This is a genomic window from Neorhizobium sp. T6_25 (genome assembly GCF_002968555.1).
Classification (GTDB): domain Bacteria; phylum Pseudomonadota; class Alphaproteobacteria; order Rhizobiales; family Rhizobiaceae; genus Neorhizobium.
Genome location: NZ_PVBL01000015.1, coordinates 1 through 56,622, shown reverse-complemented (window position 1 = coordinate 56,622; position 56,622 = coordinate 1). Strand labels below are relative to the sequence as shown.

Sequence of the window (56,622 nt, the reverse complement as noted above, 5' to 3'; positions counted from 1 at the left end):
CACCCATGGCGAAACCATCGGCCGCGAGGCGATCGAACGCCTCGATCAATCCTGCCAGATCCGTCCTAGCCATGAGCCACCTCCCCGGCGACCGCCCGATGATCGGCGGCCGTCATATTCCGGATGATCGGTCCGCTTACCACCACTTCGCCGGCGTGAACCGGCCGGCTGCCTGTTCGATGACATGGGCGGTGCGGAAGAGGGTTTCTTCCTCGAACGGCTTGCCGATCAGCTGCAGGCCGAGCGGCAGGCCCTTGGCGTCGAGGCCGGCGGGAACAGCGATGCCCGGCAGGCCGGCCATGTTGACCGTCACCGTGAAGATGTCGTTGAGGTACATCTTCACCGGATCGGACGCGAGGTCCTCGTCGGCGATGCCGAAGGCCGACGATGGGGTGGCGGGCGTCAGGATCGCATCGACGCCGGCGTCGAAGACGATCTCGAAATCGCGCTTGATCAGCGTGCGGACTTTTTGCGCCTGCAGGTAATAGGCGTCGTAATAACCGGCCGACAGAACATAGGTGCCGATCATGATGCGGCGCTTGACCTCGGTGCCGAAGCCGGCAGCGCGGGTCTTCTCGTACATGTCGACGATGTCCTTGCCGTCGACGCGCAGGCCGTAACGCACGCCGTCGTAACGGGCGAGGTTCGACGAGGCTTCGGCGGGAGCGACGATGTAATAGGCGGGCAGCGCGTATTTGGTGTGCGGCAGGGTGATGTCGACGATCTCGGCACCGGCATCCTTCAGCCAAGCTATGCCCTGCTGCCAGAGCTTTTCGATCTCTTCCGGCATGCCTTCGACGCGGTATTCCTTCGGAATGCCGATCTTCATGCCCTTCAGCGACTGGCCGAGCGAGGCTTCGTAATCCGGCACCGGCAGATCGACCGAGGTCGTGTCCTTGGCATCGACCGACGCCATCGACCTCAGCATGATCGCCGCATCGCGCACGTCGCGGGCGATCGGGCCGGCCTGGTCGAGCGAGGATGCGAAGGCAACCGTGCCCCAGCGCGAGCAGCGGCCATAGGTCGGCTTGATGCCGACGGTGCCGGTGAAGGCGGCCGGCTGGCGGATCGAACCGCCGGTATCGGTGGCGGTAGCACCGGCGCAGAGGAAGGCGGACACCGCAGCGGCAGAACCGCCGGAAGAACCGCCCGGCACCAGCTGCTGGTTGGAATCGTTGGCCCGCCACGGGTTGACCACCGCGCCATAGTGCGAGGTCTCGTTGGAGGAGCCCATGGCGAACTCGTCCATGTTGAGCTTGCCGAGCATGACCGCCCCGTCATCCCAGAGGTTCTGGGTAACGGTCGATTCGTATTTCGGCAGGAAGCCGTCGAGGATATGGCTGCAGGCCTGGGTGTGAACGTCGCGGGTGGCGAACAGGTCCTTGATGCCGAGCGGAATGCCTTCCAGGGCGCCGACAGTGCCTGCGGCACGGCGCGCGTCTGAAGCCTTCGCCATGCCGAGCGCCTTGTCCGGCGTCACGGCCACATAGGCGTTGAACACCGAGTTGGCGGCATCGATCGCGGAAAGATAGGCCTCGGTCAGCTCGACCGAGGTGAATTCCTTGGCTTCGAGCTTTTCGCGGGCTTCGGCAATGGTGAGGCTGGTGAGTTCGGTCATGGTCTCTTCAAACGGTTCGAATACGAGGAGGAGGTTCGGCGGGGCGCTATCCAGCGCTCACTCGACGACCTTCGGCACCAGGAAAAAATTATGGTCGGTAGAAGGCGCGTTGGCGACGATATCGTCTGCCTTGTCGCCGTCGTTGACATTGTCGGTGCGCTTGCGCATGTCCATCGGGGTCACCGACGTCATCGGCTCGACGCCCGTGACATCGACTTCGGAAAGCTGCTCGACGAAATTGATGATGCCGTTCAGCTCGCCGACCATGCGATTAGCATCTTCCTCGGTGACCGCAATGCGGGCAAGGCGCGCGACGCGCTTGACGGTGGCGAGATCGACGGACATGGCATAACTCCGATGGGAAATTTCCCCTTCGCTATAATGGCCATGCCCTCCCTTCGCAACAGGGAGCGCGCCTCAATTTGCGAAGGCGCGCCGCCTTAAAGGATGCGATTCAGAAGGTCAGGCTGCCGCCCGGCGCCGGTGTTTCGACCCGGGTGCGGGAGCCTTCCATGCCCTTGACAAACTTTTCCGGCGTCTGGTCGACGCCCGGCAGGCCATAATGGCACGGCAGCGCATGCTTGAAATCGAAGAAGCGCTGGCAGGCGAGTGCGGCCACGGCACCGCCCATGGTGAAGCGGTCGCCGATCGGCACGATGCCGATATCCGGCTGGTGCAGTTCGTTGATCAGGGCCATATCCGAGAAGATGTCGGTATCGCCCATGTGGAGGACGGAGAGTTCGTCGTCGAAATGCAGCATCAGGCCGTTGGCGTTGCCCAGGCAGTGCGAAACGCCGTCTTCGGTCAGCGAGGCTGACGAATGCAGTGCATTGGTGAAGGTAGCGGTGAACCCTTCGAAGCCGATCGTGCCGCCGGTATTGCCCATTTCGAGCTTCTCGACGCCCTTCTTTGCCAGCCAGACGCCGAGGTCGTAGTTGGCGAGCACGACGGCACCGGTTTCCTTGGCGATCTGGATCGTGTCGCCGACATGGTCGCCGTGACCGTGGGTGAGCAGGATGTGAGTCAGGCCTTCGGCGGCAGCCTTGATGTCCTGGCCGGCAAAGGCGGGGTTATAGGTCAGGAATGGGTCGACCAGGATCTTGGCCTTGGCGGTCTCGATGCGGAAGGCGGCATGGCCGAGCCAGGTGATCTTCATGGAAAACTCTCCTCGAATATGATGTGAGATAATGACGACACATAGCCGATATGAGGCTAAAGGGAAGTGGGACAGAGGGTGGGACAAACCCGCTCTGGACCCCCTGATTGAATCCCCGGGATGAAGAACGCATGACAGTGATGACCATCGAGGAACTGGCTGAGGCCCTTAAACCCGCACAGGCGATTGCCGGGCTCGACCTTGGCACCAAGACGATCGGGCTAGCCATGTCGGACCTCGGTCGGCGGTTTGCCTCTCCCCGTCCGGTCATCAAGCGGGTGAAGTTCACCAAGGACGCCGAAGTGCTGCTCGCCTTTGCCGAGAAGGAAAAAGTGGCGGGCTTCGTGATCGGCCTGCCCACGAACATGGACGGCTCGGCCGGTCCGCGCGTTCAGGCGACGCGCGCCTTCGTGCGCTCGATGTCGGAAAAGACCGCCCTGCCCTTCGTCTTCTGGGACGAGCGGCTGTCGACGGTGGCCGCCGAGCGGGCGCTTCTGGAAATGGACGTGTCGCGGGCCAAACGTGCCGAGCGGATCGATTCCGCTGCGGCAAGCTTCATTCTTCAGGGCGCTCTGGACAGGCTCTCGTCGCTCGGCAGGGAGACCGATTTCGCCAGCTGACGCTTCCTCCACCAGGCCGCGATCTCGCGGCGCTTGCGAAAGGCGATGATCGCAAACACGACCAGGCTGTCGAAAGCGATGGCGCGTGCCACCAATGGCGGAATGGTTTCCGGCGGAATGCCCAGAACATTGCCGTAGATCTGGAAGACAAGATCATGCGTCTGTCGGGTCAGCATGAAGAAGCCGAAGCTCATGTCGTAGTAGGAAAGCCCGTACCAGCTGGTCAGCAGCAGGACCGGACCGGCCCACAAAATCACGAACCACTTCATGCAGTCCTCCCTCTCGACTCTGCCGGATACGGTTCCAGGGACACGAGCCATCTCGATAGAGCCATAAGGCTCAGGGCCAATGCGGGAATGGCAATATCCATGGCCAGCGCCGCGAAGACCGTCGTCATGACGATCAGCAATGCTATATTCCGGATTGCAGTTCCCATACGCGGATACTCGGCGAACGTCGTAGTTAACAGTGCGTTAACGCCGAACTTAAGCCCGCAGGGATTTGCCGCAACGGAAACCGGGGGAGATGGTTAATTTCGCAAGGGTGCCTGTGGATAAAGCGGGTCAGGCAGCCGGCGATTTCGGCTTCTTCGGAATATAAGGACCGCCGGTCTCGCCCCATCCCCATGTCGGCATCGGCGCGTGCTCGTAAACCTTGGCTCCGGGCTGCGAATTGACGACCGCAAGCCGCGTTCCCCACTCGAGATAGCCGACCAGCGCGGACGTGAACTCCGGGTCGGCCGGAAGTTCGAGATCCGTATAGGTGTCGAGGAGGATGTTGATCCACCGCCGGCGCATCGGCTCGGTCAGGTGCCTTTCAAGATGATGGCGCACCATCGCCGGATGACCGCCACGCTGCTCCGAATAGAGTTTCGGTCCGCCGATGACTTCGGCAATGAACATTGCAACATGCTCGGGATGGTTCCTGTCCATGCCGGCAAAGACTGGGCCGAGCAGGTCATCCGCCGGGACGCGACGATAGAACTCCGTCGTCAGGCGCAGCAGCGCATCGAAGCCGCCGATCCATTCGTATAGCGTCGGTACGGTCATGGTTGCCTCCTCCGTTTCCCGAAGAGATATGAGGCGGACGTCATGGCTTCAAGACTTGGCCGCGGATCAGCCGTAGATCGCGCGGACCAGGCGGCGGAGCGCATTGCCGACCTTGTCCCAATCCTTCTCGGTCTTCAGCGCCATGCCGGCGAACTGGCCGCTGACGGCGGCGGAGATCACCAGGTGCTGGATCGCCGCAAACAAGAGCGCATTGGTGGTCGCGGCATCGACGCCCTTCGGCGGGGTCAGGGACCCACGCATCTTATCGAGCCATTTGCCGAGCGCCTTGGTGCGGGCTTCCGACAGCCGTCGGACCTGCGGCGTATCCTGCGAGACCTCCCAGGCGACAATCTTGCAGACCAGCGGGTCGTCTCGCAGCGCTTCCATGAAATAGATGGAGAGTTTCTCCATCAGGTCGCCGTAGGTCAGAAGGAACATGCCGCCGGTATCTTCCGGGATGCGGTCCTTGACCCAGGTGCCGAGATCGGCGCCGATCGCCTCGATCAGACCGTCCAGGCCGCCGTAATATCGGTAGATGAGCTGCTTGTCGCAGCCTGCGCGGCGCGCCACTGCGTTGATGCCGAAACCCTGAAAACCCTGTTCGGCGAGCAGCGCGCGGGCAGCCAGGAAGATCGCCCGCTCGGTGCCGGCGCGGCTGCGCACCTTGGCGACCGAACCTTGTTGCGCTGTGACTTCAGGGATCTGGAGCATTTTCCGCCTGTTTCGGTTTCAATCCTCAACCGCGATAGTCCGAGCCGTCAACCGCCGCAAGCGGTCTCGGTGCCCATGCACAGGATTGCGCGCGCAGCACTTGATTTTGCGGGGCTGCGCATTGCGCTCGCGGCGTGGGAGGACTAACGAGATCCTATCCTCCCACCCACGCGCCCCTCCCCATGCTCATCGTCTTCCAAAGCGTTCTGCCTATCTTCCTTCTCGTCCTCCTCGGCGTGGGATTGAAACGTGCGCCGATCATCAACGCCGATTTCTGGGACGGGCTCGAACAGTGCAGCTACTGGGTGATGTTTCCGGCCCTGTTGTTTTCGACGATGGCCAAGGCCGACTTTTCGAATACCGAGACCCTGACGGTCAGTTTCGCGGCGATCGTTTCGGTTTTCGTGATGTCGGGCGGATTGCTACTGGCATGGCCTCTGCTGCGGAACCTGCGCGTCGGCGGGCCGGCCTATACCTCGCTGTTCCAGACGGCGACGCGCTGGAACGCCTTCATGGCGCTGGCGATCGCCGCAAAGACCTACGGCCAGCAAGGGCTGACCATGGTCGGCCTGGTGATGGCGGCGATCATCATTCCGCTCAACTTCATCAATGTGACCGTGCTGTTGTGGTTCTCCGGCCACGACCGGAACTACAAGGCCATCTTCTATAGAGTCTGCACCAATCCGCTGATCCTCTCGACGGCGCTGGGCATCGTCGTCAACGTTGCCGGCATTCCGATCTACGAACCGGTGATGGTGGCGGTGGACCTGCTGTCGCAGGCGTCGCTCAGCCTCGGCCTGATCACGGTCGGCGCCGGGCTGCGGGTCATGGACGCGCTCAAGCCGAGGCCGATCACTCTCCTCGCCGTCTTTTTGAAGCTGATCGCTTTCCCGATCGTCGCCGTGGGCGTCGGCATGTTGTGCGGCATCCAGGGCAGCGCCCTCGTGCTTCTGGCACTGAGTGCCGCGGTTCCGACCGCGATGAACGGCTATCTGCTGGCGAAACAGCTGAACGGCGATGCGGACATGTATGCGGCGGCGGCGACCCTGCAGGTCGTCGCCTCGTTCCTCACCATTCCGGTGGTGATGACAGCTGTCGCCTACGTGGCGGCGGGATAAAGCAGGTCGACGATGTAGCGCGCGTCGAACCGGGCATCGAGCATGCCATAGGTCGAGCGCCAGCCGCCGGCGAGCCGCGTTTCCAGGAAAGCATCGGCGATCTTGCCGGCGCCAAGCCGCACCAGTTCAGACGCCGCAGCCGCAAGTGCAAGCTGCTCCACCAGAAGCCGGGCAGCTCCCTCGTCGGTCTCGCAGAGCGCCATGGCGGCGCGCAGAACCTCGACCGTCTTGCGGCCCGCAGGACCGAGATCCCGTTCGAAACCGGCGAGCACCGTGTTGAACAGGTCCCCCCCGCGCGACAGGACACGGAGCACGTCGAGCGCCATCACATTGCCCGAGCCTTCCCAGATCGCATTGACCGGGGCCTCGCGGTAATGACGGGCGATCGGCCGTTCCTCGATATAGCCGTTGCCGCCGATGCACTCCATCGCCTCGTAGATCAGCGACGGCGCGATCTTGCAGTTCCAGTATTTGATGACTGGCGTCATGACGCGGGCGAAAGCTGCGTCGGCCGGGTTGCTGGCCGCCCGATCGAAGGAATCGGCGAGCCGGAAGCTGAGCGCCGTCGCCGCGGCGACATCGAGCGCCATGTCGGCAAGCACGCGCGTCATCAGCGGCTGATCGACGAGCTTCTTGCCGAAGACGCTGCGGCCGCGGGTGTGGTGGACCGCTTCGGCGAGCGACGCGCGCATGATGCCGGCGGATGCCAGCGCGCAATCGAGCCGCGTCAGGGTCACCATGTCGAGAATGGTGCGGATGCCGCCGCCCGGTTCGCCAAGCAGGTAACCGAAGGCATCGGTGAATTCGACTTCGGAGGATGCGTTCGAGCGGTTGCCGACCTTGTCCTTCAGGCGCTGGAACTGCAAGCCGTTCGCCGACCCGTCCTCGAGCAGCCGCGGCACCAGGAAGCAGCCGATCCCGTCGCCGGTCTTGGCCAGCATCACGAAACCGTCGCTCATCGGCGCCGACATGAACCACTTGTGGCCGGAGAGCCGGTAGATGCCCTCGCCGACCCGCTCGGCGGTCGAGCGGTTGGCGCGCACGTCCGTGCCGCCCTGCTTTTCGGTCATGCCCATGCCGAGGGTGACCGCGCTCTTCTGCAGAGCCGGGCGATTCGTCGAATCGTATTTGCGCGACAGGATCTTTGGCGCCCATTCCTTCTGGACGCGCGGCGAGGCCATCAGCGCGGCAATCGAGGCGCTGGTCATCGTCAGCGGGCAGAGATGGCCGCACTCGAGCTGCGCCGACAGATAGAATCGCGTCGCCCGCGCCTTGTGTTCGTGGCCCTTGGCTTCGGGGATGTTTTCCCAGACCGAGGAATGCAGGCCGGTCTGCATCGAACGGCGCATCAGCGCGTGCCAGGCCGGATGAAACTCGACGACGTCAAGCCGCTCGCCGCGCGGACCGTGGGTCTTCAGCTTCGGCGGGTTCTCGTTCGCCATGCGCGCCAGTTCCTGCGCCTCCGGCGAAGTGACGTAACGGCCGAGCTGGTCGTATTCCTCGCGGATGGTGCGGTTCAGCGTGCTCGTCAGGTCGACGACCAGCGGATCGGATCGGTAGGCATTGATGCCGGACCAGGGTTTTGGCTGGTTCAGTTCGGCAAATTTTTCTTCGGCGCGCGACATCTGGTTCATGAAACGGGTTCTAGCGGAAGTTACCGGGCCTGGGAACGGCGCCCGCTCAGGATTTCTGGCGTTCTCAACAAAAGGCCGCACCTGCATCGAGAAACCGCTGCGAGCGACAATGGACAAACAAGCAGTGAGATAAACCCCGCGCCCGCTTGCAGCTCCTGCCGTCAGACCTTATAGACCGCCGAACGCAAGCGGAGACGTGTCCATGGTCTTCTTCCCTCACCGCCATCTGATTGGCATCAAGGGCCTTACCGAACAGGATATCACCTTTCTTCTCGACAAGGCCGACGAGGCCGTGAAGATCTCGAGGCAGCGGGAGAAAAAGACCTCCACGCTGCGCGGTCTCACCCAGATCAACCTGTTCTTCGAAGCTTCCACCCGTACACAATCGTCCTTCGAGCTCGCCGGCAAACGCCTCGGCGCCGATGTGATGAACATGTCGGTCGGCAATTCCTCGGTCAAAAAGGGCGAGACGCTGATCGACACGGCGATGACGCTGAACGCCATGCGCCCGGACGTGCTGGTGCTGCGTCATTCCTCGGCCGGTGCCGCCGCACTTCTGGCGCAAAAGGTCGCCTGCTCGGTGATCAATGCTGGCGATGGCCAGCATGAGCATCCTACCCAGGCGCTGCTCGACGCACTCACCATCCGCCGCGCCAGGGGCAAGCTGTCGCGCATCATCGTCGCCATCTGCGGCGACGTGCTGCATTCGCGCGTCGCGCGCTCCAACATCCTGCTTCTCAACGCCATGGGCGCACGGGTCCGGGTCGTAGCGCCTTCGACGCTGCTGCCCTCGGGCATCAGGGACATGGGCGTCGAGGTCTTTCACTCCATGGAAGAAGGCCTCAAGGATGCCGACGTGGTGATGATGCTGCGCCTGCAACGCGAGCGGATGGCCGGCGCCTTCGTGCCGTCGGTGCGCGAATATTTCCGCTTCTATGGGCTCGATGCCGAAAAGCTGAAGGCTGCCAAGCCGGATGCGCTGGTCATGCATCCCGGTCCGATGAACCGCGGCGTCGAGATCGCCTCCGAAGTGGCCGATGGTCCGCAGAGCGTCATCGAGGAACAGGTGGAAATGGGGGTCGCGGTCCGCATGGCCGTGATGGAGACCCTGCTCGTCTCCCATAACCAGGGAGAACGCGCATGACCCCCACCGTCCTCAAGAACCTCCGCATCATCGATCCGTCGCGCAATCTCGACGAGACCGGCACGATCGTCATCGGCGCCGATGGCCGCATCCTCGCATCGGGCAAGGATGCCCAGAACCAGGGCGCGCCGGAAGGCGCGACGGTCCGGGACTGCCAGGGCCTCGTCGCGACGCCGGGCCTCGTCGATGCCCGCGTCTATGTCGGCGAACCGGGCGCCGAACACACCGAAACGATCGAATCGGCAAGCCGGGCGGCCGCCGCCGGCGGCGTCACTTCCTTCATCATGATGCCCGACACCGACCCCGTGATCGACGATATCGCGCTGGTCGAATTCGTGCAGAAGACGGCGCGCGACAAGGCGGTCGTCAACGTCCATCCGGCCGCCGCCCTCACCAAGGGGCTGGCTGGCAAGGAGATGACCGAGATCGGCCTGCTGCAGCAGTCGGGCGCCGTCGCCTTCACCAACGGCCGGCATGGTCTCTCCGATACGCTGCTCCTGCGCCGGGTGATGACCTATGCGCGCGAGTTCGATGCGGTCATCTCGCTGGAACTGCGCGAAAAATATCTCGGCAACGGCGTGATGAACGAGGGCCTGTTCGCGAGCTGGCTCGGTCTGTCGGGCGTGCCGAAAGAAGCGGAGATCATCCCGCTCGAACGGGATTTGAGGATCGCCGCGCTGACGCGGGCGAAATACCATGCGGCGAAGATCTCCGTGGCGGAGTCGGCCGAAGCGGTGCGCGTCGCCCGCACCCGCGGCGCCAACGCCACCTGCGGCGTCTCGATCAACCATCTGGCGCTCAACGAGAACGACATCGGCGAATACCGGACCTTCTTCAAGCTCTCGCCGCCGCTGCGTTCTGAAGACGATCGCGTGGCGATGGCCGATGCGCTCGCGGACGGCACGATCGACATCATCGTCTCCTCGCACGATCCGCAGGACGTCGATACCAAGCGCCTGCCGTTTGCCGATGCCGAGGACGGGGCGATCGGCCTCGAGACCTTGCTCGCGGCCGCACTCCGCCTGCACCATGACGGCCGCGTGCCGCTGATGCGGCTGATCGATGCGATGTCGACCCGGCCGGCGCAGATCTTCGGCCTCGATGCCGGCACGCTGAAGCCCGGCGCCAAGGCGGATATCACGCTGATCGATCTCGACGAGCCTTGGATCGTTTCGAAGGATATGATCTTGTCGCGGTCGAAGAACACGCCGTTCGAAGACGCGCGTTTCTCGGGCCGCGCCGTCGCCACCTATGTGGCCGGCAAGTGCGTCTACACGCTTTAAGGGGAGCACGGGCGTGAGTGAACTCTTCAACTGGCAGATTACCCTGCCGATCTCACTGGCCGCGCTGGTGTTCGGCTATCTGCTCGGTTCCATTCCCTTCGGCCTGATCCTCACCCGTGCGGCGGGCCTCGGCGATATCCGTTCGATCGGATCGGGCAATATCGGCGCCACCAACGTGCTGCGCACCGGCAACAAGAAGCTTGCCGCGGCCACCCTGCTGCTCGACGCTCTGAAGGCCACGGTCGCTGCACTGGTCGCCTGGTATCTGTTCGGAAAAGAAGCCGGCCTGCTTGCCGGCTTTGCAGCCTTCATGGGTCATCTCTTCCCGGTCTGGCTCGGCTTCAAGGGCGGCAAGGGCGTCGCAACCTATATCGGCACGCTGCTTGGCGTCGCTCCCTGGATGGTGCTGGTGTTTGCGGCGATCTGGCTCGGCGTCGCCAGGATCAGCAAATATTCGTCGCTCTCCGCTCTGGTTGCAACTCTTGTCATTCCGGTTGTGCTGTGGTTCTTAAACGAGCCGAAGATCGCGCTCGTCTTGGCCGTCATGACCGCGATTTCCTGGTGGAAGCACGAAGAAAATATCAAGCGGCTGATTGCCGGCACCGAAAGCAGGATCGGCCAAAAGGGATAGACCCGGGGGAAACAATGCCGGACGGCAGCGCGAAACGAACAGGAATTGCGCTGACGGAGAGGCAAAGGATCGCCTGGCTGAGGCTGATCCGTTCGGACAATGTCGGCCCCGCCACGTTTCGAGATCTCATCAACCATTGCGGCTCGGCGGAAAACGCGCTTGCCATGCTGCCCGAACTCTCCGCCCGTGGCGGGGCGACCAGGGCGATCCGGATTGCCGGCGTTCAGGAGGCCGAACGCGAACTCGAAGCTGCCCATCGCTTTGGCGCTCGCTTCGTCGGCATCGGCGAACCGGACTATCCGCCGGCGCTGCGCCAGATCGAAGGCGCGCCGCCGCTTCTTGCCATGAAAGGTGACCTTTCCGCCGCGACACGTCCGTCGGTCGGCGTCGTCGGATCGCGCAATGCCTCGATATCGGGCGCCAAGTTCGCGGCGATGATCGCGAGGGATTGCGGCCGGGCCGGTTATACGGTGACGTCAGGCCTTGCCCGCGGCGTCGATACCGCCGCCCATCGGGCCAGCCTGGAAACCGGAACGATCGCGGTGCTGGCCGGCGGGCTCGACCAGCCCTATCCGCCGGAGAACGTGCCTCTGCTCGACGAGATTACCGAGGGTGCAGGCCTTGCCGTCAGCGAAATGCCCTTCGGCTGGGAGCCCCGCGCACGGGACTTCCCCCGCCGCAACCGGCTGATATCCGGCATTTCGCTCGGCGTCGTCGTGGTCGAGGCAGCGGAGCGTTCCGGCTCGCTGATCACCGCCAGGATGGCGACCGATTTCGGACGGCTTGTCTTCGCCGTTCCCGGCTCGCCGCTCGATCCGCGCTGCCACGGCACAAACGGGCTTCTGAAACAGGGGGCGATCGTCACAACCGGGTCGGCCGACGTCATCGAAGCCCTGGCGCCGCTCTCGCAACTCGATCTGTTGAGCGGTTCGGTGGTGGAGGAGCCAAAGAAATTCAGCGATATACTGCCGCCCAATGACGACGACCGGGCGATCATCGTTTCGGCGCTGGGGCCGACGCCGGTGGAGGTGGACGACATCATCCGCCATACGGAACTGCCCGCCTCTTCCGTCTATCTCATCCTGCTGGAACTTGATCTCGCCGGCCGGCTGCATCGGCATGTCGGCGGTCTGGTTTCAATCGCGATGGAAGACTGAGCGGGGACGCCGGCCCGCCTGTACGTCCCCCGCCTCTACATAGGCCATCTCGATGAGGTAACAGAGCATATCGGCTCCCTCTCCCAAGGCGACCTGCCGGAGCTCTCCGAGCATCTGCCTTATATAGGCGATATTCTCCCTGGTATCGTCTTCGCGCCGGCCGTTTGTCTCACTTCGGGAACTCATTTTCTATCCTGTCAAAAAAGTCGGCCACCAGTCCAAATAAATTCACCTCGAGGTATGCGAGGGACCATATCGCATTTATTTAAGATTGCAACCAATTGTAAAACTTCCTCAGGTTGCATCTCGTTGTACCCTATAATTTGGCATACGCCCCTTGACCGCGAGGCAAACGCCCTCCATGTCGGGAGGTCAGATTTCCGCCTGGACTGCAAAGGTTCCGGGCCAAGCCTCTATTGCAGAGAAGCAAAATGAATGTTGTCGTCGTAGAATCTCCCGCCAAGGCCAAGACAATCAACAAGTATCTCGGCCCCGGCTACAAGGTTCTCGCCTCGTTCGGCCATGTGCGCGATCTCCCGGCCAAGGACGGTTCCGTACTTCCCGACCAGGACTTCGAAATGCTGTGGGAAGTCGATAGCGCCTCCCAGAAGCGCATGAAGGATATCGCCGACGCCCTGAAAGGCTCGGACGGCCTGTTCCTCGCGACCGACCCGGATCGCGAAGGCGAAGCCATTTCCTGGCACGTGCTCGACCTTTTGAAGAAGAAGAAGCTGATCGGCGACAAGCCGGTCAAGCGCGTGGTCTTCAACGCCATCACCAAGAAGGCCGTGCTCGATGCGATGGCCAATCCGCGCGATATCGACGTGCCGCTGGTGGACGCCTATCTCGCCCGCCGCGCCCTCGACTACCTGGTCGGCTTCAATCTGTCGCCAGTGCTATGGCGCAAGCTGCCGGGCGCACGCTCGGCCGGCCGCGTGCAGTCGGTTGCGCTGCGGCTCGTCTGCGACCGCGAGTCGGAGATCGAACGTTTCATCTCGGAAGAGTACTGGAACCTGTCGGCGCTGTTGTGCACCCCGCGCGGCGACGAGTTCGAGGCGCGCCTCGTCTCGGCCGACGGCAAGCGGCTGCAGGGCCGCTCGATCAAGAACGGCGAGGACGCCAACCGCCTGAAGGCGCTGCTCGACGGCGCGACTTATCTGGTCGACACGGTCGAGGCGAAGCCTGTCAAGCGCAACCCCGGCCCGCCCTTCACCACCTCGACGCTGCAGCAGGCCGCCTCCTCGAATATCGGCTTCAACGCGTCGCGCACCATGCAGGTGGCACAGAAGCTTTATGAAGGCGTCGATATCGGCGGCGAGACGGTCGGTCTCATTACTTATATGCGTACCGATGGCGTGCAGATGGCGCCTGAAGCGGTCGATGCTGCCCGCAGCGCCATCGTCGACCAGTTCGGACAGCGTTACCTGCCGGAAAAGCCGCGCTTCTATTCCACTAAGGCGAAAAACGCCCAAGAAGCCCACGAAGCGATCCGCCCGACCGAATTCACCCGCACCCCGGACCAGGTGCGCCGTTATCTCGACGCCGACCAAGCCCGTCTCTACGAGCTGATCTGGAAGCGCGGCATCGCCAGCCAGATGGCGCCCGCCGAGATCGAGCGCACCACGGTCGAGATCCTCGCCGACAACAAGGGCGAGAAGGCTGGCCTGCGCGCCGTCGGCTCGGTGATCCGTTTCGACGGCTTCCTCGGCGCCTACGTGGACAACCGCGAGGATGCCGAAAAGGGCGAGGATGACGATGAAGATGGTCGCCTGCCGGAGATCAACGCCCGCGAAAAGCTCGACAAGAACAAGGTGAATGCCAGCCAGCACTTCACCGAGCCGCCACCGCGGTATTCGGAAGCCTCGCTGATCAAGAAGATGGAAGAGCTCGGCATCGGCCGCCCGTCCACCTATGCCGCGACGCTGAAGACGCTGAGCGACCGCGAATACGTGACGATGGACAATCGCAAGCTGATCCCGCATTCGAAGGGCCGGCTGGTGACGGCGTTCCTCGAAAGCTTCTTCACGAAATACGTCGAATACGACTTCACCGCCGACCTGGAAGAAAAGCTCGACAAGATCTCGGCCGGCGAACTCGACTGGAAGCAGGTTCTTCGCGAATTCTGGCAGAATTTCTTCGCCCAGATCGAGGACACCAAGGAACTGCGCGTCACCAACGTGCTTGATGCGCTGAACGAGACGCTGGCGCCGCTGGTCTTCCCGAAGCGGGAGGACGGCAGCGATCCGCGCATCTGCCAGGTCTGCGGCACCGGCAACCTATCGCTGAAGCTCGGCAAGTACGGCGCCTTCGTCGGCTGCTCGAACTATCCGGACTGTAACTACACCCGCCAGCTTTCCTCGGAAGGCGGCGCGGATGCGGAGGCGAACGCTCTCAACGAACCGAAGGCGCTCGGTGCCGATCCACATACGGGCGAGGAACTGACTCTGCGTTCGGGCCGGTTCGGGCCCTATATCCAGCGCGGCGAAGGCAAGGAAGCGAAGCGTTCGTCGCTACCCAAGGGCTGGAAGCCCGAGGATATCGACCACGAAAAGGCGCTGGCATTGATCAACCTGCCGCGCGACGTCGGCAAACATCCGGAATCGGGCAAGATGATCTCGGCGGGGCTTGGCCGCTACGGGCCGTTCCTGCTGCATGACGGCAGCTATGCCAACCTGGAGAGCATCGAGGACGTGTTCTCGATCGGCCTCAACCGCGCTGTAACCGTGCTTGCCGAAAAGCAGAGCAAGGTGGCGGCTGGCGGTGGCCGCGGCCGTGGCACGCCTGCGGCACTGAAGGAACTCGGCGACCATCCGGATGGCGGCACGATCACCGTGCGTGACGGCAAATACGGCCCTTACGTCAATTGGGGCAAGGTCAACGCGACGCTGCCGAAGGGGCTCGACCCGCAATCGGTGACGATGGAGCAGGCGATGGCCTTCATCATCGAAAAGGGCGGCAAGGCGCCGTCGTCAAAGGCAAAGCCGAAGAAAGCCGCCGCCAAGACGTCCACCGACACCAAGAAGGCAGCACCGAAAACCAAGACGGCCGCCAAGGCGAAAGCTCCGGTGAAGAAGGCAGCACCCAAGGCGAAGAAGACAGGCACGTGAGAGAACCACGCGATAGATCGAGACATCCGGGAAAACGCCCCGACAAGGTTGCCCGCGGTCACACCGCTTCCACAACGGAAAAGCCGGTGATCATCCACGGTGCCGTGCCGCCACGTGATGTCCTGCTCGAATTCATCGCCGAAAACCCGGACAAGGGGTCGAAGCGGGAGATCGCCAAGGCTTTCGGGCTGAAGGGCGACACCCGCGTCGAACTGAAGGATCTCCTGCGGACGCTGGAGGAGGAAGGTCTTCTCAAGAAGAGCCGCAAGTCGCTGACCCGTCCCGATGCGCTGCCGCCGGTCACCGTTCTCGACATCACCACCCGCGACAAGGATGGCGAACTGATCGCCCGCCCGGCCGAATGGCCGGAGGAGCTGGGTGCCGCCCCGGCGGTGCTCATCCGCCAATCGTCGGACAGTCGCGGCAAAGGCAGGGTGACTGCCGCAGGTCTCAACGACCGGGTTCTGGCAAAGATCTTCCCGAACAAGGATCGGACCGGCCCTGCCTATACCGCCCGCGTCATCAAGATCATCGACAAACGCCGCGGCGCCTCGCTCGGCATCGTCCATCAGCTCGCCGATGGCGAGCTGCGCCTGCTGCCGATCGACCGGCGCGGCGAGGAAATGGTGATCGAGCCCGCCGATATCGGCGAGGCCAAGGACGGCGACCTGGTCGAGACGGAAGTCCTCCGCTCCGGCCGCTTCGGCCTGCCCCGCGCCCGGGTTCTGTCGATCGTTGGCACGATCGGCTCGGAAAAGGCGATCTCGATGATCGCCGTATATTCGCACGGCATTCCGCATATCTTCCCGAAACAGGTGATGGACGAGGCCGAAGCGGCCAAGCCCGCCACCATGGCGCAGCGCGAGGACTGGCGTTCGCTGCCGCTGATCACCATCGACCCGGCCGACGCCAAGGACCATGACGACGCGGTCTATGCCGAGCTCGACCCCTCGCCCGACAACCCGGACGGCGTCATCGTCACCGTCGCGATCGCCGACGTCTCCTGGTATATCCGCGCCGGCTCGGCCCTCGACCGCGAGGCGCTGAAGCGCGGCAACTCGGTCTATTTCCCGGATCGCGTCGTGCCGATGCTGCCCGAGCGTATCTCCAACGATCTCTGCTCGCTGCGCGAAGGCGAGGACAGACCGGCGCTTGCCGTACGCATGGTCTTCTCCAGGGAAGGCCGCAAGGCAGGCCACACGTTCCACCGCATCATGATGAAGAGTGCCGCCAAGCTCTCCTATCAACAGGCGCAGGCGGCGATCGACGGCAAGCCGGACGACAAGACCGGACCGCTGCTCGATCCGATCCTGAAGCCGCTCTGGCATGCCTATGGAGTGATGAAGCGCGGCCGCGACCGCCGCCAGCCGCTGGAACTCGACATGCCGGAGCGCAAGATCCTGCTGAAACCCGACGGCACGGTCGATCGTGTGCACGTTCCCGAGCGGCTCGATGCCCACAAGCTCATCGAAGAGATGATGATCCAGGCGAACGTCGCCGCCGCCGAGACGCTGGAAAAGAAGCGCCAGGCGCTGATCTACCGCATCCACGACACGCCGTCGCTTGCCAAGCAGGAGACGCTGCGCGAGTTTCTCGCGACGCTCGGCATTCCGATGGCCAAGGGCGGCCAGATGCGCGCCAACTCGTTCAACGGCATTCTCGCGAAAGCTGAAGGCACCGCCCACCAGGTGATGGTCAACGAGATGGTGTTGCGCTCCCAGAGCCAGGCGATCTACAGCCCCGAAAATATCGGCCATTTCGGCCTCAACCTGATGAAATACGCGCATTTCACCTCGCCGATCCGCCGTTATGCCGACCTGATCGTGCACCGCGCGCTGGTCGGATCGCTGGGCTTGGGCGAAGGCGGCATCAGGCCGGAGGAAGAGGCTCAGCTCGACGATATCGCCGCCGAGATCTCGACCTTCGAACGCCGTGCGATGGCCGCCGAGCGCGATACGATCAACCGGCTGATCGCCCATCACCTCTCCGAGCGCATCGGCGAGGAATTCGTCGGCCGCGTCTCCGGTGTCACCAAGGCGGGACTATTTGTCTCGCTTCCGACCTATGGTGCGGACGGATTCATACCTATATCCACGCTCGGCGACGACTACTTCATCTACGACGAGGCGCATCAGGCGCTTGTCGGGGAGAAGATCGGTCTAGGCTATCAACTCGGCGATACGGTCGACGTGCGGCTGAAGCAGGCCATCCCGCTTGCGGGCGCGCTGCAGTTCGAAATGCTGAGCGAGGGCAAGAAATTGCCGACCGCAACACGCTCCTTCCACAAATCGGGGCGGCGCGGCCGGACCCAACCCGGCACGCGGCCTCCGCGGAGCGGCCGAAGGAGATAGGATGCAGAAGCAGGACGAACAGACGGTCCGATACGGTGGCGCACAGGAGGCCGAAAGGCCGCTCGGCCGCTCCATCAAGCGGGGCTTGCTCTGCACCTGTCCTGCCTGCGGCACCGGCCGCCTGTTCCGGGCGTTCCTCAAACCGGTCGATACCTGCGCCGTCTGCAGCGAGGAAATCCATCATCACCGCGCCGACGACCTGCCGGCCTATCTGGTGATCGTCGTCGTCGGCCACGTGCTGATGACCGGCTACATGCTGACGGACATGACGCTTCGGGTCTCGCCCTGGGTGCATCTCGCCATCTGGGTGCCGCTGGCGATCCTCGCGGCGCTTCTGACCATCCAGCCGATCAAGGGCGGCGTCATCGGCTTCCAGTGGGCGCTGAAGATGCACGGCTTCAATGGCACGGACGATGAAGCCCTCGATCCGGGCCGGGGCGGACCGATCCCATGACATCGTCTGCCGAGGAACAGGCTCCGTTCGCAATGGACGCGCCGAAGCATGCGCGCGTGGCCGGCGTGGCGCCCAAGGACGCAGCTTCCCTGATCCTGATCGATCGCTCGGACGTGGCTCCCCGAGTCCTCATGGGCCGGCGCGGCAGCGGCCATGTCTTCATGCCGGATGTCTACGTGTTCCCGGGCGGCAAGCGCGACCCTCGCGACCATGCCCTTCCCTTCGGCGCCGACCTCGATCCACTCGTCTTCGAAAAGCTGGCGGCAGGCACCACCGCCCGCATGACCTCGGCCCGGGCCCGGGCACTGGCGCTCGCGGCCCTCAGGGAACTCCAGGAGGAGACCGGGCTTGCCGGCGGCGGCGCTGCCGACCTTTCCCGCCTGCGCTACGTCGCCCGCGCCATCACGCCGCCAGGCAATGTCCGGCGCTACGATACGCGCTTCTTTCTCACCTTTGCCGACGAAACCCGCTTCGACATGACGCGCCTGGGCGACTCAAGCGAACTTCAGGACGTGCGCTGGCTTGACATTGCCGAGCTTTCAGGTCTGAAACTCCCGCGCATCACACAGGCGGTTCTGGAGGACGTGAAAAACCTGATGGTCTCCGATCCATCTTTACCGTTTGGAAGCCCGGTGTCCTTCTACTTCATGCGTCATGGACGATTCGTCCGCAGCCGACTGTAAGGAATATTGAATGGCTCAGCCGACGACAGACGCCAACGGCCATGTCGACAAGATCCACTGGCCATCGCTGATCGCCGCCATATCCGCCATCAGTGCAGTGGGCATCGCCATCGGCCTCGGCCTGCCGCTCCTCAGCATCATTCTTGAAAAGCGCGGAATTTCCTCCACCCTGATCGGCCTCAACGCCGCCATGGCCGGCGTCGCCTCCATGGCCGCCGCGCCGATCACCACCAAGATCGCTCACGACTACGGCGTCGCGCGGACGATGATGTTCGCGGTGCTCGTCGCCGCAGTCAGCGCCATCGGCTTCTTTTACGCGGATGCCTTCTGGATGTGGTTCCCGTTGCGCTTCACCTTCCATGGCGCGACGACGACGCTTTTCATCCTGTCGGAATTCTGGATCAACGAGGCGGCCCCTCCCCGGCGCCGTGGGCTCGTTCTCGGCATCTATGCCACGGTGCTGGCCATCGGCTTCGCGATCGGGCCCCTGCTCTTCTCTGCGCTCGGCAGCGACGGCGTCCTGCCATTCCTGGTCGGCGCGGCGATCATCATGCTGGCGATCATCCCGATCTTCATCGCCCGCAATGAAAGCCCTGTGCTGGATACCAAGCCGGACCGGCACTTCTTCCACTACATCTTCCTTGTGCCGACAGCGACGGCGGCGGTATTCGCCTTCGGCGCGGTTTCGGCAGGCGGGCTGTCGCTGTTCCCGATCTATGCGATTCGTTCGGCGCTGACCGAGCAGCAGGCCGCCCTGCTGCTGACGGTGATGGGCATCGGCAATATGGCCTTCCAGATCCCGCTCGGCCTCTATTCCGACAAGCTGAGGGATCGGCGGCCGCTGCTGACTGCCATGGCGGTGCTCGGCGTCGCGGGATCGCTTGCCTTGCCCTTCCTGATCCAGAACTGGATCATGATGGCCGTGGTACTGTTCTTCTGGGGCGGTTGCGTCTCCGGCCTCTATACCGTCGGCCTGGCGCATCTCGGATCGCGGCTCAGCGGAGCCGACCTTGCCGCCGCCAACGCAGCCTTCATCTTCTGTTATGCGGTCGGCACGGTTGCCGGCCCGCAGGGCATTGGCGCGGCCATCGATATCGCCGGCAATGACGGTTTTGCCTGGGCATTGGCGGGATTCTTTGGCTTCTATGTGCTGGTTTCCATCTGCCGAATGCTTTTCCGGTCAAAACGGAGTTGACTTTTCGGGCGCGATTTGTAATTTCGCGCCAGATTTCGCCGTGGACCCAACCCGCGTCCGCGGCTTCATTTTTTCTTAGAGGCAGAACACCATGGCGAAAGCTACGACCATCAAGATCAAGCTGCTGTCGACGGCTGACACCGGTTTCTTCTACGTCACCACGAAGAACAGCCGCACGATGACCGACAAGATGACCAAGACGAAGTACGACCCGGTCGCCAAGAAGCACGTCGAGTTCAAGGAAACCAAGATCAAGTAAGGCCTTGATCCGGGGGTTGTAGAAGGGCGCCGGCCGATAGAGCCAGGCGCCTTTTCTTTTGGGCTTTACCCTGATTCTCCCATTGCCGCGGGCTTTCCGGAAGTCGGAACCGATTTTCGGGCCCGTGCGGTAGACGAGTGATCCAGAGCGGGACAAGCTGCGTAGAAATGAAAAAGCGCCGCCCCAGAGACTGGAAGCGGCGCTTTCAAATGGGGGTCGACCAGCCTGCAATCACGGCACGAGGAACCGCTTTGGTATGCCTGCCGGTCGACCGACCCCACGACCCAGGAGATGCGGCGGACCTGAGCATCATGGGGTATCTATGTACCATTTCGGGTACACTGTCTGGTCGGGGCCAAAATTGCGCAAAACGAAAAGAAAATCAACACAATCTTAATCTCGAACCGAATCCTTCACTGTTGTTGGTTAAAATCCGCGGCCGCTACTCATGTTTTTTCGATTTTCTTGGCATAAATCCGAAGTTACTCCCGGCGCCTGGTATGCTTACTTTGATCTAGCTCTTAGAAATGCCTTCTCAGTTTCAAGCACATCCTTGGCGAGCACTGTCTATCTTCTCAGCCATGCAAAAAATTCAAAGCCAATACAAACAGCTATTCTCTATCGGCAAATCTGAGAGTGCGTGAATACATTCGAAATTTCTTGAATGCGCTGCAGCAGTCCCGTTAACTGACGGCTGTTCATGAAATTCTTCCATTAATTAGCACCTGCAAAAAGTTGGGTTCCACCCAAAAATAACTGGGGACCGGGTGCTTCTTTCTGGGTGTTTTCGCCGTTCGGCGAAGGCTCAGAGGAATTTCAGGACCTGTTGATTCTCTACGCGGCTGCGGCAACCACCCGGTTGCGCCCGCTGTTTTTCGCTTCATACAACGCGCGGTCGGCCTGCTTCAGGAGCTGTTCCGGCGTTTCGGCGCCCTGCGTGCTGCAGGCGAGGCCGAGCGAGGCGGTGATATTGAGCATGATACCCGCTGTCTTCAAATGAAACGGCTGGCTCTCGATGATGCTGCGCAGCCGTTCGGCAATCGCTCCGGCCGACATGGCGTCTGTATCGGGCATGACCACCACGAATTCCTCACCCCCGTAACGGCAGGCAAGATCGGCTCCCCGAACCGTCGAGCGGACTCGAGCTGCAAACTCCTTCAGAACCTCGTCGCCGGCATCGTGACCGTAGGCATCGTTGACCGACTTGAAGCGGTCGATATCGGTGATGCAGACGGACAGCGGCTTGGAGCGTGCGGCAGCCCGGTTGAACAGTACCTTGAGGTGATTGTCGAGATAACGCCGGTTGCTGAGACCGGTCAGCCCGTCGGTGACGGCAAGCTCGATCGTCTGGCGCATACTCATGCGCAGGCGATCGTTGTAGCGCTTGCGCTTGATCTGGGTGAGCACGCGGGCCACGAGTTCGTTCGGATCGATCGGCCGGACGATATAGTCGTTGACGCCGAGGTCGAGCGCTCGCACGATCAAATCGTCGGCGCCCATCTCGGTCACCAGCAGCAGCGGCAGGAAGCGGGTGCGCTCCAACGAGCGCAGCTGCGAGCAGAGCCTCAGTGGATCGTAGTCGTCGAAATTGGCGTTGACGATCACAAGATCGACCGGACTCTCCGCCGCCTCGAAAAGTGCCGCCTGCGGATCGGACATGGCAATGACGCCGGCAACCGGCTTCAACGCCTTGATGATGCGCTCCTGCGAGCTCGCGCGGCCATCGACGAGCAGGACCTGGGCAGTCTCTTCGCGGCCGTCGGCACCCTTCAGCATGTCTTCCAGCCCGATATTGCTGGCAGTGTCGGCGCGGATGCGCAGTTCGTCGCTGAGCGTCTTCAGCCGCACCAGGCTTTTCACGCGCGAGATGAGCTGCAGGTCGTTGACCGGTTTGGTCAGGAAATCGTCGGCACCGGCCTTCAGGCCGCGCACGCGGTCGGAGGGCTGGTCGAGCGCGGTGACCATGACGACGGGAATATGGGCGGTGCGCGGATTGCTCTTCAGCCGCTCGCAGACTTCGAAACCGTCGATGCCGGGCATCATGATGTCGAGCAGGATCAGGTCCACATGCGTGCTGTCGCAGATTGCCAGCGCCTTGTAGCCGTCGTCGGCGGTCAGGACGTCGAAATATTCAGCCAGAAGCCTGGCTTCGAGCAGCTTCACATTCGCTGGAATATCGTCGACTACCAGTATCCGCGCCGTCATGAGGTCCGTCCCGTTTTCACGCGTCGCCGAGATATGTTTTAATCGTCTCGATAAACTTCGGCACCGATATGGGTTTCGAGACATAGGCCTCGCAACCGCCCTGGCGAATGCGTTCCTCGTCGCCCTTCATGGCAAAGGCGGTCACCGCGATCACCGGAATGACGTGCAATTCATCGTCTTCCTTCAGCCATTTGGTGACTTCCAGACCCGAAACCTCGGGCAGCTGGATGTCCATCAAAATCAGGTCGGGGCGATGTTTGCGTGCAAGATCAAGCGCTTCCATACCGTTGCGGGTCTGGATGGTATCGTATCCCGATGCTTCGATCAGGTCGCGGAAGAGCTTCATGTTCAGCTCGTTGTCCTCGACGATCATAACCCGTTTGGGCATAGCGATCCGTTCCTTAAATCCCGGCTTGCATGAGTGCCTTCAGTATATAAGCTCCCGGAACGGCCGATTCCACAGAGCGCCTATCAGGCACGGTAAAGCCATTTAGTTGAAAAAGAGGTAACTCGGCGGACAATGCGGCGCGAACCCGGTAATGCTCGAAGCAACGAAGCCAAGGCGGAAGATACGGCAGGCGCCATTCTCGGCTGGCTCGCCAACGAACCCGACATGCTGGGCCGATTCCTCGCCCTTTCCGGCGTACAGCCCAACCAGTTGCGCAATGCGGTAAACGATCCCGGCTTTCTTGCAGGGATGATCGATTTCCTGATGGGTCACGAGCCGACCCTGCTTGCCTTCTGTGAGGCGACGGGTACAAAGCCAGAGACCGTGGCAGCAGCCTGGCAGCATTATTCCGGTCCAGGGCTCGGCTCCGGCGACTATTGAGATGAGCGAAATCCTCGACCTTTCCCATGTGCGCCTCGGCGACCGGCCGCTCGTCGTTTGCGATATCGACGATGTGGTGCTGCACTTCGTGGCCCCCTTTCAGGATTTTCTGCGCGGCGAAGGTCATGAACTGCGGCCACGTTCCTTCCGCCTTACCGGCAATATCGTCTCCGTCGAGACCGAGACGGCGCTCGAGCCTGTGCAGGTGCGGGGGCTGATCGAAGCCTTTTTCGAGGCGCAGGAAAACTGGCAGATCCCGACCGAATTTGTCGTCCAGACACTGCAGACGCTGTCGGAGGATGCGGACGTCGTGTTCCTTACCGCTATGCCTCCGCGCTATCGCGACCACCGCCGCCGGCTTCTCGACCAGATCGGCCTCACCTTCCCACTGATCGCCAGCGAGGAGCCCAAGGGTCCGATCATGCAGCGCCTGCATGCCGGACGTCCCCTGCCCTGCGTCTTCATCGACGACATGGCACACAATCTCCACTCGGTGCGGGATCATGTCGCCGAATGCCTCGTCCTCCACATGATGCCCGACTCGCCCCTGCATCTGCTGGCGCCGAAACCGGACGAAGGCATCGTCAGGGCTGCCGACTGGGCCCACGCTGCCGAACTTATCCGTCACCATATCCAACCCAAAGCCGCCTGACATCTAAAGTTCCAGCCGCATCAGCGGTCGTCCCTCCTTGCGGCGCTCCACCACTTCGAAGCCGGCGGCGTCGAAGATCGCCGTCGAGCCGATGCACAGCGTCACCGATTTCGACTGCTTCACATGATCGATCGGACAGGCATCGACGAACCGCGCTCCCATCTGGCGCGCATAGTCGATGGCGCCAGACAGCAGGCGGTGGCTCAGCCCTTTGCCCCTAAACTTCGGCGTCAGGAAAAAACAGCTGACCGCCCAGACAGAGGGATCGGTTGCATCCGCCTCATCCAGCGGGCGCGAGACGGTGCGCGGCGAATTGAACTGCGGCACATCATGGCGCGGTCCGACCTGCACCCAAGCGACCGGCCCGCCATCCGCGTAGGCCAGAATGCCGGGCGGCGCACCGGCATTTATACGGTCATGGATATGATCCTTGCGCTCCTGCGGCCGCATCCTGGTGCGCACCGCATGCGGCAGGCGCAGCGCGACGCACCAACAGTCACAGAAGGCTCCATGTGAGCCGAAGAGCATTTCGAAATCCTCCCAGCGCTCCGCCGTCACAGGCTCGAAACGAAGATCGATATCCACGCCAAACCTCTATGCTCTCCCTTGTGACTCACGAGCTTAGGCCTTAACGTCGCGGTGTTCAACCTTTGTTCTCTGCCATGACGCCCACGCCTGACAAGACACCCGGCTTCTGTCGCGACTGCCTTGCTGAGCAGAAGGCGGAAGTGCGCCGTTGCCGCGCCTGCGGCAGCCCGCGTCTCGTCTATCACAAGGAACTCTACGCGCTGACGCTGGCGCATATCGATTGCGACGCCTTCTATGCGACGATCGAAAAACGCGACAATCCGGAGCTTGCCGACAAGCCGGTGATCATCGGCGGCGGCAAACGCGGCGTCGTCTCGACCGCCTGCTACATCGCCCGCATCAACGGCGTCCGCTCGGCGATGCCTATGTTCAAGGCGCTGGAACTCTGCCCCGACGCCGTCGTGATCCCGCCGAACATGGAAAAATACGTCACCGTCGGACGGCAGGTGCGCGCCATGATGCACGATCTGACGCCGCTGGTTCAGCCGCTGTCGATCGACGAGGCCTTTCTCGAACTCGCCGGCACCGAACGGCTGCACCACGCCCCGCCGGCGCGAATTCTCGCCAAGTTCGCCAGGCGGGTGCAGGACGAGATCGGCATCAGCGTTTCGGTCGGCCTCTCCTATTGCAAGTTTCTCGCCAAGGTCGCCTCGGATCTTCAGAAGCCCCGCGGTTTTTCGGTAATTGGCCAGGACGAGGCGCTGGAATTCCTGGCGGCGCGGCCCGTCACCACCATCTGGGGCGTCGGCAAGGCGTTCAACGCGACGCTGGAGGCGGACGGGATCCGCACCATCGGCCAGCTCCAGACCATGCAGGAAGCCGACCTGATGCGCCGCTACGGCTCGATGGGCCAGCGGCTCTATCGGCTTTCGCGCGGCATCGACGACCGGGAGGTGCATGTAAACGACGCGGCCAAGAGCGTTTCGGCCGAGACCACCTTCTTCGACGATATCTCCAGCTATGACGACCTCGTGCCGATCCTGAGGCGGCTTTCGGAAAAGGTCTCGGCGCGGCTGAAGAAACACGGTATTGCCGGGCAGACCGTCGTTCTCAAGCTGAAGACCTCCGACTTCAAGAGCCGCACCCGCAACAAGCGGCTGGAGGACCCGACCCAGCTCGCCGACCGCATTTTCCGCACCGGGCTGTCGCTGATGGAACGCGAGACCGACGGCACCAAATTCCGCCTGCTGGGCATCGGCGTCACCGATCTCGGCGATCCCACACTTGCCGATCCGCCCGACCTCGTCGACCGCCAGGCCGGCCGGCGGGCGGCTGCGGAAGCGGCGATGGACAAGCTGCGCGACAAATTCGGCAAGGCCGCCGTCGAGACCGGATATACTTTCGGGAACCGCCGACGGGATCAATGAAATGTGATCCGTTATTAACCATAACGTTAAAACTACTCGCGGCGCGGATAACCTTCCTTAAACCTCGTGCGCTAATATGCGGGTCTTGTATTGCGTATGGGGTCGGTCATGTTGCGTCGCCTGGTGTTCGGGTTAGGTCTTTTGTCTGCGACCATGCTGTCGCATGCGGCTTTTGCGGAAGGTGCCCGCACGCTGCAGATCATCGTTTCCAAGGACAAGCAGTCGCTTGTCGTCTATGACGGCGAAACGGTCCTCACCACCTCCAAGGTGTCGACCGGCAAGCAAGGCCACACGACGCCGAGCGGGATCTTCTCGATCCTCGAAAAACAGAAATATCACGAATCCAACCTCTATTCGAACGCGCCCATGCCGTGGATGCAGCGCCTGACCTGGTCGGGCATCGCGCTTCACGAATCGAACAGCGTGCCGAGCTATCCGGCCTCGCATGGCTGCGTGCGCATGCCGGGCGCATTTGCCAAATCGCTCTTCCAGATGACCGAGCGCGGCGCGCATGTGATCATCACTGATGCGCCGGTCGTGCCGCAATTGATCGTGAACGCCAACCTGTTCCTGCCGCGCAAGCCGCTGCCGACAGGACCGCTGCTTTCCGATGTCCAACTGCGGACCTCGTCGATCGGCAGCAGCTCGAAACCGGTCGAAGTGGCGATGAACGTCGTTCCGAACAATCCCTCGATCGTCCATCCGACGACCGACGCGCGGCCGGCTCCGACCCAACCGGTCGCGGCCGCGAAAGAGGATGATGTCGCACCGCTGCGCATCCTCATCACCCGCCGCGGCGAGCGCGAGACTTTGATGGATGCCCAGATCCTGCTGCAGCAGCTCGGGTTCGACACCGGCGGCGGCGACGGGTTCGCCGGCCCGATGACGCGCAGCGCGATTGCCGGCTTCAAGCGCTGGAAGAACCTGTCGCCCAAGGGCGCGCTGGTGACGCCGGAATTCCTGGCGTCTCTCTACGAAACCGCGGGCAAGTCGCGTCCGCCGATGGGCCAGATCATGGTGCGCCAAAATTTCCAGCCGCTGTTCGAGGCTCCGGTCGGCATCAAGGATCCCGAAATCGCGCTCGGCACGCATTTCTTCAGCGTCGACAAGGTCGAGCGCAAGGAAGAGACGGCCGAATGGCACAGCGTCACGGTTCCCAACGGCCTCAGCGCTGCGATGAAGCAGCGGCTCGGGATCACCGTCGCCGACGATCCTTACGCGCCGGGCGCCGCCACACAGGCTCTTAACCGCATCGAAATCCCGGCCGACATTCGCGACCGGATCGAAACGCTGATCAGCGACGGCTCGTCTCTGACGATCAACGACCAGGGTATCGGCCAGGATACCGGCGACGGCACCGATTTCATCACCGTCACCCAGCCGGTGCAGCGGGTGGCCGAAGCGCAGGCCTCCATCACCAGGCCGCAGCCGGTCAGCCAGCGGCGGACGGCGGCGAAGCCCCGCGCCTACGGCCTCTATTAAAGTCTTCTAGACCAGCTCGACGTCGAGAACGCCCGGCGCGGTCCTCAGCGCCGCGGCGATTTCGGGCGAGATGCGGTATTTTTCCGTCAGCTCCACCTCGATTTCCCGCTTGCCGTCATCCTTGATGATCACGAAGGACACCAGCCCGTCGCCCCGGGCATTGAGGTGTCGCGCGACGGCGCGCATCGGGCCTGAATCGCGCACGAAGACGCGCAGCGCCTTCTGCATTTGCACCGACTTTTCCTCGAGCGACTGCGCCGTCTGGATGCGCAGGCCGATGCCTTCCGGCCGCTCTTCCGCCTGCACGGTGATGACCAGCGACTTGCCGGGCTCGAGCAGGTCGCGATATTGCGCCAGCCCCTCCGAGAACAGCACCGCCTCGAACTGGCCGGTCGCATCCGAGAAGGTGACGATGCCCATCTTGTTGCCGGTACGGGTCTTGCGCTCCTGCTTGCTGGTCACCGTTCCGGCCAGCCGGCCGGCGGTGGCGCCCTGCTTCACGGCGGCGGAAAAGTCCGCAAAGTTCTGGACGCGCATCTTGGCGAGCACGTTGGCATAGGCATCCAGCGGGTGGGCAGAGAGATAGAAGCCGAGCACCTGATATTCGCGCATCAGCATTTCGGAGGGCATCCACGGTGTAAACGACGGGAAGATCAGCGTTTCCGGTCCGGAGGCGGAGGACGAGCCGAACATGTCGTGCTGGCCGCTGACCTTCTCCCCCTGCGCACGCTGCGCATAACCGATGATACGGTCGAGGCCGCCGCTCAATTCGGCGCGATCACGGCCGAAACAATCGAAGGCACCCGCCGAAATCAAGCTTTCCATGACGCGGCGGTTGACCTGTTTCGGATCGATCCGCAGGCAAAAATCCTCGATGCTGGCAAACGGCACATCGCCGCGCACTTCAGTGATGTGATCGACCGCCGACTCGCCGACGCCCTTGATGGCGGCCAGCGCGTAATAGATCCGGTTGTCGCCGGTCTCGAAATGCCGGAACGAGGTCTGCACCGACGGCGGAATGACCGCTATGCCGAGGCGGCCGGCATCCTGCCTGAAATCGTTCAGCTTCTCGCTGTTCGACATATCGTAGGTCATAGATGCGGCGAGGAACTCGACCGGATAATGCGCCTTCATGAAGGCCGTCTGGTAGGAGACAATCGCGTAGGCCGCGGCGTGCGATTTATTGAAGCCGTAGTTGGCGAATTTGGCCAGCAGTTCGAAGATGTTGTTGGCCTGCGGCTTGGAGACGCCGTTCTTGATGGCGCCGTCGACAAAGCGCTCGCTCTGCTGGTCCATCTCCGCCTTGATCTTCTTGCCCATGGCGCGGCGCAGCAGGTCGGCCTCGCCGAGCGAATAGCCCGAGAGCACCTGAGCGATCTGCATGACCTGCTCCTGATAGACGATGACCCCTTGCGTCTCCTTCAGGAGATGATCGATCATCGGATGGATCGACTCGATCTCCTCCTCGCCATGCTTGCGGGCGTTGTAGGTCGGAATGTTTTCCATCGGGCCCGGACGATAAAGCGCCACGAGCGCGATAATGTCCTCGATGCAGTCCGGCCGCATGCCGATCAGCGCCTTGCGCATGCCGGCACTTTCCACCTGGAACACGCCGACCGTCTCGCCGCGCGACAGCATCTCGTAGGTCTTGGTGTCGTCGAGCGGGATCTTGGCGAGGTCGATCTCGATGCCGCGCTTGCGGCAGAAATCGACGGCAGTCTTCAGCACGGTCAGCGTCTTCAGGCCGAGGAAGTCGAACTTCACCAGGCCCGCCTGCTCCACCCATTTCATGTTGAACTGGGTGACGGGCATGTCCGAGCGCGGGTCGCGATACATCGGCACGAGCTTCGACAGCGGACGGTCGCCGATGACGATGCCGGCGGCGTGGGTCGAGGCGTGGCGATAGAGGCCTTCGATCTTCTGGGCGATATCGAGAAGGCGGGCGACGACCGGCTCCTTGTCGGCCTCCTCCTGGAATTTCGGATCCTCCTCGATCGCCTTCGACAGGGGCGTCGGGTTGGCCGGGTTGTTCGGCACCAGCTTGCAGATCTTGTCGACCTGGCCATAGGGCATTTCGAGCACGCGGCCGACGTCGCGAAGCGCGGCGCGCGCCTGCAGCGAACCGAAGGTGATGATCTGCGCCACCTGCTCGCGGCCGTATTTCTGCTGCACGTAGCGGATCACCTCTTCGCGGCGGTCCTGGCAGAAGTCGATGTCGAAGTCCGGCATCGAGACGCGGTCGGGATTGAGGAAGCGCTCGAACAGCAGCGAGAAGCGCAGCGGATCGACGTCGGTAATGGTGAGCGCATAGGCGACCAGCGAGCCCGCACCCGAACCACGGCCGGGACCGACAGGGATGCCCTGCTGCTTCGCCCATTTGATGAAGTCGGCAACGATCAGGAAGTAGCCCGGGAACTTCATCTTCTCGATGACGCTGAGCTCGAAATCCAGCCGGTCGCGATAATCCTGTTCGGTATAACCGAGGGTCATGCCGAGCGTCGCGATGCGCTCTTCGAGACCTTCGACGGACTGGCGGCGCAGCTCCTCCGCCTCGGCACGCTCGGCTTCCGCCGGATCGTCGGTGGCGCCGGTGAAGCGCGGCAGGATCGGATTGCGGGTCTTCAGCACGAAAGAGCAGCGCCGGGCGATCTCGACGGTGTTTTCAAGCGCCTCCGGCAGGTCGGCGAACAGCTTTGCCATCTCGGCGCGGCTCTTCAGATAATGGTCCGGCGTCAGGCGGAACCGGGTGTCGTCCGAGACGATCGCATTATGGGCAACCGCCATCAGCGCGTCATGGGCATCAAACTCGGACTTGGTGGGAAAGAAGGCCTCGTTGGTCGCCACCAGCGGCAGGTCGTGGTCGTAGGCGAGCGTGACGATCTTGTGCTCGTGGCGCCGATCGTAGGCGCCGTGGCGCTGCAGTTCGACGTAAAGCCGATCGCCGAAGATCTCCTTGAGTTTCAGCAACCTCGCTTCGGCAAGCGTAGCATTGCCTTCCTTCAGAGCCATGTCGACCGGCCCGCTTCCGGCCCCGGTCAGCGCGATCAGCCCCTCGGTGCCGCCGTCCTCCAGCCAGGAGCGGCTGATATGGATGGACTGATGCCCCTCGTCGCCGAGATAGGCGCGGCTGATCAGGTCGACGAGCCGTTCGTAACCGACGGCATTGGCCGCCAGCACGACGATCGCCGGCAGCTTGACGAGCTGCTGGTGGCTGTTGCGCCGCTCGTCCGACTGGTCTTCCATATCGATCGACAGCTGGCAGCCGATGATCGGCTGCAGACCGTCGCCGATCGCCTTCTGGGCGAATTCCAGCGCGACGAAAAGATTGTTGGTGTCGGTGATCGCGATCGCAGGCTGATTGTCCGCGATCGCCTTCGAGAGGATCTTCTTGAGCGGCAAGGCGCCCTCGAGAAGCGAGTAGGCGGAATGGACGCGCAGGTGAACGAATTGAGGGCTGGTTCCCAGCTCTTCCGATCCCGATTTTACGTCCATTTTGTCTGCCATGTCTGCGCCTTACCCGTTTGATGAAGCGGGAACCATCTCATGAATCAGGCTATTGTCCGGCGCAGAGCTTTGAGAGTCCAGTTCGGAATTCCCTCCTCAACGCCTTTCGGCAGAGGGACCGACTGGATGTCCGGTCACATGGCCATCATGATCATGGAGAGGCTGGCCACGAAGGTGGCGATGGAAGCGAATGCGGCAATGTCACGAAGCAGGTCAGTCATCGTCGTCTCCCGTGTTCTCTTATGTTTTTAATTTGTTCTCATTTTGTTTGAGAGTCAATAAAAGAACAGACCGGAAACAAACATATCGCGATATCCTCCCTCACCTGGTAAACAAGGCATTAACGGTGGGATTTTCGGCCGGATCGGCGCATGCGGATACGTCCGGACTGGAATGACCATCCGGGCATGAGCAATTTCGGACGGGGCGCTGAAAGCTGCCTCGAGGGAGTGTCGGTCATGCCCGGATAGACTGGCGCCTGGAGGGTGGATCCTGGGGTCATCCTCGGGTTTAACCCGAGGACGAGGATGACGGAGGAAGGGGCGGAGCACACCACTCAACGGCGTCATCCTCGGGCTCGACCCGAGGATCTATCCGCACAGATGCCCGCCTTCTTCACATCTCGACGACTTTGCCGCCCTCGATCGTCACGCGGCGGTCCATGCGGCTAGCGAGGTCGTGGTTGTGGGTGGCGATCAGGGCCGCAAGGCCCGACTGGCGCACCAGGGCTTCCAGAGCGTCGAAGACATAGGATGCGGTCTTCGGGTCGAGATTGCCGGTCGGTTCGTCGGCAAGAAGCACGCGCGGGGCGTTTGCGACGGCACGGGCGATCGCCACGCGCTGCTGCTCGCCGCCGGACAGTTCGGAGGGGCGGTGCTCGGCGCGATGGCCGATGCGCATATAGTCCAGAAGCTGGGTTGCCCGCTCCTTCGCCTCGGCCTTGGAAAGACCGGCGATCAGCTGCGGCATCATGATGTTCTCGACCGCGGAAAACTCCGGCAGGAGATGGTGGAACTGGTAGACGAAACCGATCTGGTTGCGGCGCATCGCGGTGCGCTCCGCATCGGGAAGTCCGTTGCAGGCACGCCCGGCGAGAAAGACCTCGCCGGCGTCGGGGTGTTCTAGCAGTCCGGCGAGATGCAGCAGCGTCGACTTACCGGTGCCCGACGGGGCGACCAGCGCGACGATCTCGCCGGTCTTCAGGTCGAAATCAGCCCCCTTCAGGATCGAAAGCGTGGTCTCGCCCTGGCCATAGTGACGTTCGACGCCCGAGAGCTGCAAGACGGTTTTGGGTGCCATGAAAGATTTGGGTCCTATTCGTATCGAAGGGCCTGGACAGGATCGAGCCGGGAGGCCCGCCATGCCGGAAGGATGGTGGCGATGAAGGAGAGGACGAGCGCCATCATGACCACCGAGAAGGTCTCGCCAAAGCTCATCTCCGCCGGCAGCTGGCTGAGGAAATAGAGTTGCGGATCGAAGAGGATGGTACCCGAGATCCAGGAGAAGAACTGGCGGATCGATTCGACGTTCAGACAGACGACCACGCCGAGCAGCACGCCTGCGAACGTTCCGACGAGGCCGATCGCCGCCCCGGTCATGAAGAAGATGCGCATGATAGCGCCCGCACCCGCACCCATGGTGCGCAGGATAGCGATATCGCTGCCCTTGTCCTTCACCAGCATGATCAGGCCGGAGATGATATTGAGCGCCGCCACCAGCACGATCAGGGTCAGGATCATGAACATGACGTTGCGCTCCACCTGAAGCGCGGAGAAGAAGGTCTGGTTGCGCTGCCGCCAGTCGGTGATGAAGATCTGGCGGCCGGCCGCCGCCTCGATCTTCGGGCGCAGATCGTCGACATTGTCGGGATTGTCGATGAACAGCTCGATCGACTGAACGATGCCGTCGGCATTGAAATAGAGCTGCGACTCCTCGAGCGGCATATAGATGATCGTCGCGTCGTATTCCGACATGCCGATCTCGAAAATGCCGGAGACCGGATAGGATTTGACGCGCGGATTGACGCCCATCGGCGTCACGTCGCCTTCCGGCGAGATCAGCGTGATCTGGTCGCCGGCTGAAAGTCCGAGCTGGGCTGCGAGCCTGGAGCCTACCAGAACGCCCTGCCCCGAGGCAAAACCGACCATATCGCCCGACTTGACGTTGCCGGCGACCTCCGACAGCTTTTCGAGATCTTCCGGGCGGACGCCGCGCACCAGCGCGCCGGAACCTGCGCCGCCGCGGCCCGATGCCAGCGTCTGGCCCTCGACCAGCGGCAGCGCCATCCGCACACCGGGAACGGCCGCAAATTTCTGGGTGAGCTCGGCGTAATCCGTCAGCGGCCCGTCGATCGGCTGGACGATCATGTGGCCGTTGATGCCGAGAATGCGTGAGATGAGCTCGGTGCGGAAACCGTTCATCACGGCCATGACGATGATCAGCGTCGCGACGCCGAGCATGATGCCGATGAAGGAGAAGCCGGCGATAACCGAGATGAAGGCTTCGCGGCGGCGCGAGCGCAGGTAACGCCAGGCGACCATCCGCTCAAAGGCCGAGAAAGGACCGGCCGCAGGCGAACCGCCCGCCTTTACCGCTTCACCATTCGCCGCGACACTCGCCATGCCATTTCCTCAATCTGGTGGTCGCAATTCCGGACGGAAAACCGCTTCACACTTTTCCTGGAATTGCTCCGGCAGCCTGCCGGCTTATCGGCCGGCGAGCCTGTTCATGGCCGCTTCGACGGTCAGCGTTTCGCGCTCGCCGGTCTTGCGGTCCTTGACCTCCACTTCGCCTGACGCAGCGGAGCGGGGTCCGACAATCACCTGGACCGGCACGCCGATCAGGTCGGCGGTCGCGAACTTGGTGCCGGCGCGCTCGTCCGTATCGTCGTAGAGCACGTCCTTGCCGACCGTCGCGAGACCGCCGTAGAGCGTTTCGCAGATCCGGTCGCAGGCCTCGTCGCCTGGCTTCATGTTGATGACCACGACGTCGAACGGTGCGACCGATGCCGGCCAGATGATTCCGTTGTCGTCATGCGATGCCTCGATGATGGCGGGAACAAGGCGTGTCGGGCCGATGCCGTAGGAACCCATGTGGACAGGGTGTTCCTTGCCGTCAGGTCCCTGCACCTTGGCGCCCATCGGCTCTGAATATTTGGTGCCGAAATAGAAGATATGGCCGACCTCGATGCCGCGAGCGGAAAGCCGGTCGGTCTCGGGAATAGCGTTGAAGGCTTCCTCGTCGTGCATTTCCGAGGTCGCGGCATAGACCGACGTCCACTTGTCGAAGACCGCCTGCATGGCCTCGACGTCATCGAAATTGGTGTCCGTGCCGGGGATGTCGAAGTTGACGAAATCCTTGTGGGAAAACACTTCCGACTCGCCGGTCTCGGCAAGGATGATGAATTCGTGGGACAGGTTGCCGCCGATCGGGCCGGTATCGGCGCGCATCGGGATCGCCCGCAGGCCGAGCCGCGCGAAGGTGCGCAGATAGGCGGTGAACATCTTGCGATAGGAATGCTCGGCGGCGTCCTTGGTCAGATCGAAGGAATAGGCGTCCTTCATCAGGAACTCGCGCGAGCGCATGGTGCCGAAGCGCGGACGGATTTCGTCACGGAACTTCAGCTGGATGTGATAGAGGTTGAGCGGCAGGTTCTTGTAGGATTTGACGTAGGACCGGAAGATGTCCGTGATCATTTCCTCGTTGGTGGGGCCGTAGAGCATCGGCCGCTCCTGGCGGTCCTTGATGCGCAGCATTTCCTTGCCATAGGCATCGTAGCGGCCGCTTTCCTGCCAGAGTTCGGCGGATTGCAGCGTCGGCATCAGCACCTCGATGGCGCCGGCACGGTTCTGCTCCTCGCGGACGATGGCGTTGACCTTGTCGAGCACCCGCTTGCCGAGCGGCAGCCAGGAATAGATGCCCTGGCTCTGCTGGCGGATCATGCCGGCACGCAGCATCAGCCGGTGGGACGCGATTTCCGCTTCCTTGGGGTTTTCCTTCAGGATGGGCATAAAATAGCGGGACAGGCGCATCGCGATTTCCGAGGTTGTCGGGCCTATCCTATCACGCGAGGAATCGGCCATTTTCTTCAACAATATTGGGAGGGTACATAGCCGTTCCTCAGGCCCAAGGGAACCCGCCCCAGCATGAATCGCACGTTGTTCACGAATCTGCGCCGGCACTTCCAGACCCGCCAAAAGCGGGGATTTCGTGGCAAGCGTGCGACATTTTTGTCAATCGAAAAATTTTATCGAAGTGTAGCAAAAATACAAAAAAAGCGGATGACAAAGCACATCCTTTGAGCTAGGTTCAGCTCACAAAAGAGGCAAGGAGTTCAAATTCTTGCCATTTCGCGGTCAAGTCTTGGGAGGATCAGATCTTAGGCGCGCTTGTCGCAGCCCCGGTAACGGTTAAGGATCACGCGACACTAGAAACAAGGCTTAACCGCCTTGTTTTTTTTTGCTTTTTCGCCAGTCCGAACGGTTGCACTCGGGTGCCTTCGCCGCCGCTCCTATGCCTGTAAATCATGACAGGGGAATGACAGGCTCCGATGATCCTGCCTTATTCGGGCTTCAGTCGAAGGTCGGTACGATGACGGGAATATCGGCAATGCCGACGCCGAAATAGGCGGATGCAACGTAGTAGCCCAGATAGAGCAGTGTCGAGATCACCGTCGTCAGCAGGATGACGCGACCGCCGCGAAATCGGGTCGGGGCGCTTTCCACAGTACCGTTGGTCACCTCACCGTCTTCCTGCTGGCTGCGATAGCCAAGTGGAAGGACGATGAAGAGCACGGTCCACCAGATGATGAAGTAGATGGCGGCGACCGTCAAAAGCGGCATGGTCTCGACTCGATTCCGGTTCGAAGAATGGGCGCCTTATATGCCTAAAGGCCCACAAGCTCAAATCGGCATCGCCTGACGTGATGTCACAGTTGCGGGACTCACACCTGTTCGAGCTCGACTAGGGTGCCGTTGAAGTCCTTCGGATGCAGGAAAAGCACAGGTTTTCCATGGGCTCCGGTCTTCGGATTACCGTCTCCGAGGACCCGCGCGCCGACCGCCTTCAGCTTGTCGCGGACGGCGATGATATCGTCCACCTCGTAGCAGATATGGTGCATGCCGCCGGACGGGTTCTTCTCGAGGAAGGCCGCGATCGGCGAATCGGGCCCAAGCGGTTCGAGCAGTTCCACCTTGGTGTTCGGGAGCTCGACGAAGACCACGGTGACGCCATGCTCGGGCAAGGCCTGGGCCTGGGAGACGCGGGCGCCGAGCGTATCGCGATAGGTCGTGGTCGCGACGCCAAGATCCGGCACGGCGATGGCGATGTGATTGACGCGTCCGAGCATGTCTCTCCTCCTTCGGGAACTGCATCCATTCCCGCCCCCTCACCTGAAAAATCTAGCACTTAGCCTTCCGGCTAAGATGCTGATTTTTCTTCCTCCCCCGCCATGGGGGAGGTAGGACTGTGGCGCCGCGGCACTCTTATCTCTCCCCTTGTGGGAGAGAAAGCGATTTCAACATCTTAGCCAAAGGCTAAGTGTTAGAAATCGCAAGTGAGGGGCAAACAACCCGTCCCCTCAGAGACGCGTAACGAACACCGTCACGATCGGTTTCTTGCCCCAGGCCTCGTTGGCGGTGGAGCGGACGGCGCGGCGGATGGCCTCACGGACCATGTCGAGATCCTTGCGGCGGGCGCGCGGAATGCTTTCGACGGCGCCGAGCACGGCGTCATAGAGCGTATCCTCCATGTCCTCGCCCTCGTCGTCGAATTCCGGCAGGCCGAAGGCGATGAGATCGGGATCGGTCACGAAGTCATAGCGGGCGTCGAGCAGGACGTTGACGGAGACATGGCCGACGAAGGAGAGCTTGCGGCGGTCGCCGATGCCCATTTCCTCGAAATCGCCGATCAGCTTGCCGTCCTTGAAGATACGCCCATGCGGCGCATCGCCGATCACCTCGGCCGGGCCAGGCGCAAGGCGCAGAATATTGCCGTTGCGGACCCGCGGAATGGTCTTGATGCCGACGGATGCGCCGAGCTCGGCCTGGGCCGTCAGATGCGCGGCCTCGCCGTGGACGGGCACGAGGATCTGCGGGCGGGTCCACTCATACATCTGCACCAGTTCGCTGCGGCGCGGGTGGCCGGAGACGTGGACGAGCGCGTCGCTGTCGGTGACGATCTTGATACCCTGCTCGATCAGGCCGTTCTTGATCTCGATGATCGCCTTTTCGTTGCCGGGAATGGTGCGGGAGGAAAAGACCACCGTATCGCCTGACGTCAGCGCCACGTGGCGCATCTCGTCGCGGGCGATCTTGGCGAGTGCGGCGCGCGGTTCGCCCTGGCTGCCGGTGAGGATCACCACGATCTTGTCGCGCGGGATATAGCCGTATTCGTCCTCGGCAATGAAAGGCTTCAGGCCCTCCATGATGCCGATATCGCGGGCGACGCCGACGACGCGTTTCAGCGAAGAGCCGAGCAGCAGGACTTCGCGGCCAGCAGCTTCCGCTGCCTGGGCGATCGAACGGATGCGGCCGACATTCGAGGAGAAGGTGGTGATCGCCACCCTGCCCTCGGCCGCCTCGATGATCTTGCGCAGGCCTTCGGAGACTTCCTCCTCGGAAGGCGAAACGCCCTCGCGCATGGAGTTGGTGCTGTCGCACATCAGCGCCAGCACGCCTTCGTCGCCGATCTTGCGGAAGCGCGCCTCGTCGGTAAACGGTCCGAGCGACGGCGCGTGGTCGATCTTCCAGTCGCCGGTATGGACGACGTTGCCGAGCGGGGTGCGGATCACCAGCGACATCGGCTCGGGGATCGAGTGATTGACGCCAATGGCCTCGATCTCGAACGGGCCGATATTGATGCGGTCGCCGGCCTTGAAGATCGTCACCGGGATTTCGGCGCGCGAACCTTCGTAATTGCGCTTGGCTTCCAGCATGCCGGCGGTGAACGGCGACGCGTAGACGGGCACGTTGAGGCCCGGCCAGAGGTCGTTCATGGCGCCGTAATGGTCCTCGTGCGCATGGGTGATGATCATCGCCTTGAGATGGCTGCGCTGGCTGGCGAGAAAGCGAATATCCGGCAGCACGAGATCGACGCCCGGCAGGTCCGGCCCCGGAAAGGTCACGCCGCAATCGACCATGATCCACTGGCGCTTCTCCGGCGTACCATAGCCGTAGAGGGCGAGGTTCATGCCGATCTCGCCGACGCCGCCAAGCGGCAGAAACACCAGTTCTTCTTGGTTTGCCATTTTCTTTGTCTATTCCATTCCTTGAAAAAATACATCACCGGCGGCGATCGACGTTAGCGCGCCCAGTCCGGTGTCGAGCAGCAAAAATCCTTTGTCATCGATACCTGCGAATGTACCAACAAGCGAGCGGTCCGGCAGGTTCACGGTGATTTTTTCGCCGATGCCGCAGGCTACCTCGCGCCAGCGCCGGCTGATTTCCGGGGTGCCCCGGCCCTCATCCCAGGATTCCAGAACCTGTGCCATCTCTCTGAAAAGATGCGCGAAAAGCTCTTCCGGCGAGACCTTTGCACCGTGGTCGGCAAGCCTCGTGACCGCATAGGCTGCACTATCGGGCATATGGCGGATATTGATGCCGATGCCGATGACGAGCGCGCGGCGGCCATCCGGCAGCCCCTCGCCCTCCAGCAGGATGCCACAGGTCTTCTTGCGGCCGATCAGGATATCGTTCGGCCATTTGACGTCGAGCGGCTCGCCGCCCGGCGGTAGAACCGAACTGACTGCGGCATGGACGGCGACGGCGACCGCGAGCGGCAGCGAGCCGATCCTCTCCGGCGGCGCAGGATCGATCAGCAGCAGCGAGGCATAGAGATTGCCGGGTTCCGATGTCCAGGCCCGGCCACGGCGCCCGCGGCCGGCGAGCTGGCGCGTCGCTGTCAGCCATAACAAACCGGAATCGCCCGCGCGAGCGCGGGCGAGACATTCGCTATTGGTGGATCCGACCTCGTCGAGCGCCTCGTGACGGAACGCATCGAGCGAGAAACGGCCCCTTGCTCCCGGCATTCTCAGAAGAAGGACTTCGCGGCAGCACTTGCCGCCGTGCCGATCGGTCCGCCGATCAGCACATAGGCCACAACGAAGAGGCCGGAGAGACCGAAGACCAGGCGCAATTCGCCGGAGATGCGGGCGAACTCGCCCTTGGCTTCATCGAACCACATCAGCTTGACGATGCGCAGGTAATAATAGGCGCCGACGACCGAGGAGAGCACGCCGATGACGGCCAGCGCATAGAGCTTGGCTTCAATCGCTGCGACGAACACGAAATACTTTGCGAAGAAGCCTGCCAGCGGCGGAATGCCGGCCATCGAGAACATCAGCGCAGTCAGCACGATCGCCATGAACGGCTTGGTGGACGACAGGCCGGCGAGATCGTCGACATTCTCGACATTTTCACCGTCCTTGCGGCGCATCGCCATGATGCAGGCGAAGGTGCCCAAGGTCATGACCATATAGATGGTCATGTAGAGGACGACGCCCGAGACGCCCGTCTCGGAGCCGGCGGCAAGGCCGACCAGCGCGTAGCCCATGTGGCCAATCGAGGAATAGGCCATCAGTCGCTTGATGTTGCGCTGGCCGATCGCGGCGAACGAGCCGAGCAGCATGGAGGCAATCGATACGAAGACGATGATCTGGCGCCAGTCGGCAACGAGCGGCAGGAAGGCGTCGGACACGATGCGAACCAGGATAGCCATGGCGGCAACCTTCGGACCGGCGGCGAAGAAGGCGGTGACGGGGGTCGGCGCGCCTTCATAGACGTCCGGTGTCCACATGTGGAATGGCACGGCGGAGATCTTGAAGCAGGCGCCGGCGAGCACGAAAACCATGCCGAAGATCAAGCCCAGGCCGCGGGTCTCGGCAGTGAGAACCTTGGCGATGCCTTCAAAGCCGGTATTGCCGGTGAAGCCGTAGACCAGCGACATGCCGTAAAGCATCATGCCGGAGGAGAGCGCGCCGAGGACGAAATATTTGAGGCCGGCTTCGGTCGAGCGCAGACTGTCCCGGTTGAAGGCGGCGATAACATAAAGCGCCAGCGACATCAGTTCAAGGGCGAGGTAGAACGCGATCAGGTCGTTCGCCGAGATCAGCAGCAGCATGCCCAGCGTCGACAGAACCAGAAGCACCGGGAACTCGAAGCGGTTGAGCAGATCCGACTTCGCATGGCCGACGGACATGACCATGGCGGTGATCGAACCGATGAGCGCCAGGACCTTCATGAAGCGGCCGAAGGCATCCAGCTTGAAGGCGCCGCCATAGGCCACGCCCTCTCCGGGCATGAAGATCAGCCAGAGGCCGGCGACCGCCAGCAGTGCTACCGCAAGCCCCGTCACCGTCGGCGCGGACTTGTCGCCGGAGAAGACGCCGATCATCAGAAGAGCGAGCGCGCCCACGGCCAGGATGATCTCCGGCATCGAGAGCTGCAGGCTTAGGGAGAGAATTTCAGCGGTCATGTCCAGTCGTGTCCCGTCTCAGTGCACGTTGAGTGCAAGGTCTTTCGCTGCTGCCAGGGCTGCGGAATAATTGTTCACCAGCAAATCTACCGATGCTGCCGTCGCATCGAAGATCGGCGCCGGATAGAAGCCGTAGAAGATGGTGATCGCGATCAGCGGATAGAGAATGAGCTTCTCGCGGCCGGAAAGGTCGAGCAGGCCTTTGAGGCTTTCCTTCTCGAGCGCCCCGAAGATCACCCGGCGATAAAGCCAGAGCGCGTAGGAGGCCGAGAGGATGACGCCGGTGGCCGCAAACAGGGCGACCCAGGTGTTGACCCGGAAGACGCCGATGATCGTCAGGAATTCGCCGACGAAGCCGGACGTGCCCGGCAGGCCGACATTGGCCATGGTGAAGATCATGAAGGCGACGGCGTATTTCGGCATGTTGTTGACGAGACCGCCATAAGCCGAGATCTCACGGGTGTGGAGACGGTCGTAGACAACGCCGACGCAGAGGAAGAGTGCGCCCGAGACGATGCCGTGCGACAGCATCTGGAAGATCGCGCCCTGCACTCCCTGCACGTTGGCGGCAAAGATCCCCATGGTCACGTAACCCATGTGGGCGACCGACGAATAGGCGATCAGCTTCTTGATGTCGTCCTGCATCATCGCCACCAGCGAGGTGTAGATGATGGCGATGACCGACAGCGAGAAGACCAGCGGCGCGAAATGTTCGGACGCGATCGGGAACATGGCGAGCGAGAAACGGATCATCCCGTAACCGCCGAGCTTCAGCATGACACCGGCCAGGATCACCGAGCCAGCGGTCGGAGCCTGGACGTGCGCGTCCGGAAGCCAGGTATGGACCGGCCACATCGGCATCTTCACCGAGAAGGCCGCAAAGCAGGCGAGCCAGAGCCAGGTCTGCATGCCGGCCGGGAAGCCGTATTTCAGAAGCGCGGTCATGTCTGTGGTGCCGGCCTGCCAGTACATGGCCATGATGGCGAGCATCATCAGCACCGAGCCGAGCAGCGTATAGAGGAAGAACTTGTAGGAGGCGTAGACGCGGTCCTTGCCGCCCCACACACCGATGATGACGAACATCGGGATGAGGGTCGCTTCGAAGAAGACGTAGAAGAGAACGATATCGAGCGACACGAAGACGCCGGTCATGACCACTTCCAGAAGCAGGAAGGCGATCATGTACTCCTTGAGGCGCTTCTCGATCGTATTCCAGCTGGCGAGCACGCAGAAGGGCATCAGGAAGGTCGTCAGGATGACGAACAGCATGGAAATGCCGTCGACGCCGAGATGATAGGAAATGCCGGTGCCGAGCCAGTCATGCTTCTCGACCATCTGGAAGCCGGCATTCGAATTGTCGAAGCTGATCCAGATGAACAGCGAGACGACGAAGGTGAAGACCGTCGTGAACAGCGAGACGTTGAGGATGTTGCGGCGCCCGAAGGGCCCGTCTTCCCGTGTCAGAAGCAGCAACAGCACGCCGACCAGCGGCAGGAAGGTGACCGTCGAGAGAATTGGCCAGTCGGTCATTAGATCGAGCTCCCGAGCATCATCCAGGTGACGAGGGCGGCGATGCCGATCAGCATCGCGAACGCATAGTGATAGAGGTAACCGGACTGCAGCTTGACCACCCGGTTGGTGACGTCGACCACTCGGGCGGCAACGCCGTTCGGGCCGTAGGTATCGATGACGCCGACGTCACCCTTCTTCCACAGGAACCGGCCGAGCGCCTTGGCGGAGCGGACGAAGAGGAAGTCGTAGAGTTCGTCGAAATACCACTTGTTGAGCAGGAACTCGTAGAGGACCTTCTGCGAAGCGGCGAGACGACGGGGCGTCGAAGGCGACTTGATGTAGAAATACCAGGCAGTGACGAAACCGACCGCCATGGCGATGAAGGGACTCCAGGCGACCAGGACCGGCACGTGATGGAACTCTTCGAGGATCTTGTTCTCCGGAAGCGTGAACAGCGCGCCCTTCCAGAACTCGGCATATTCGTGGCCGAAGAAATAACCTTCGAACAGAACGCCGGCGAGAACCGCACCGGCGGCAAGGATATAGAGCGGCGCCAGCATGACCATCGGCGATTCATGCACATGGTGCATGACGTCGGCGGAGGCGCGCGGCTTGCCGAAGAAGGTCAGGAAAGCGAGACGCCAGGAATAGAAGCTGGTGAACAGCGCGGCGATGACCAGAAGCGTGAAGGCAAAGCCCGCCGCCGCCGAATGGGACGAATAGGCGCTTTCGATGATCACGTCCTTGGAGAAGAAGCCGGCGAAACCGAACATGGTTCCCGGGATGCCGACGCCGGTCAGCGCCAGCGTGCCGATCGTCATCATCCAGAAGGTGACCGGAATGTGCTTCCTGAGGCCGCCCATGTAGCGCATGTCCTGCTCGCCGTCGACGGCATGGATGACCGAGCCGGCGCCAAGGAACAGCAGCGCCTTGAAGAAGGCGTGGGTGAAGAGGTGGAAGATCGCGGCGCCATAGGCCCCGACCCCAAGCGCCACGAACATGTAGCCGAGCTGCGAGCAGGTCGAATAGGCGATGACACGCTTGATGTCGTTCTGGACGAGGCCGACGGTCGCCGCGAAGAAGGCGGTGATCGCGCCGATGATCGTGACGACCAGCAGGGCATTGGGCGACAGTTCGAAGATCGGCGACATGCGGGCGACGAGGAAGACGCCGGCGGTGACCATGGTCGCGGCATGGATAAGCGCAGACACCGGGGTCGGGCCTTCCATGGCATCCGGAAGCCAGGTGTGCAGCAGGAACTGCGCCGACTTGCCCATCGCGCCCATGAACAGCAGCAGGCAGACGACGGTGACCGCGTTTGCCTTGTCAAGCGACATGCCGAAGATGTTGACGACCGCCTGGGACGCTTCCGGCGAGCCTGCGGCCGGCAGGTAGGTGGCGGCAGCCGCAAAGATCGTCTCGAAGCTGATCGAGCCGAACAGGACGAAGACGCCGGCAATGCCGAGAACGAACCCGAAGTCGCCGACGCGGTTGACGATGAAGGCCTTCATCGCGGCAGCCGAAGCGGACGGCTTCTTGTACCAGAAGCCGATGAGCAGGTAGGACGCCAGACCGACGCCTTCCCAGCCGAAGAACATCTGGGCGAGGTTGTCCGACGTGATCAGCATCAGCATCGCAAAGGTGAACAGCGAAAGATAGGCGAAGAAGCGCGGCCGATGCGGGTCGTGGTGCATGTAGCCGATCGAATAGACATGCACGAGCGTCGAGACGGTGTTGACGACGACGAACATGACCGCCGTCAGCGTATCGACGCGAAAAGCCCATTCGACGTCGATGCCGCCGGACTGGATCCAGCGCATGACCGGAACCTTGATCACCTCGCCTGCTTCGCCATGGGCGAGCGCGACGTTGAAGAAGACGATCCAGGAGAGCACGGCCGCTATGATCATCAGGCCGCTGGTGACGTATTCGGACGCCTTTGCGCCGATCGAACGGCCGAACAGGCCGGCGATCAGGAAGCCGATCAGGGGAAGAAAGACGATTGCCTTGTAGATCATGACCCGATCAGCCCTTCATCATATTGACGTCTTCGACGGCGATCGAACCGCGGTTGCGGTAGAAGACGACGAGAATTGCAAGACCGATGGCCGCTTCGGCGGCCGCCACGGTCAGAATGAACAATGCGAAGACCTGGCCGACGATGTCGTTCAGGAAGGAGGAGAAGGCCACCATGTTCAGGTTGACCGAGAGCAGGATGAGCTCCACCGACATCAGGATGATGATGACGTTCTTGCGGTTCAGGAAGATGCCGAAAACGCCGAGCGTGAAGAGGATGGCGCTGACCGTGAGGTAATGGGAAAGTCCGATTTCCATGTCTTTATTCCTTTTTCCCGCCTCAGACGCCCTGGCCCGGCTTGACCTTGACCACTTCGACGGCTGTCGCCGGCGTGCGGGCCACCTGCTTGGAAACATCCTGTCGCTTGGTATTGGTGCGGTGACGCAGGGTCAGCACGATCGCGCCGATCATCGCCACCAGAAGCACCAGACCGGCGATCTGGAAGAAGTAGACGTAGTTCGTATAAAGCACGTCGCCTAACGCCGCCGTGTTGGTGCGGCTGGCCGGGTTCGGGATCGGCATGGTGATCGCCTTGGCCGCTTCCGGCGTGAGCACGCTGCCGCCGATGACGACCACCAGTTCGGCGGCGACGATCAGACCGACCAGCATGCCGATCGGCGCATATTGCAGCACGCCCGAGCGCAGTTCCGCAAAGTCGATATCGAGCATCATGACGACGAAGAGGAAGAGAACCGCAACCGCGCCGATATAGACGACCAGCAGGATCATCGCCAGGAATTCGGCGCCCGTCAGCAGGAAGAGACCGGCGGCGTTGAAGAAGACCAGGATGAGGAACAGCACCGAGTGCACCGGGTTCTTGGCCGAAATGACCATGAACGCCGACGCCACCGCGATGAACGCGAAGAGATAGAAGAAGATTGCCTGCAGACCCATCGTGGTGCCTTTTCGTCCCTCACCGGGATCGGGGCGAATGCCCCTACCCGTCGAAACCCGGCCTTGTGATATGCGCCGGGTATTTCATCCAGATGTCACCGGCGCACCACCCGCTGAGGGGGGCCGCCGGACAAATCACCCCGCCTTAGCGGTAGGGCGCATCGATTGCCATGTTGCGCGCGATTTCGCGCTCCCAGCGGTCGCCGTTTTCCAGGAGACGCGCCTTGTCGAAATAGAGTTCTTCGCGCGTCTCGGTCGAGAATTCGAAATTCGGGCCCTCGACGATCGCATCCACCGGGCAGGCTTCCTGGCAGAAGCCGCAATAGATGCACTTCACCATGTCGATATCGTAACGCACCGTGCGGCGGGTGCCGTCGTTGCGGCGCGGGCCTGCCTCGATGGTGATCGCCTGGGCAGGACAGATCGCCTCGCAGAGCTTGCAGGCGATGCAGCGTTCCTCGCCGTTCGGATAACGGCGCAACGCGTGTTCGCCCCGGAAACGCGGCGAGACCGGGCCCTTTTCGAACGGGTAGTTGATCGTCGCCTTCTGCTTGAAGAAGTAGCGCATCGACAGGAAGAACGCGCCGACGAACTCCTTCAGGAACAGCGAATTCACGGCTTGGCCGAGACTTGCCATCTTTATTCTCCAATGATGCCGGAAGCTTGGACGGACATGTTCACGATCATGATCATGCCCATCCCGCCAGCTTCAGCACGAATGCGGTAATGACGACCATGGCGAGCGACAGCGGCAGGAAGATCTTCCAGCCAAGGCGCATGAGCTGGTCGTAGCGGTAGCGCGGAACGAAGGCCTTCACCATGGCGAACATGAAGAAGACGAGCATCGACTTCAGCATGAACCAGACGATGCCCGGTACCCAGTTGAGGAGCCAGATATCGACCGGCGGCAGCCAGCCCCCGAGGAACAGGATGGTCGTCAGCGCGCACATCAGGCAGACGGCTGCGTATTCGCCGAGCATGAACATCATGTATGGCGAGGAGCCGTACTCGACCATGAAGCCGGCGACCAGTTCCGATTCCGCTTCGGGAAGATCGAAGGGCGGACGGTTGGTTTCGGCGAGCGCCGAGATGAAGAACACCACGAACATCGGGAACAGCGCGAGCCAGTGCCAATCCAGGAAGGAAGCTGGCAAGCCCATTCTCGTGCCGAGGCCGTCATGCTGGGCATTGACGATATCGGTGAGGTTCAGCGAACCGACGCAGAGCAGAACGGTGACGATGACGAAGCCGATCGAGACTTCGTAGGAGACCATCTGCGCCGCCGAACGGAGCGCGCCGAGGAACGGATATTTCGAGTTCGAAGCCCAGCCACCCATGATGATGCCGTAGACTTCGAGCGAGGAGATCGCAAAGATATAGAGGATGCCGACATTGATGTTGGCGATGACCCATCCGTCCGCGAGCGGCACCACCGCCCAGGTCGACAGGGCCAGGAGCACGGCAACCAGCGGCGCGAGCAGGAAAACGGCCTTGTTGGCGCCAGCCGGAATGACCGGCTCCTTGAAGACGAACTTCAAAAGGTCGGCGAAGGACTGGAACAGGCCGAAGGGGCCGACGACGTTCGGGCCGCGGCGCAGCTGGACCGCCGCCCAGATCTTGCGGTCGGCAAGCAGAACATAAGCGATGAAGACGAGCAGGCAGACCAGCAGCAGAAGCGACTGCGCGACCATGACGATGCCCGGCCAGACGTAGATGGAAAAGAACGAGTCCATGTTCAAAATTACTCCGCCGCAGCCTGGAAATTGTTGCGGGCCAATGCCGAGCATTCAGCCATGACGGCAGACGCGCGAGCGATCGGGTTCGTCAAATAGAAGTCTTTGATCGGCGACGCAAACCCGGACTTCGTCATACCACCCGCTTTTTGGCCAAGTGCGGCAATTTCGTTCACCGAGCCCGCCGCAATCGCGTCGATAGCGGCGAAATGCGGGTAATCCGCATAGAGTTTCGCACGCAGGGCGCTCAGCGAATCGAAAGGCAGCTTGCTTCCGAGCACGTCGGAGAGAGCGCGGATAATCGCCCAGTCTTCGCGCGCCTCGCCGGGCGCGAAGCCGGCGCGGTTGCCCATCTGGACGCGGCCTTCGGTATTGACCCAGGTGCCGGACTTTTCGGTATAGGCGGCACCCGGCAGGATAACGTCGGCATTGTGCGCGCCGGCATCGCCGTGGCTGCCGATATAGACGGTGAACTTGGCGCCCTTCTTCGAGAAGTCGAGTTCGTCGGCACCGAGCAGGAAGAGGACGTCCATGCCGGCTAGTTGGGCGCTGGCATTGGCGCCCTTCGCACCCGGCACGAAGCCGAGGTCGAGGCCACCGACGCGGGCAGCGGCAGTGTGCAGGACGGCAAAGCCGTTCCACTCGTCGGTCAGCGCGCCGACCGAGCCGGCAAGCTGGGCGGCCGAGCTAAGGATCGCCGCGCCGTCGGCACGGGAAAGAGCCCCCTGCCCTATAATGATCATCGGGTTCTTTGCAGCCCGCAGCTTGTCGGCGAAGCTGTTTGCGCCGGACGCGAGGTCGGTGAGCGTCTCGGCGCCTGCACCGAGATAGTCGTAGACGTAACGCAGTTCGCTGACTTCACCGATCACGCCGATCGGGAAGTTGCCGCGGCGGAAGCGCTTGCGGATGCGGGCGTTGAGGACTGCGGCCTCGAGGCGCGGATTGGCGCCGACCAGGAGCAGAGCGTCGGCCTGTTCGATGCCTTCAATGGTCGGGTTAAAGATGTAGCTTGCGCGGCCGAGCGACGGATCAAGCGCCGTCCCGTCCTGGCGACAGTCGAGGTTTTCCGATCCGAGCGACCGGATCAGCTCCTTCAAGGCGTACATTTCCTCGACCGAAGCCAGATCGCCGGCAATCGCGCCGATCTTTGCAGCCGACGTTGCGGAAACGCCGGCCTTGATGGCGCCGAAGGCTTCGCCCCAGGAAGCGGCCTGAAGGCGGCCGTCCTTGCGGACATAAGGCCGGTCAAGGCGCTGGGTCTTCAGGCCGTCCCAGATGAAACGGGTCTTGTCCGAGATCCACTCCTCGTTCACCTGCTCGTTGACGCGCGGCATGATGCGCATCACTTCGCGGCCGCGGGTATCGACGCGGATCGCCGAGCCGACGGCGTCCATGACGTCGATCGATTCGGTCTTGCCGAGTTCCCACGGACGGGCGGTGAAGGCGAAGGGACGCGAGGTCAGCGCACCGACCGGGCAAAGATCGATCACATTGCCCTGCAGTTCCGACGTCATGGCACTTTCGAGATAGGTGGTGATCTCGGCATCCTCGCCGCGGCCGATCAGGCCGAGTTCGGAAATGCCGCCGACTTCGGTGGTGAAGCGGACGCAGCGCGTGCAGTGGATGCAGCGGTTCATCACTGTCTTGACCAGCGGGCCGATATACTTGTCTTCGACGGCGCGCTTGTTTTCCGTGTAGCGGGAACTGTCGATGCCGAAGGCCATCGCCTGGTCCTGCAGATCGCATTCACCGCCCTGGTCGCAGATCGGGCAATCCAGCGGATGGTTGATCAGCAGGAATTCCATCACGCCTTCGCGGGCCTTCTTGACCATCGGCGTATTGGTGAAGATTTCCGGCAGCTCGCCGTTCGGTCCGCCGCGGACATCGCGCACGCCCATGGCGCAGGAGGCTGCCGGCTTCGGCGGTCCGCCCTTCACTTCGATCAAGCACATGCGGCAATTGCCGGCGACCGAAAGACGTTCGTGGAAACAAAAGCGCGGGACCTCGGCGCCGGCTTCCTCGCATGCCTGAAGCAGCGTGAAATGATCCGGAACTTCGACCTCTTTGCCGTCAACCTTCAGCTTAACCATCGTCTCACTTACGTCCTTAGTTCCATCCTTTGGGTCTCCTGGGGGTCAGGCGACTCGGGGACATATTCTTTTATTTCAACAGAGCTTTCGCCTGGCCGACCCAGTCGTCGCGGCTGATGCGTCCCTCGAAACCCAATTCCTTGTCGAAGCGGGCGATATCGGCCTCGTTCCAGGCCGCGACCTGCGCAAGGCTCGTCACGCCCATGTCATTCAGGACCCCTTCCAGCTTCGGGCCGATGCCCGAAATCCGCTTGAGGTCTCCGCCGCCGGCAGATGCCTTGGCCGTCTTCGCCTTCGTCGGCTTCACCGGTGCCGGCTGCCTGGCCGAAACCTTAGGTGCGGCCTTGGGCGCAGCTTTTGCCGGCGCAGCCTTGGCGGCCGGCTTCCTGACCGGTTCGGCAACGGGTGCCGCCTTGAGAGCCGGAGCAGCTGCCTTGCGGGGCGCCTTCGGCTTGGCGGCGACCGGCTTCGCCGTCGCTGCTGCGACGACCGGTTCTGCAACAGCCGGCGTTTCCGCAGACGCTGGCGTTTTTTCAGGGGCTGGCGTTTCCGCGATCGGCGACGCCTCGGCCGGATTTGGATCGCCGGCCTTCTGGCGATTGCCCGCTTCCATCGCGCCCTGCAGCGCACCGAAGAACACTCCGGCCATCTGGGTGGCAATACCGAAACCGATCGCGGTTGCGGCCGCCATGTTCGCCATCAGCGGATTGAGCTTCATCGCCTCGGAAAAATCGGACATGCGCGCTGGATCGAGCGCCGGACGATCCGTCGCCTCCCGTTCATGCTCTTTGCCCGACTTCGTCACGTGGCTACTCCGCAGCTTCCAGGACGGCGCCATGCGCCGCCGCGTTTCGGGTATACTGGTCGATACGTGCTTCGATCTCCGGACGGAAATGCCGGATCAGGCCCTGGACAGGCCAGGCCGCCGCATCGCCGAGCGCGCAGATGGTGTGACCTTCGATCTGCTTGGTCACCTGGAACAGCATGTCGATTTCGCGCTTCTGGGCATTGCCCTTGACCATGCGCTCCAGAACCCGCCACATCCAGCCGGTGCCTTCGCGGCACGGCGTGCACTGGCCGCAGCTTTCGTGCTTGAAGAAGGCCGAGATGCGGGCGATCGCCTTGATGACGTCCGTGGACTTGTCCATGACGATGGCGCCGGCGGTGCCGAACGAGGAGCCGACGGCACGCAGGCCGTCGAAATCCATTTGGCAGTCCATGATGTCCTTGGCCGGCACGATCGGGCAGGATGCGCCGCCCGGGATAACCGCGAGCAGATTGTCCCAGCCGCCGCGGATGCCGCCGGCATGCTTGTCGACCAGCTCACGGAAGGTGATGCCCATCACTTCTTCGACGGTGCACGGCTTGTTGACGTGGCCGGAGAGCATGAACAGCTTGGTGCCGACATTGTTCGGACGGCCCATGGACGAGAACCAGCCGGCGCCGCGGCGCAGGATGGTCGGGGCAACCGCGATCGATTCGACGTTGTTGACCGTGGTCGGGCAGCCGTAGAGGCCCATGTTGGCCGGGAACGGCGGCTTCAGGCGCGGCTGGCCCTTCTTGCCTTCCAGGCTTTCGAGCAATGCGGTTTCTTCGCCGCAGATATAGGCGCCGGCGCCGTGGTGGACGTAGATGTCGAAATCCCAGCCGAGCTTGTTGTTGCCGCCGAGCAGGCCGAAGTCATAGCACTCGTCGATCGCCGCCTGCAGCGCTTCGCGCTCGCGCATGTATTCGCCGCGCACATAGATGTAGGCCGTGTTGGCGCCCATGGCGAAACCGGCGATGACGCAGCCTTCGATCAGCGTATGCGGATCGTGGCGCATGATTTCGCGGTCCTTGCAGGTGCCGGGCTCGGATTCGTCGGCATTGACCACGAGGTAATGCGGGCGGCCATCGCTCTCCTTCGGCATGAAGGACCACTTGAGACCGGTAGGGAAGCCTGCGCCGCCGCGGCCGCGAAGTCCCGAAGCCTTCATCTCGTTGATGATCCAGTCCCGGCCCTTCTCGATGATCTCCTTGGTGCCGTCCCAATGGCCGCGGCTCATCGCGCCCTTCAGGGACTTGTCCTTGAGGCCGTAGATATTGGTAAAGATGCGATCCTGATCTTTCAACATGATCTATTCCACAAGTCCGTCGCGATTAAGCCGGTTGTCAGTCGATATATTGCAGCCTTTTTCAAAGGCCGCACACAAATTCTCAAATGTCACGACTCACCTTCATTCGTGGTCTTGCGCCGTGTGCGCTTCGGCTTCAAGTCCCCGGAGACCGCACCCGGTTCCGGCGGTGCGCCTTCCGCGGCACTGCCGGGCGTCTTCGGAGCCGGTTTGCTCTTCGCAGTCGCCGAGAGCGGCTGCTTCTCCGCGGCCTTGGCATTCGCGGCCGCCGCCGCCGGGGCGGTGGCAGGGGTTTTCAGTTTCGGGTCCGTCTCCGGCGCGGTGTCCTTCGGACGCCCGGCATCGGCCGGAGGAATGCTTGCAGCTGCCGCGGCCTCTTCGGCGCTCGGATGTGGGTCGAGATTGGTGCGGACCGGCTTGATCTCGTCGTTCAACGTCTGCGGCCCGCCCTCGGGCGCCGAGAAGATGCGGTCGATCTGCGGGCCGGGCTTGATCTCATCGCCCTTGCCTGCTTCGAAAGCGTCGATGATCTCTTCCAGGCGCTGCGGCGTCAGGTCCTCATAGGCATCCTTGAAGATGATGACCATCGGCGCATTGACGCAGGCGCCCTGACATTCGACCTCTTCCCACGACAGAGTGCCGTCGGCGTTCAGCGCGAACGGATCGTGGTGGATCTTGTGCTGACAGACCTTCATCAGGTCTTCCGCGCCGCGCAGCATGCAGGGGGTGGTGCCGCACACCTGGATATGGGCGCGGGTACCGACCGGCTTCAGCTGGAACTGAGTGTAGAAGGTCGCGACTTCGAGGACGCGGATATAGGGCATGTCGAGCTTGTTTGCGACGAACTCGATCGCCGCACGGGTCACCCAGCCATCCTGTTCCTGCGCACGCATCAGGAGCGGGATGACAGCCGATTGCTGCCGGCCTGCCGGATATTTCCTGATCGTTGCCTCGGCCCAGACGGAATTCTCGTCATTGAAGGCGAAAATTGCCGGCTGCACCTGGTCTTCGGCTAATCGACGAACGGACATTCTTTTCCACGCCTTATCAGTTTATGGATCCACACCGCGATCTCGTGAGCGTCACGAATTCGCAGGCATAGGCAGACTTGTCTTTCTGCATGAACACTATGAACTTTGTTCCACTGGGAACGGAGGACTTGATCTCGTATCCTTCGGACAGGAGATCCTTCATCGACCTCGATCCGCCGCCTTGCGTCGAAATCGCGCCATCCGTCTGAGCCTGCTGCGCGAACGCAACCGGGGCAGCAGAGACGAGGGCAGCGAAAACGACGGCGCGGAGCATCAGCGGTCCACCTCGCCGAAGACGATGTCGATCGAGCCGAGCACCGCCGAGACGTCGGCCAGCTGGTGACCCCGACAGATGAAATCCATCGCCTGGAGGTGGGCGTAACCCGGCGCGCGAATCTTGCAGCGGTACGGCTTGTTGGTGCCGTCGGCGACCAGGAAGACGCCGAACTCGCCCTTCGGGGCTTCGACGGCGGCATAAACCTCGCCGGCCGGCACGTGGTAACCTTCGGTATAGAGCTTGAAGTGATGGATCAGCGCTTCCATCGACCGCTTCATCTCGCCGCGCTTCGGCGGCACGACCTTGCCGTCCGTAGACGAGAACGGGCCAGTCCTGGCATCGCCGAGCAGACGGTTGACGCACTGCTTCATGATCTTCACCGACTCGCGCATCTCGATCATGCGGATCAGGTAACGGTCGTAGCAGTCACCGTTCTTGCCGATCGGGATATCGAATTCGAGGTCGGAATAGCATTCGTAGGGCTGCGAGCGGCGCAGATCCCAGGCGGCGCCCGAACCGCGGACCATGACGCCGGAAAAGCCCCAGGCCCAGGCGTCTTCGAGCTTGACGACGCCGATATCGACGTTGCGCTGCTTGAAGATGCGGTTGCCCGTGAGCAGGTCGTCGATGTCGTCGAGCTTTGCCGGGAATTCATCGCACCAGATGCCGATATCCTCGACCAGTTCCGGCGGCAGGTCCTGATGGACGCCGCCCGGACGGAAATAGGCCGCATGCATGCGCGAGCCCGAGGCGCGCTCGTAGAACACCATCAGCTTTTCGCGCTCTTCGAAACCCCAGAGCGGCGGCGTCAGCGCGCCGACGTCCATCGCCTGCGTGGTGACGTTGAGGAGATGCGAAAGGATGCGGCCGATTTCCGAATAGAGCACGCGGATCAGCTGGCCGCGGATCGGGATCTGGATATCCAGGAGCTTTTCGACGGCGAGCGCGAAAGCATGTTCCTGGTTCATCGGCGCGACGTAGTCGAGGCGGTCGAAATAAGGGATCGCCTGCAGATAGGTCTTGGTCTCGATCAGCTTTTCGGTGCCGCGGTGCAAAAGACCGATATGCGGATCGACGCGCTCGACGATTTCGCCATCAAGCTCCAGGACAAGGCGCAACACGCCATGCGCCGCCGGATGCTGCGGTCCGAAATTGATGTTGAAATTGCGGACGTTATGTTCGGTCATTCTGCTTACTCCATGCCGGGCGGAGTGACGCACCGGGCGGGAAAGAAGTGCGGACGGACGGCGCGGCTGCGCCGATCCTTAGGCTTTCGCCTTTTCATCCCCGGGCAGGACGTAATCTGTCCCTTCCCACGGACTCAAGAAATCGAAACTGCGGAATTCCTGGCGCAGCTCGACGGGTTCGTAGACGACGCGCTTGGCGTTGTCGTCGTAGCGAACCTCGACGAAACCGGTAGTCGGGAAGTCCTTGCGCAGCGGATGGCCTTCGAAACCGTAGTCCGTCAGGATACGGCGCAGGTCCGGATGGCCGGTGAACAGGATGCCGTACATGTCCCAGGCTTCGCGCTCGAACCAGTCGGCGCCCGGGTAGACCGGGCAGGCAGACGGAACCGGCTCGTCCTCGGCGGTCGCGACCTTGATGCGAATACGCTGGTTCTGGCGGGGCGACAGAAGGTGATAGACCACGTCGAAGCGCTTTTCGCGCGCCGGATAATCCACACCGCAGATGTCGATGAAGCTGATGAACCCGCACTGCACGTCGTCACGCAGGAAGGTCAGCAGCGGCAGCAGGTTTTCCGCCGTCGCGGTCAGCGTCAGCTCGCCATAGGCGATTTCCGCATCCGCCACGAGGGACGCACGCGCTTCGCGAATGTAGGTCGAAAGCTCGTTCAGGGCTTCACTCATGATCTTGTCCAATTACCCTTAGCCTCTGGCCTCAGCGCTCGATCGTGCCGGTCCGTCGGATCTTCTTCTGCAGCAGAAGCACGCCGTAGAGCAGTGCCTCCGCTGTGGGGGGACAGCCCGGAACATAGATATCGATCGGCACGATGCGGTCACAGCCGCGCACCACCGAGTAGGAATAGTGGTAATAACCGCCGCCATTGGCGCAGGAGCCCATGGAGATGACGTAACGCGGCTCCGGCATCTGGTCGTAGACCTTGCGGAGCGCGGGCGCCATCTTGTTGGTCAGCGTGCCGGCGACGATCATCACGTCCGACTGGCGCGGCGAGGCGCGCGGCGCAAACCCGAAGCGCTCGACGTCATAACGCGGCATCGAAAGCTGCATCATCTCGACCGCGCAGCAGGCGAGGCCGAAGGTCATCCACATCAGCGAGCCCGTGCGGGCCCAGGTGATCAGCTCGTCCGTGGAGGTGACGAGAAAACCCTTGTCGGCGAGCTCATTGTTGATCTCGCCGAAGAACGCGTCGTCGCTGCCGATGGGCTTGCCCGTATTCGGATCGATAATGCCCTTGGGCTGTGGCGCGACGAGAGTGCTGCCGTTGTCGACTACTCCCATTCCAGCGCTCCTTTCTTCCATTCATATATAAAGCCGATCGTCAGAACGGCGAGGAATACCATCATCGACCAGAAGCCGAACCAGCCAATCGCACCGAACGATACCGCCCACGGGAAAAGGAAGGCCACTTCGAGGTCGAAGATGATGAAGAGGATCGAGACCAGGTAGAAGCGAATGTCGAACTTCATGCGCGCATCGTCGAAGGCGTTGAAGCCGCATTCGTAGGCCGACAGCTTTTCCGAATCGGGCGCCTTGTAGGCGACGGCGAACGGCGCAACCAGAAGCGCGATGCCGATCACCAGGGAAATGCCGATGAAAATCGCGATCGGGATATAGGAAGTGAGGAGTTCACTCATTGTATTCGATCCCAGCTTGCCTGAAGCGTCGGGAGACGACGCCTGAATATCAATGCACAGGCAAAGCGAACGTGCATTGCAACAAGCCGTGGTTAGCGCAGCCGAAGCCCCGGCGCAAGCTTTTTGAATGTCGCATCCTGCGCCAAAATGGAGCAGTTCAAACGATTATCAGCGGTCGCATCGTGCCGACAGCCTCCGGCCGTGATCGTCAGGGACCGGCAACGGCCAAATCATATTGGGAAGGGCGTTCTCTCGGATGGTAAATGGCGCGAGTGACGGGGCTCGAACCCGCGACCTCCGGCGTGACAGGCCGGCACTCTAACCGACTGAGCTACACCCGCGCATAATGCCGACTGACGGCTCGCCCCCTACGCCCAAGAAGCGTAAAAAGCGGGTTGTTCGAAGAAGAGAATGGCGCGAGTGACGGGGCTCGAACCCGCGACCTCCGGCGTGACAGGCCGGCACTCTAACCAACTGAGCTACACCCGCGCATTTCTCTTGAGGTCGAAACCTCTTGGCCGGGCGACCTCAATCGCTCGGTTGAGCGGCTAACTAAGAGGTTCGTGATCGGGTGTCAAGCGCGTTTCAAGACAAAAGGATGACGTCTCGTCGCTTTGCCCTCTCCTGCCCCATATACGCCCCTGTCCAGTCGGCTCTTCCCCAAAATTTTCAAAAAAACATCATGAAAGCCCTTGCGGTTTTTCCGCGATCCGCATAGATCACGGCCACCGACGCGGCGGGCCCTAAGGCTCCGCAATCGCGAACGGGCGATTAGCTCAGTTGGTAGAGCGCCTCGTTTACACCGAGGATGTCGGGAGTTCGAGTCTCTCATCGCCCACCATTCTTTCCCTTGACATTGCTCGGACCCTCTGCGGCGCACAGTGATCACGGATGCAGAGTTCCTATGCGAGCAGCTTGAAACAGCCACCATGCTGATAAGCCCCAGCCCCGTGCGCGGGTGTAAGCCGAAGTTTAGTCGGGCACCGTTGCGATATGCGGCAAGTCAAATAGGTGATATCTCGATGGCGCTGGTCTTATTATTTGGAGCGGCTAGAAAGATTCCAGCATGAGGATAGTTTTTATTTACTACCCTCCTTACACCTGCAATCACATCATCGCTCGCACGAAAGCCAACAATGACGGACTTCACGACATCGGAAGGAAAACCGATCAAGTGAATCGGATCTGGTGAAGCTGAAATCGTTTTTTCAATATCATTAGGCCCACAATACATCCGCCATTCTTTTTCATAAGACCAGACAGTCGTTTTTGAGCCGAACGCTGCCTGGGGATTATCCAAAATCTCATCAAAAACTCCGTCTATGTAATGGACTTTGTGCAGTCTTGTTTTCGATATGTCGTCTTTGTTCTTGAACCAAGAACTTTCTGTCGAGACCTCAATAACAATTCCGGAATGATTTCCAGCATAGAAAGCCCACATGGGTAGTATGCCGAACTCCTCAGATAACGAAAAACACAGCATATCATTGCCAAACATTTGAAGAAATTGTTCACGCACCAAATCTGTGTTCACATAATCCTCAAACAAATTCAGCGCACTTGCCATCCCGTCGCGGAATTGCTTATCTATCCCCTCTTTATAAAAGCCTGCAATTGCCAAACGTTTCTCATTACGGCTTAGTGACCTGCCTACCCGCTCAGCTAGAGCAGATCCTGTGATCGATGAATCGATTGTGAGGTGACGCGGCGAGCCGAAGCTGATTCAACATCTACAGCGATGAGGTGGGTGATGGCGCAAGCATTGAGCGATGATCTTCGACAACGCGTA

General features: G+C 61.9%; 53 protein-coding genes and 3 tRNA genes (1 of these 56 only partly in view). 17 read left to right on the top strand and 39 right to left on the bottom strand.

Going from position 1 to position 56,622, the window contains the following annotated elements:
* From C5L10_RS19755 to C5L10_RS19740, 4 genes are all read right to left on the bottom strand, one after another.
* Positions 1-73, bottom strand: partial view of a hypothetical protein gene (locus C5L10_RS19755; RefSeq protein WP_105431088.1) — the 5' end (the start) only. 194 nt of this gene lie to the left of the window's left edge; only the first 73 of its 267 coding nucleotides appear in the window; it begins with the start codon at positions 71-73; its stop codon lies off the left edge, out of view.
* A 63-nt stretch (positions 74-136) separates the two neighbouring features.
* Positions 137-1,618 carry an Asp-tRNA(Asn)/Glu-tRNA(Gln) amidotransferase subunit GatA gene (gene gatA / locus C5L10_RS19750; protein WP_105431087.1) on the bottom strand — a complete coding sequence of 494 codons (1,482 nt, stop codon included), beginning with the start codon at positions 1,616-1,618 and terminating at the stop codon, positions 137-139.
* A 57-nt stretch (positions 1,619-1,675) separates the two neighbouring features.
* Complete coding sequence (gatC, locus tag C5L10_RS19745) at positions 1,676-1,963, bottom strand: Asp-tRNA(Asn)/Glu-tRNA(Gln) amidotransferase subunit GatC (protein ID WP_105431086.1); 288 nt, start codon at positions 1,961-1,963, stop codon at positions 1,676-1,678.
* A 109-nt stretch (positions 1,964-2,072) separates the two neighbouring features.
* Complete coding sequence (locus tag C5L10_RS19740; RefSeq protein WP_105431085.1) at positions 2,073-2,774, bottom strand: metal-dependent hydrolase; 702 nt, start codon at positions 2,772-2,774, stop codon at positions 2,073-2,075.
* Positions 2,775-2,905: 131 nt separating this feature from the next.
* On the opposite strand from C5L10_RS19740, the gene ruvX reads away from it, so the two are divergent.
* Complete coding sequence (ruvX, locus tag C5L10_RS19735) at positions 2,906-3,394, top strand: Holliday junction resolvase RuvX (RefSeq protein ID WP_105424875.1); 489 nt, start codon at positions 2,906-2,908, stop codon at positions 3,392-3,394.
* Here the strand turns inward: ruvX and C5L10_RS19730 are convergent.
* The 3 genes from C5L10_RS19730 to C5L10_RS19720 form a co-directional block, all read right to left on the bottom strand.
* Positions 3,337-3,663, bottom strand: a complete 327-nt coding sequence (locus tag C5L10_RS19730) for a DUF6105 family protein (RefSeq protein ID WP_046605473.1) — start codon at positions 3,661-3,663, stop codon at positions 3,337-3,339. The genes ruvX and C5L10_RS19730 overlap by 58 nt on opposite strands.
* A 294-nt stretch (positions 3,664-3,957) precedes the next feature.
* Positions 3,958-4,443 carry a group II truncated hemoglobin gene (locus tag C5L10_RS19725; protein WP_105431084.1) on the bottom strand — a complete coding sequence of 162 codons (486 nt, stop codon included), beginning with the start codon at positions 4,441-4,443 and terminating at the stop codon, positions 3,958-3,960.
* Positions 4,444-4,509: 66 nt separating this feature from the next.
* Positions 4,510-5,154, bottom strand: a complete 645-nt coding sequence (locus tag C5L10_RS19720) for a TetR/AcrR family transcriptional regulator (protein WP_105431083.1) — start codon at positions 5,152-5,154, stop codon at positions 4,510-4,512.
* A 182-nt stretch (positions 5,155-5,336) separates the two neighbouring features.
* Here C5L10_RS19720 and C5L10_RS19715 point away from each other — a divergent pair, with 182 nt between their 5' ends.
* Positions 5,337-6,272, top strand: a complete 936-nt coding sequence (locus tag C5L10_RS19715; RefSeq protein WP_105431082.1) for an AEC family transporter — start codon at positions 5,337-5,339, stop codon at positions 6,270-6,272.
* On the opposite strand, the gene C5L10_RS19710 is transcribed toward C5L10_RS19715, so the two are convergent.
* The gene (locus tag C5L10_RS19710) at positions 6,254-7,906 is read right to left on the bottom strand and encodes an acyl-CoA dehydrogenase family protein (RefSeq protein ID WP_105431081.1); all 1,653 of its coding nucleotides are present in this window, start codon (positions 7,904-7,906) and stop codon (positions 6,254-6,256) included. The two genes, C5L10_RS19715 and C5L10_RS19710, sit on opposite strands and share 19 nt — an antisense overlap.
* A gap of 202 nt (positions 7,907-8,108) precedes the next feature.
* On the opposite strand from C5L10_RS19710, the gene C5L10_RS19705 reads away from it, so the two are divergent.
* Genes C5L10_RS19705 through dprA form a run of 4 tightly spaced genes read left to right on the top strand, consistent with a single transcriptional unit; the run spans position 8,109 to position 12,121 of the window.
* Positions 8,109-9,050: an aspartate carbamoyltransferase catalytic subunit gene (locus C5L10_RS19705; protein ID WP_105431080.1), complete on the top strand. Its 942-nt coding sequence runs from the start codon at positions 8,109-8,111 to the stop codon at positions 9,048-9,050.
* Positions 9,047-10,333 (top strand): dihydroorotase, encoded by a 1,287-nt coding sequence (locus tag C5L10_RS19700; RefSeq protein WP_105431079.1) that lies wholly within the window; start codon positions 9,047-9,049, stop codon positions 10,331-10,333. Before C5L10_RS19705 ends, C5L10_RS19700 begins: the two co-directional genes overlap by 4 nt.
* A gap of 13 nt (positions 10,334-10,346) precedes the next feature.
* Entirely contained in the window at positions 10,347-10,964 is a 618-nt protein-coding gene (plsY, locus tag C5L10_RS19695; protein ID WP_245448057.1) for a glycerol-3-phosphate 1-O-acyltransferase PlsY, read from the top strand.
* A 14-nt stretch (positions 10,965-10,978) separates the two neighbouring features.
* The gene (gene dprA / locus C5L10_RS19690) at positions 10,979-12,121 is read left to right on the top strand and encodes a DNA-processing protein DprA (protein ID WP_105431077.1); all 1,143 of its coding nucleotides are present in this window, start codon (positions 10,979-10,981) and stop codon (positions 12,119-12,121) included.
* On the opposite strand, the gene C5L10_RS19685 is transcribed toward dprA, so the two are convergent.
* Complete coding sequence (locus C5L10_RS19685) at positions 12,101-12,307, bottom strand: hypothetical protein (protein ID WP_046636597.1); 207 nt, start codon at positions 12,305-12,307, stop codon at positions 12,101-12,103. The two genes, dprA and C5L10_RS19685, sit on opposite strands and share 21 nt — an antisense overlap.
* Before the next feature lie 245 nt (positions 12,308-12,552).
* Between C5L10_RS19685 and topA the strand changes: the two genes are divergently transcribed.
* From topA to rpmG, 6 genes are all read left to right on the top strand, one after another.
* Positions 12,553-15,228 carry a type I DNA topoisomerase gene (gene topA / locus C5L10_RS19680; protein ID WP_105431076.1) on the top strand — a complete coding sequence of 892 codons (2,676 nt, stop codon included), beginning with the start codon at positions 12,553-12,555 and terminating at the stop codon, positions 15,226-15,228.
* Positions 15,225-17,579, top strand: a complete 2,355-nt coding sequence (gene rnr / locus C5L10_RS19675; protein ID WP_105431075.1) for a ribonuclease R — start codon at positions 15,225-15,227, stop codon at positions 17,577-17,579. The genes topA and rnr overlap by 4 nt, the downstream gene beginning before the upstream one ends.
* A 1-nt stretch (position 17,580) precedes the next feature.
* Entirely contained in the window at positions 17,581-18,033 is a 453-nt protein-coding gene (locus C5L10_RS19670; protein ID WP_105431074.1) for a DUF983 domain-containing protein, read from the top strand.
* Entirely contained in the window at positions 18,030-18,716 is a 687-nt protein-coding gene (locus C5L10_RS19665) for an NUDIX hydrolase (RefSeq protein ID WP_080955163.1), read from the top strand. The genes C5L10_RS19670 and C5L10_RS19665 overlap by 4 nt, the downstream gene beginning before the upstream one ends.
* A 10-nt stretch (positions 18,717-18,726) precedes the next feature.
* Positions 18,727-19,911 (top strand): MFS transporter, encoded by a 1,185-nt coding sequence (locus C5L10_RS19660; protein WP_105431073.1) that lies wholly within the window; start codon positions 18,727-18,729, stop codon positions 19,909-19,911.
* Positions 19,912-20,002: 91 nt separating this feature from the next.
* Positions 20,003-20,170 carry a 50S ribosomal protein L33 gene (gene rpmG, locus C5L10_RS19655; protein WP_003547442.1) on the top strand — a complete coding sequence of 56 codons (168 nt, stop codon included), beginning with the start codon at positions 20,003-20,005 and terminating at the stop codon, positions 20,168-20,170.
* 834 nt (positions 20,171-21,004) lie between these two features.
* Here the strand turns inward: rpmG and C5L10_RS19650 are convergent.
* Positions 21,005-22,375, bottom strand: coding sequence for a PleD family two-component system response regulator (locus C5L10_RS19650; RefSeq protein ID WP_105431072.1), 1,371 nt, complete (start codon positions 22,373-22,375; stop codon positions 21,005-21,007).
* A gap of 16 nt (positions 22,376-22,391) precedes the next feature.
* A complete protein-coding gene (locus C5L10_RS19645) occupies positions 22,392-22,763 on the bottom strand; it encodes a response regulator (protein ID WP_007765577.1) in 372 nt (123 codons plus the stop codon).
* A gap of 132 nt (positions 22,764-22,895) precedes the next feature.
* Here C5L10_RS19645 and C5L10_RS19640 point away from each other — a divergent pair, with 132 nt between their 5' ends.
* Positions 22,896-23,204 carry a DUF3572 domain-containing protein gene (locus tag C5L10_RS19640; RefSeq protein WP_105431071.1) on the top strand — a complete coding sequence of 103 codons (309 nt, stop codon included), beginning with the start codon at positions 22,896-22,898 and terminating at the stop codon, positions 23,202-23,204.
* A gap of 1 nt (position 23,205) precedes the next feature.
* Complete coding sequence (locus tag C5L10_RS19635) at positions 23,206-23,856, top strand: hypothetical protein (protein ID WP_105431070.1); 651 nt, start codon at positions 23,206-23,208, stop codon at positions 23,854-23,856.
* A gap of 3 nt (positions 23,857-23,859) precedes the next feature.
* Here the strand turns inward: C5L10_RS19635 and C5L10_RS19630 are convergent, their stop codons facing one another.
* Complete coding sequence (locus C5L10_RS19630; protein WP_105431069.1) at positions 23,860-24,441, bottom strand: GNAT family N-acetyltransferase; 582 nt, start codon at positions 24,439-24,441, stop codon at positions 23,860-23,862.
* Between the two features lie 77 nt (positions 24,442-24,518).
* On the opposite strand from C5L10_RS19630, the gene C5L10_RS19625 reads away from it, so the two are divergent.
* Both C5L10_RS19625 and C5L10_RS19620 read left to right on the top strand, forming a co-directional pair.
* Complete coding sequence (locus tag C5L10_RS19625; protein ID WP_105431132.1) at positions 24,519-25,811, top strand: DNA polymerase IV; 1,293 nt, start codon at positions 24,519-24,521, stop codon at positions 25,809-25,811.
* Between the two features lie 108 nt (positions 25,812-25,919).
* Positions 25,920-27,293: a L,D-transpeptidase gene (locus C5L10_RS19620; protein ID WP_105431131.1), complete on the top strand. Its 1,374-nt coding sequence runs from the start codon at positions 25,920-25,922 to the stop codon at positions 27,291-27,293.
* Between the two features lie 6 nt (positions 27,294-27,299).
* Here C5L10_RS19620 and dnaE read toward each other — a convergent pair whose 3' ends face one another.
* The 26 genes from dnaE to C5L10_RS19490 form a co-directional block, all read right to left on the bottom strand.
* Positions 27,300-30,785 carry a DNA polymerase III subunit alpha gene (dnaE, locus tag C5L10_RS19615; protein WP_105431130.1) on the bottom strand — a complete coding sequence of 1,162 codons (3,486 nt, stop codon included), beginning with the start codon at positions 30,783-30,785 and terminating at the stop codon, positions 27,300-27,302.
* Positions 30,786-31,412: 627 nt separating this feature from the next.
* Positions 31,413-32,096, bottom strand: coding sequence for an ABC transporter ATP-binding protein (locus C5L10_RS19610; RefSeq protein ID WP_105431068.1), 684 nt, complete (start codon positions 32,094-32,096; stop codon positions 31,413-31,415).
* Positions 32,097-32,110: 14 nt separating this feature from the next.
* A complete protein-coding gene (locus C5L10_RS19605) occupies positions 32,111-33,418 on the bottom strand; it encodes a lipoprotein-releasing ABC transporter permease subunit (protein ID WP_046636586.1) in 1,308 nt (435 codons plus the stop codon).
* A gap of 84 nt (positions 33,419-33,502) precedes the next feature.
* Positions 33,503-34,828 (bottom strand): proline--tRNA ligase, encoded by a 1,326-nt coding sequence (gene proS / locus C5L10_RS19600; protein WP_046667903.1) that lies wholly within the window; start codon positions 34,826-34,828, stop codon positions 33,503-33,505.
* Between the two features lie 540 nt (positions 34,829-35,368).
* Positions 35,369-35,638, bottom strand: a complete 270-nt coding sequence (locus C5L10_RS19595) for a DUF1467 family protein (RefSeq protein ID WP_105431067.1) — start codon at positions 35,636-35,638, stop codon at positions 35,369-35,371.
* A 101-nt stretch (positions 35,639-35,739) separates the two neighbouring features.
* Positions 35,740-36,144 (bottom strand): methylmalonyl-CoA epimerase, encoded by a 405-nt coding sequence (gene mce, locus C5L10_RS19590; RefSeq protein WP_105431066.1) that lies wholly within the window; start codon positions 36,142-36,144, stop codon positions 35,740-35,742.
* 231 nt (positions 36,145-36,375) lie between these two features.
* Positions 36,376-38,043: a ribonuclease J gene (locus tag C5L10_RS19585; protein WP_105431065.1), complete on the bottom strand. Its 1,668-nt coding sequence runs from the start codon at positions 38,041-38,043 to the stop codon at positions 36,376-36,378.
* Positions 38,044-38,052: 9 nt separating this feature from the next.
* Positions 38,053-38,823, bottom strand: coding sequence for a biotin--[acetyl-CoA-carboxylase] ligase (locus C5L10_RS19580; RefSeq protein WP_105431064.1), 771 nt, complete (start codon positions 38,821-38,823; stop codon positions 38,053-38,055).
* A gap of 2 nt (positions 38,824-38,825) precedes the next feature.
* Entirely contained in the window at positions 38,826-40,268 is a 1,443-nt protein-coding gene (nuoN, locus tag C5L10_RS19575; RefSeq protein ID WP_105431063.1) for an NADH-quinone oxidoreductase subunit NuoN, read from the bottom strand.
* An 18-nt stretch (positions 40,269-40,286) separates the two neighbouring features.
* Positions 40,287-41,798, bottom strand: coding sequence for an NADH-quinone oxidoreductase subunit M (locus C5L10_RS19570; protein WP_105431062.1), 1,512 nt, complete (start codon positions 41,796-41,798; stop codon positions 40,287-40,289).
* Positions 41,798-43,798, bottom strand: coding sequence for an NADH-quinone oxidoreductase subunit L (nuoL, locus tag C5L10_RS19565; protein WP_046636578.1), 2,001 nt, complete (start codon positions 43,796-43,798; stop codon positions 41,798-41,800). The genes C5L10_RS19570 and nuoL overlap by 1 nt, the downstream gene beginning before the upstream one ends.
* Before the next feature lie 7 nt (positions 43,799-43,805).
* Positions 43,806-44,114: an NADH-quinone oxidoreductase subunit NuoK gene (gene nuoK, locus C5L10_RS19560; protein ID WP_007772674.1), complete on the bottom strand. Its 309-nt coding sequence runs from the start codon at positions 44,112-44,114 to the stop codon at positions 43,806-43,808.
* A 22-nt stretch (positions 44,115-44,136) separates the two neighbouring features.
* Complete coding sequence (locus C5L10_RS19555; RefSeq protein ID WP_105431061.1) at positions 44,137-44,751, bottom strand: NADH-quinone oxidoreductase subunit J; 615 nt, start codon at positions 44,749-44,751, stop codon at positions 44,137-44,139.
* Between the two features lie 145 nt (positions 44,752-44,896).
* Positions 44,897-45,388 carry an NADH-quinone oxidoreductase subunit NuoI gene (gene nuoI, locus C5L10_RS19550; protein WP_037080524.1) on the bottom strand — a complete coding sequence of 164 codons (492 nt, stop codon included), beginning with the start codon at positions 45,386-45,388 and terminating at the stop codon, positions 44,897-44,899.
* Between the two features lie 52 nt (positions 45,389-45,440).
* Complete coding sequence (gene nuoH / locus C5L10_RS19545; protein WP_038593139.1) at positions 45,441-46,484, bottom strand: NADH-quinone oxidoreductase subunit NuoH; 1,044 nt, start codon at positions 46,482-46,484, stop codon at positions 45,441-45,443.
* Positions 46,485-46,492: 8 nt separating this feature from the next.
* On the bottom strand, positions 46,493-48,574 hold the full coding sequence (nuoG, locus tag C5L10_RS19540; RefSeq protein ID WP_105431060.1) for an NADH-quinone oxidoreductase subunit NuoG: 2,082 nt from the start codon (positions 48,572-48,574) through the stop codon (positions 46,493-46,495).
* A 70-nt stretch (positions 48,575-48,644) separates the two neighbouring features.
* A complete protein-coding gene (locus C5L10_RS19535) occupies positions 48,645-49,379 on the bottom strand; it encodes a 5' DNA nuclease (RefSeq protein WP_245448055.1) in 735 nt (244 codons plus the stop codon).
* 4 nt (positions 49,380-49,383) lie between these two features.
* Positions 49,384-50,688, bottom strand: a complete 1,305-nt coding sequence (nuoF, locus tag C5L10_RS19530) for an NADH-quinone oxidoreductase subunit NuoF (RefSeq protein ID WP_105431058.1) — start codon at positions 50,686-50,688, stop codon at positions 49,384-49,386.
* An 89-nt stretch (positions 50,689-50,777) separates the two neighbouring features.
* Complete coding sequence (gene nuoE / locus C5L10_RS19525) at positions 50,778-51,719, bottom strand: NADH-quinone oxidoreductase subunit NuoE (RefSeq protein WP_245448053.1); 942 nt, start codon at positions 51,717-51,719, stop codon at positions 50,778-50,780.
* Between the two features lie 16 nt (positions 51,720-51,735).
* Positions 51,736-51,996 carry a hypothetical protein gene (locus C5L10_RS34390; protein WP_371411959.1) on the bottom strand — a complete coding sequence of 87 codons (261 nt, stop codon included), beginning with the start codon at positions 51,994-51,996 and terminating at the stop codon, positions 51,736-51,738.
* Positions 51,993-53,183, bottom strand: coding sequence for an NADH-quinone oxidoreductase subunit D (locus C5L10_RS19515; protein WP_105424859.1), 1,191 nt, complete (start codon positions 53,181-53,183; stop codon positions 51,993-51,995). Before C5L10_RS19515 ends, C5L10_RS34390 begins: the two co-directional genes overlap by 4 nt.
* Before the next feature lie 78 nt (positions 53,184-53,261).
* Positions 53,262-53,864, bottom strand: coding sequence for an NADH-quinone oxidoreductase subunit C (locus C5L10_RS19510; RefSeq protein ID WP_105425087.1), 603 nt, complete (start codon positions 53,862-53,864; stop codon positions 53,262-53,264).
* A 31-nt stretch (positions 53,865-53,895) separates the two neighbouring features.
* A complete protein-coding gene (locus C5L10_RS19505) occupies positions 53,896-54,477 on the bottom strand; it encodes an NADH-quinone oxidoreductase subunit B family protein (protein ID WP_037080534.1) in 582 nt (193 codons plus the stop codon).
* Complete coding sequence (locus C5L10_RS19500; RefSeq protein ID WP_037080537.1) at positions 54,468-54,833, bottom strand: NADH-quinone oxidoreductase subunit A; 366 nt, start codon at positions 54,831-54,833, stop codon at positions 54,468-54,470. The genes C5L10_RS19505 and C5L10_RS19500 overlap by 10 nt, the downstream gene beginning before the upstream one ends.
* Before the next feature lie 264 nt (positions 54,834-55,097).
* Positions 55,098-55,174 (bottom strand) — tRNA-Asp (locus C5L10_RS19495).
* A 71-nt stretch (positions 55,175-55,245) separates the two neighbouring features.
* Positions 55,246-55,322: transfer RNA gene (locus tag C5L10_RS19490), tRNA-Asp, on the bottom strand.
* Positions 55,323-55,598: 276 nt separating this feature from the next.
* Between C5L10_RS19490 and C5L10_RS19485 the strand changes: the two genes are divergently transcribed.
* A tRNA-Val gene (locus tag C5L10_RS19485) sits at positions 55,599-55,674 on the top strand.
* 162 nt (positions 55,675-55,836) lie between these two features.
* Here C5L10_RS19485 and C5L10_RS19480 read toward each other — a convergent pair.
* Positions 55,837-56,454: a DUF2971 domain-containing protein gene (locus tag C5L10_RS19480; protein WP_105431057.1), complete on the bottom strand. Its 618-nt coding sequence runs from the start codon at positions 56,452-56,454 to the stop codon at positions 55,837-55,839.
* Positions 56,455-56,622: the final 168 nt, after the last annotated feature.

Bases quoted from the DNA above. Each gene is read 5' to 3' on its own strand.
- dprA (WP_105431077.1), top strand. From the start codon at position 10,979: ATGCCGGACGGCAGCGCGAAACGAACAGGAATTGCGCTGACGGAGAGG.
- C5L10_RS19500 (WP_037080537.1), bottom strand. From the start codon at position 54,833: ATGAGTGAACTCCTCACTTCCTATATCCCGATCGCGATTTTCATCGGC.
- C5L10_RS19725 (WP_105431084.1), bottom strand. From the start codon at position 4,443: ATGACCGTACCGACGCTATACGAATGGATCGGCGGCTTCGATGCGCTG.
- C5L10_RS19570 (WP_105431062.1), bottom strand. From the start codon at position 41,798: ATGACCGACTGGCCAATTCTCTCGACGGTCACCTTCCTGCCGCTGGTC.
- C5L10_RS19580 (WP_105431064.1), bottom strand. From the start codon at position 38,823: ATGCCGGGAGCAAGGGGCCGTTTCTCGCTCGATGCGTTCCGTCACGAG.
- C5L10_RS19700 (WP_105431079.1), top strand. From the start codon at position 9,047: ATGACCCCCACCGTCCTCAAGAACCTCCGCATCATCGATCCGTCGCGC.
- C5L10_RS19595 (WP_105431067.1), bottom strand. From the start codon at position 35,638: ATGCCGCTTTTGACGGTCGCCGCCATCTACTTCATCATCTGGTGGACC.
- C5L10_RS19645 (WP_007765577.1), bottom strand. From the start codon at position 22,763: ATGCCCAAACGGGTTATGATCGTCGAGGACAACGAGCTGAACATGAAG.
- C5L10_RS19510 (WP_105425087.1), bottom strand. From the start codon at position 53,864: ATGAGTGAAGCCCTGAACGAGCTTTCGACCTACATTCGCGAAGCGCGT.
- nuoN (WP_105431063.1), bottom strand. From the start codon at position 40,268: ATGACCGCTGAAATTCTCTCCCTAAGCCTGCAGCTCTCGATGCCGGAG.
- C5L10_RS19670 (WP_105431074.1), top strand. From the start codon at position 17,581: ATGCAGAAGCAGGACGAACAGACGGTCCGATACGGTGGCGCACAGGAG.
- C5L10_RS19720 (WP_105431083.1), bottom strand. From the start codon at position 5,154: ATGCTCCAGATCCCTGAAGTCACAGCGCAACAAGGTTCGGTCGCCAAG.
- C5L10_RS19555 (WP_105431061.1), bottom strand. From the start codon at position 44,751: ATGGGTCTGCAGGCAATCTTCTTCTATCTCTTCGCGTTCATCGCGGTG.
- C5L10_RS19605 (WP_046636586.1), bottom strand. From the start codon at position 33,418: ATGGCGAGTGTCGCGGCGAATGGTGAAGCGGTAAAGGCGGGCGGTTCG.
- ruvX (WP_105424875.1), top strand. From the start codon at position 2,906: ATGACAGTGATGACCATCGAGGAACTGGCTGAGGCCCTTAAACCCGCA.
- C5L10_RS19665 (WP_080955163.1), top strand. From the start codon at position 18,030: ATGACATCGTCTGCCGAGGAACAGGCTCCGTTCGCAATGGACGCGCCG.
- C5L10_RS19660 (WP_105431073.1), top strand. From the start codon at position 18,727: ATGGCTCAGCCGACGACAGACGCCAACGGCCATGTCGACAAGATCCAC.
- C5L10_RS19505 (WP_037080534.1), bottom strand. From the start codon at position 54,477: ATGGGAGTAGTCGACAACGGCAGCACTCTCGTCGCGCCACAGCCCAAG.
- nuoK (WP_007772674.1), bottom strand. From the start codon at position 44,114: ATGGAAATCGGACTTTCCCATTACCTCACGGTCAGCGCCATCCTCTTC.
- nuoL (WP_046636578.1), bottom strand. From the start codon at position 43,798: ATGATCTACAAGGCAATCGTCTTTCTTCCCCTGATCGGCTTCCTGATC.
- C5L10_RS19625 (WP_105431132.1), top strand. From the start codon at position 24,519: ATGACGCCCACGCCTGACAAGACACCCGGCTTCTGTCGCGACTGCCTT.
- nuoG (WP_105431060.1), bottom strand. From the start codon at position 48,574: ATGGTTAAGCTGAAGGTTGACGGCAAAGAGGTCGAAGTTCCGGATCAT.
- gatA (WP_105431087.1), bottom strand. From the start codon at position 1,618: ATGACCGAACTCACCAGCCTCACCATTGCCGAAGCCCGCGAAAAGCTC.
- mce (WP_105431066.1), bottom strand. From the start codon at position 36,144: ATGCTCGGACGCGTCAATCACATCGCCATCGCCGTGCCGGATCTTGGC.
- C5L10_RS19685 (WP_046636597.1), bottom strand. From the start codon at position 12,307: ATGAGTTCCCGAAGTGAGACAAACGGCCGGCGCGAAGACGATACCAGG.
- C5L10_RS19705 (WP_105431080.1), top strand. From the start codon at position 8,109: ATGGTCTTCTTCCCTCACCGCCATCTGATTGGCATCAAGGGCCTTACC.
- C5L10_RS19710 (WP_105431081.1), bottom strand. From the start codon at position 7,906: ATGAACCAGATGTCGCGCGCCGAAGAAAAATTTGCCGAACTGAACCAG.
- C5L10_RS19585 (WP_105431065.1), bottom strand. From the start codon at position 38,043: ATGGCAAACCAAGAAGAACTGGTGTTTCTGCCGCTTGGCGGCGTCGGC.
- topA (WP_105431076.1), top strand. From the start codon at position 12,553: ATGAATGTTGTCGTCGTAGAATCTCCCGCCAAGGCCAAGACAATCAAC.
- C5L10_RS19715 (WP_105431082.1), top strand. From the start codon at position 5,337: ATGCTCATCGTCTTCCAAAGCGTTCTGCCTATCTTCCTTCTCGTCCTC.
- nuoH (WP_038593139.1), bottom strand. From the start codon at position 46,484: ATGGACTCGTTCTTTTCCATCTACGTCTGGCCGGGCATCGTCATGGTC.
- proS (WP_046667903.1), bottom strand. From the start codon at position 34,828: ATGCGCCTGTCCCGCTATTTTATGCCCATCCTGAAGGAAAACCCCAAG.
- nuoI (WP_037080524.1), bottom strand. From the start codon at position 45,388: ATGGCAAGTCTCGGCCAAGCCGTGAATTCGCTGTTCCTGAAGGAGTTC.
- C5L10_RS19620 (WP_105431131.1), top strand. From the start codon at position 25,920: ATGTTGCGTCGCCTGGTGTTCGGGTTAGGTCTTTTGTCTGCGACCATG.
- nuoE (WP_245448053.1), bottom strand. From the start codon at position 51,719: ATGTCCGTTCGTCGATTAGCCGAAGACCAGGTGCAGCCGGCAATTTTC.
- rpmG (WP_003547442.1), top strand. From the start codon at position 20,003: ATGGCGAAAGCTACGACCATCAAGATCAAGCTGCTGTCGACGGCTGAC.
- C5L10_RS19610 (WP_105431068.1), bottom strand. From the start codon at position 32,096: ATGGCACCCAAAACCGTCTTGCAGCTCTCGGGCGTCGAACGTCACTAT.
- gatC (WP_105431086.1), bottom strand. From the start codon at position 1,963: ATGTCCGTCGATCTCGCCACCGTCAAGCGCGTCGCGCGCCTTGCCCGC.
- C5L10_RS19515 (WP_105424859.1), bottom strand. From the start codon at position 53,183: ATGACCGAACATAACGTCCGCAATTTCAACATCAATTTCGGACCGCAG.
- C5L10_RS19635 (WP_105431070.1), top strand. From the start codon at position 23,206: ATGAGCGAAATCCTCGACCTTTCCCATGTGCGCCTCGGCGACCGGCCG.
- C5L10_RS19640 (WP_105431071.1), top strand. From the start codon at position 22,896: ATGCGGCGCGAACCCGGTAATGCTCGAAGCAACGAAGCCAAGGCGGAA.
- nuoF (WP_105431058.1), bottom strand. From the start codon at position 50,688: ATGTTGAAAGATCAGGATCGCATCTTTACCAATATCTACGGCCTCAAG.
- C5L10_RS19730 (WP_046605473.1), bottom strand. From the start codon at position 3,663: ATGAAGTGGTTCGTGATTTTGTGGGCCGGTCCGGTCCTGCTGCTGACC.
- C5L10_RS19650 (WP_105431072.1), bottom strand. From the start codon at position 22,375: ATGACGGCGCGGATACTGGTAGTCGACGATATTCCAGCGAATGTGAAG.
- C5L10_RS19740 (WP_105431085.1), bottom strand. From the start codon at position 2,774: ATGAAGATCACCTGGCTCGGCCATGCCGCCTTCCGCATCGAGACCGCC.
- dnaE (WP_105431130.1), bottom strand. From the start codon at position 30,785: ATGGACGTAAAATCGGGATCGGAAGAGCTGGGAACCAGCCCTCAATTC.